We start from the raw sequence: 56,232 nt of genomic DNA, 5'->3' as shown, positions 1-56,232 counted from the left end.
TGGCGGTGCTCATCGTCAACTCCAACGTGCGTCGCGGCCTGGTGGACAGCGAATACAACACCCGCCGCCAACAGTGCGAGCACGCCGCACGCCACTACGGGGTCAAGGCGCTGCGAGACCTGGATCTGGCCGCGCTGGAAGCAGGCAAGGCGGGGCTCGATGAGACCAGCTATCGCCGTGCCCGCCACGTGGTGGGTGAAAATGGTCGCACCCTGGCCGCCGCCGATGCCCTGGCGAGCGGCGATCTGATGCGCCTCGGCGAACTAATGGCCGAGTCCCATGCCGCCATGCGGGACGACTTCGAGATAACCGTACCCCCTATCGACGGTCTGGTGGAGATCATCAAGGCCCAGATCGGCACTGAGGGCGGCGTGCGCATGACGGGAGGTGGCTTTGGCGGCTGCATCGTCGCCCTGCTGCGCCCGGAACAGGTGGACGCCGTGATCGCCAGGGTCGAGTCCGAATACCCGGCCCGCTTCGGCCTCAAGGCCGATTGCTATGTCTGCAGCGCCAAGGCCGGGGCGGGCAGGCTATGACCCAGGCCAGACAGGCGCACGACCCTCTGATCCCCTTCGAACTGGAGAACGAGACGGGGCTGCGCCTGCGCGGCCTCGACTTCGGCGCGACCCTGACCTCCCTCAGCCTGCTGGTTGGGGGAGAGCGACGAGAGGTGCTGCTCGGCTGCGCCGACGAGGATTACCCCGCCCAGCAGGTGTGGCTGGGGGCGGTGGCGGGGCGCTTTGCCAACCGCATCGGCGGCGCCGAACTGACCCGAAACGGTCAACATTGGCAGCTGGATGCCAACCAGCCCCCCCACTGCCTGCACGGCGGCCGCGATGGCTTTCATCGCCGCCGCTGGCAACGGGTTCATCAGACCAGCGACAGCATCAGCCTGAGCCTGGTCTCTCCGGCGGGGGATCAGGGCTTCCCGGGCCAGCTGCGGGTCACGCTGATCTATCGGCTGGAGGGGCAGGATCTGGTGATCGATTTCGAGGCCGAGAGCGATGCCCCCACCCCGGTCAGCCTCACCAGCCACGCCTATTTCAACCTGGATGGGGACAGCCCCGCTGGGGATGTGCGTCAGCATGCCATCACCCTGCGGGCAAACAGCTTCCTGCCCACCGATGCCAGCGGGTTGCCACTGGCCATCACCCCAGTGGAGGGCCCCTTCGATCTGCGCGCCGAGCGCCCCATCGGCCAGGCCTGGCTGAGCCATGCCCAGCAGATGCAGGCCAAGGGGTACGATCACGCCTATCTGCTGCATGGGGCGGGGCAGCAGGGCAAGTCCGGGCAGACCTGGGCGGCCCGCGTGCGTTCCGCCGATCGGCAGTTGGCGATGGAGGTCTATACCAATCAACCCTCCTTGCAGTTCTACAGCGGCAACTGGCTCGCCAACACGCCGGATCGCACCGGCCGGGGTTACGGGGATCACGCTGGCTTCTGCCTGGAGGCGCAGCAGTTGCCGGACAGCCCGAATCGCCCGGCGCTGGGGGATCCCTGGCTGCTGCCGGGCCAGCATTATCACCACCAAACCCGTTACCGTTTTATTCCCGCCGGCTGATGCCGCCCTGGCCCGTTTCTCCACAAACGGGCAGGGGCCATCAGCGCCGAATCGACACAGGAGTCTTGATGGACATGGATGCGCACTACCAGGCCGCCGCTGACCGCTATCAGCGCCAACCTTACCGACCCGCTGGCCGCCATGGCCTGCGTCTGCCCAGCATTGGCCTCGGGCTCTGGCACAACTTTGGCGAGGGGAGCGATCCCGCCAGGGTGAAGGCCATGGTGCATCAGGCGTTCGATCTGGGGATCACCCACTTCGATCTGGCCAACAACTACGGCCCCCCGCCGGGCAGTGCCGAGACCACGTTCGGCACCCTGCTCAAGGGCAGCCTGGCCCCTTATCGGGACGAGCTCATCATCGCCAGCAAGGCGGGCTATGTGATGTGGGACGGCCCCTACGGTGACGGAGGCAGCGCCAAATATCTGTTTGCCAGCCTGCACCAGAGCCTGCGCCGGCTCGGTCTCGACTATGTGGACATCTTCTATCACCACAGGCCGGATCCCCGCACGCCGCTGGAGGAGACCTGCCAGGCACTGGCGCTCATAGTCCGTCAGGGCAAGGCGCTCTACATCGGTCTCTCCAACTACCCCGCCGAGCTTGCCGCCAGGGCCGCGACCCGGCTGGCCGAGCTCGGCACCCCCTGTCTCGTCAATCAGCTCAAGTACTCCCTGTTTCAGCGGGACATCGAGGCGCAGACCCTGCCAGTCTGCCGTGAACAAGGGGTGGGCGTGGTCGCCTTCTCCCCCCTGGCGGGCGGCCTGCTGAGCGATCGCTATCTGGCCGGGATCCCGAGCGACTCTCGCGCCGCCAGCGCCAGTCCCTTCCTGCAACCCGACCAGATCACCCCGGACAAGCTGGAGAAAATCCGCGCCCTGCACGCCCTGGCCAGGCAGCGGGGACAAGCCCTGTCACAGCTCGCCCTGCAATGGGTACTGCGGGACACCGTGGTGAGCTGCGCCCTGATCGGAGCCAGCAGTGCGCAACAGATTGTCAGCGCGGTGGATGCCCTGAGTCTGCCCCCCCTGGAGGAAGAGCTACAGCAGAAGATCCTGACCATCATGGATTGAGCAGAATGTTGAGAGGGTTAATTCTTCCTTAATTATTGCCATGCCATCATGGGATGGAAAATGGCAGCAAAATATCCCGCCAGCACCAGCGAGTGACGCCAAAATATTCTCTGGTTGCCAGCGTGCTTTTCCGCCATCATTGGCTGCCCCGACTCCGCTCGGGGCTGATTTTATCCGGCACCATCAACCAAGAGACCTGATCCATGACCGATTCCTACGCCCTGTTTGTCGCCTTCGTGCTGGGCATAGTGGAAGGCCTGACCGAGTTTTTACCCGTATCCTCCACCGGCCACATGATCATCGTCGGCCACCTGCTCGGATTCGAGGGCCCCAAGGCCGCCACCTTCGAAGTCGTGATCCAGCTGGGCTCCATTCTGGCGGTGGTCGCCGTGTTCTGGCGCCGCCTGTTCGGCTTGATCGGTATCCATTTCGGTCAGAAACCGGCGCCTGGCCACGCCACCCTCTCCCTGGTACACATCATCCTCGGCATGATGCCCGCGGTGATCATCGGTCTGGCCATCCACAGCTGGATCAAGGCCAATCTGTTCGGACCCGAGACCGTCATGTACGCCCTGGTGGCCGGCGGTATCCTGCTCATCATCGCCGAGAAGTGCCGCCCCGCCGTGCGCTCCGAAACCCTGGATGACATCAGCTACAAGCAGGCGCTCGGCATCGGCCTGTTCCAGTGTCTGGCGCTCTGGCCGGGCTTCTCCCGCTCCGGCGCCACCATCAGCGGCGGCATGCTGATGGGGATCAGCCGTCAGGCGGCGGCCGAATTCTCCTTCATCCTGGCGGTGCCCATGATGGTGGCCGCGAGCGGCCTGGATCTCTACAAGAGCCGGGACTTCCTCTCCATGGCAGACTTCCCCATGTTTGCGGTGGGCTTCATTACCGCCTTCGCGGTCGCCATGATCGCCATCAAGACCTTCCTGGCGCTGATCCGTCGTCTCGACTTCATCCCGTTCGCCATCTACCGCTTCGTGGTGGCCTTCGCCGTCTACCTGGTATTCGTCGCCTGACAGGGCCGAGCCGCCATGAAAAAAGGGACCGCAAGGGTCCCTTTTTTATGGATCTGACGGCTCAATAGAGCCGATGGCTGATGCGGTTGAGCAGCCGTGGCAGCCCCTTGGTGAAGCGGATGGGGGCATCCTGCACTATGTAGCAGAAACAGCCGTCCGGGGTATGGGGGCTGTGATGGTGGCGGGCATCCCGCCAGATGAAGTCTCCCGCCTGATAGCGTACCTCCCCCTCCTGCAGGCTGCCCGCCAGCAACAGAGTGAGCTCATAGCCCTGGTGAGTGTGATCCGGGATCTGTCCACCCGTCGCCACGTGCAAGAGGCTGGCCCGTATCCCCTGTTCCGCCAGTGGCAGGCGACAGTGGCGGATGCCGCCGATACGCCGCCAGCTAGCCTGGTGATAGCGGGCCAGCGCTCGGGGCAAGGGATAGATCCGATCCCCGACTCTCAGCTCCGTGGCCGGTCGGGCCTGAACCTCCTGAAGAGCGGCCGGCTGTTGCAAGATGGCCGCCAGCACGGCATCCAGCGCGGGGGTCGGGGCCGCCTCTTCCAGATGGCTGGCCGCCAGCTTCGCCTCCCAGACGTTCACGTCGGCGCCACATTCGGCGCAAAGCTCGCAGTGAGCGGCGACCCCGACCGTCAGCGGCAGCGGCAGCTCGTCGGCCGCGAAGGCACGCAGCAGGGCCGGGGTGGGATGGGCTTTAATCATGGTCTTGCTCCACTTGTTCCTTGAGTTTCTGCAGTGCCAGCCGCAGCCGCGACTTGATGGTCCCGAGCGGCACGCCGAGCAGTTCCGCCAGCTCCTGCTGGGAGAGTTCCTGCAGGTAGATGCCGCGCACCACCTGCTGCTGGGCCTGCGGCAGGATGGCGAGGTGATGGGCCATCTGGCTCGTCAGCACGCTCCCCTCCCCGTCACTCAGCTGATCCTCCTGCGCCCTGAACTCCAGCAGGGGCCAGAGCTCCTCGGCGCAGAGATCCTCTTTACTGGCACGGCGACGGCGCAACATGTCGAAGCACTGGTTGCGCATGACGGTATAAATCCAGGTGGTGGGGGCCCCCTTGTCGGGGCGATAGAGCCGCGCCTTCTGCCACACCAGCAACATGGTCTCCTGCACCAGTTCGAGGGCATTGGCCTCGCTGCCGAGATGGCGCAGGCCATAGCCCCGGATGCGCGGCGCGAAGTGGTGGAACAGGGCGGCAAAGGCGGCCTTGTCGGCCTGCTCCGCCACCCGCAGCAGCTGGGCGGTCAGATCACCATCGGGATTATCCATGGGGGACGAGGTCCTGAATGGAACATGTGATGGTTGGCTAGTATATGTCATCTCGCCCTGCTTCGGTGGTCACCCATCCATAGATGCAAAGAGATACGATATCCGCCGGAAAAGGATCACGAGGCACCTGGATTCAGTGGCTTGCCACCAGCAGGCCGCTCAGCAGGGAGAGCGCCGGCTGGTTGTTCTCCGCCGCCACCAGCCACTGCTTGTGTTCCACCGGGATCGGCAGCACCTCGAGCCAGCGCTGCACCACCCAGCTGGCATCGTCCCAGTCCGGCTGGACATAGAGGGCGGCGTACTCCGGGTAGTCGTTGAACACATCCTGCAGCGCCTTGGCCAGGGAGTGCTGATCGGCGTTGAGCCGACTGGTCTGCCAGGGCGGCAGGGGTTCCACCTCTCCCACCCGCAGGCCATCGGACTCCTGCCAGAGGTCGGTGATCCGCACCCGGCTCACCCCGAGCACAGTGATGCCGAGCAGGCCGTCCGGCAGCAGATCGAAGTCGGCGATCCGCACCCGGGTGGCGATGGGGTACATGTTGCGCAGCGCCTCGGGCTGGCGGGGATCCAGCATGCAGAGCGCAAACTCCCTGTGCTCGGCTTCGGCGACCATGCGCTGATAGCGAGGCTCGAAGATGCGCAGTGGCATGATGCCGCCGGGCAGCAGGTGAGCGGAGAGGGGGAAGAGCGCCAGTTTCATCGAAATCATCCTCGGTCGATGTCACCTAATGATACGACCGCCCGGGGCGAGGAGATCATTCATGACAATGGCGGCTGAAAGACCCTTTAACAAACAGGGGAAAATAGCCTGGACAAGTCGCTTCGATATGCAGTAGAAATGGATAAGCACCAGTTATTCCACGTAATATTCTGGAATTACCGGTCAAAAGCAGTGAAATATCCGCCACCCCGACAGGGGCGGGCCATTCCTGTAGTTTTCTCGGCCCGATGCGGGTAAAATTCACGCCCTTATCCAGTCAGTCATTTTTCGACGCGCAACCTCGGTGGTCAGTTATGAAAGAGCATATTCATCATCTACTTGAACAAACGGTAGCCAATCTCAAGTCCGCAGGCGTCCTGCCCGCCGACCTGGAAGCCCGGGTGCAAGTGGATCGATGCAAGGAAAAAGCTCACGGTGACCTGGCCACCAACCTGGCCATGCTGCTGGCCAAACCGGCCCGCAAGAACCCCCGCGAGCTGGCTGCCGCCATCATCGAGCATCTGCCCGCCTCCGACCTCGTCGCCAAGGTGGAGATCGCCGGTCCCGGCTTCATCAACTTCTTCTTCGACACCAGCTGGCTGGCCGGTCAGGTCGAGACCATGGTGCACAGCGACAACGCCAACGTGAAGCTGCCCGCGCCGCAAACCGTGGTGGTGGACTACTCCGCCCCCAACGTGGCCAAGGAGATGGCGGTGCACCACATCCGTTCCACCGTCCTCGGTGACGTGGCAGCCCGTGCCCTGGAGTTCCTCGGCCACAAGGTGGTCCGTGCCAACCACATCGGCGACTGGGGCACCCAGTTCGGCATGCTGATCGCCTATCTGGAGAAGATGGAAAACGAGCACGCCAGCGACATGCAGCTCAAGGATCTGGAAGCCTTCTACACCCAGGCCAAGCGTCTGTATGACGAAGACGAGGCCTTCGCCGAGCGCGCTCGCAACTACGTGGTCAAGCTGCAGGGTGGTGATGAATACTGCCGCACCATGTGGAAGAAGCTGGTCGACATGACCATGGAGCAGAACCAGCGCAACTACGACCGCCTGAATGTCTCTCTGACCGAGAAGGACATCATGGGCGAGTCCATGTACAACGACATGCTGCCCGCCATCGTGACCGATCTGAAGGCCCGTGGCCTCGCGGTCGAGAGCGAAGGTGCCACCGTCGTCTATCTGGACGAGTACAAGAACAAGGATGGGGAGCCCATGGGGGTCATCATCCAGAAGAGCGATGGCGGTTTCCTCTACACCACCACCGACATCGCCTGTGCCAAGTACCGTTATGAAACCCTGGGCGCCGATCGGGTGATGTACTTCATCGACTCCCGTCAGCACCAGCACCTGATGCAGGCCTGGACCATCACCCGCAAGGCGGGCTATGTACCGGCCTCCGTGCCCCTCGAGCACCACGCCTTCGGCATGATGCTGGGCAAGGACGGTCGTCCCTACAAGACCCGTTCCGGCGGCACCGTCAAGCTGGTCGAGCTGCTGAACGAGGCCGAAGAGCGCGCCAAGGCCCTGCTGGAGAGTCGCAACAGCGATCTCTCCGACGAAGAGAAGGCCAAGGTGGTGCACGCCATCGCCATGGGCGCGGTCAAGTATGCGGATCTCTCCAAGAACCGCACCACCGACTACATCTTCGACTGGGATCTGATGCTGTCGTTTGAAGGCAACACCGCACCCTACCTGCAATACGCCTATACCCGGATCCAGTCCATCTTCCGCAAGGCCGGTGTCAACGAAGCCAGCCTGACCGGCAAGATAGTGCTGAACGAGGAAGCGGAAGAGACCCTGGCCCAGAAGCTGATCCAGTTCTCCGACGCGGTCAACAGCGTCGCGGACAAGGGCATGCCGCACCTGCTCTGCACCTATCTGTACGAGCTGTCCGGCAACTTCATGACCTTCTACGAAGCCTGCCCGATCAACAAGGATGGCGTCGACGAAGCCACCCGCAACAGCCGTCTGCTGCTGTGCGCCGCCACCGCCAAGGTACTGAAACTCGGCCTCGGCGTACTGGGCATCCACACCCTGGAGCGCATGTAATAGATGGCAACCCGGGATTACGTCGGCAACAGCCCGAGACGTCGGGCCGGTGGTCGTAACACCAAGAAAGCGGCACCTCGCCGCTTTCCTGTTATCCCGGCACTGCTGGCCGGGGGCCTGGTGGTCGGCTTTGGCGCCTTCCTCTACCTCATCAATGGCAAGGGGGCCGATGCCCCCACCATCGAAGAGCAGGTGAAGGCCAACAAGCCCAAAGCCCAAGGCAATGGCCTGCCTCAGGAGAAGTGGAGCTACATCGAACGGCTGGAGAACAAGCAGGTGGACGTCATCGAGCCGCCGCCCCAGCCGGGCGTGCTGCCACCGCCTCCTGCCGAGACCCTGACCCTGCAGCCGGACAAGCTGCCCAAACCGGTGGAGACCGCCATCCCGCAACCGGGCACCCCCATCGGGCAGGTGAAGCCTTATCAGCCGCAGCCGGTGCAGCCGACCAAACCCGCCACCCCCCCCCCCCTGGCCCCCGCCCAGGAGCAGGTGATCGATCGCAAGGCCGAACGTGACCGGATGGAGCGGGAGCTGCGCGCCGAGATGGAGCGGGAACAGGCCGCCAAGGCCAAGACCGCCTCCCAGACTGCGGCAGCGGCCGATGGCGGGCGTTACATGATGCAGTGCGCCGCCCTGCGCTCGCAGGATTCTGCCGAGTCGCTCAAGGCCCGTATCGCCTTCACCGCCGGGCTCTCCTCCAGCCTGCAGGTGGTCAATGGTGCCAATGGCGCCGTCTACAAGGTGATGGTCGGCCCCTTCAATGGCAAGGCCGCCGCCGATGGCGCCAACCGCAAGCTGCAAGGGGCCGGCATCAGCGGCTGCATCCCCAAGAAGGGCTGATCCCTTCACCGAAAACAGGAAGGCAGGGCCGGCGCCCTGCCTTCTTTTTATCTGCAATGTGACCTTCAACCCAAACGAGCCCCCTTTTGCCCCCCTTGCGACTCAGGGTTGAAAAGCCCGGATCCGACCCCCATCTTTCTTGCCATGCACAGTCAGGCCGTTTTTCGGCTCAAGCGAGGTAAGTAAAGTGACTACCATAGTTTCTGTCCGCCGCAACGGCCAAGTCGTGATCGGTGGCGATGGCCAGGTCTCCCTGGGCAACACCGTCATGAAGGGCAACGCCCGCAAGGTTCACCGCCTCTACAACGGCAAGGTACTGGCTGGTTTCGCCGGCGGCACCGCCGACGCCTTCACCCTGCTAGAGCGCTTCGAGGCCAAGCTGCAGGCCCATCAGGGCAACCTGGAACGTGCCGCTGTGGCCCTGGCCAAAGACTGGCGCACCGACCGCGCTCTGCGTCGCCTCGAGGCCCTGCTGGCCGTGGCCGATGAGCACAAGTCCTTCATCATCACCGGCAACGGTGACGTGGTGCAGCCGGAGCATGACCTCATCGCCATCGGCAGCGGCGGCAACTTCGCCCAGTCCGCCGCCATCGCCCTGCTGGAAAATACCGATCTGGATGCCAGGAGCATCGTCGAGAAGTCCCTCAAGATCGCGGGCGACATCTGCGTCTTCACCAATGGCAACCACACCATTGAAGTGCTGGACTACGAGCCGAAATAAGGCGACCCCATTTTGCAAGGGGTGGGCCCTGCCCGCCCCGGATACAGGAATTGCATCATGTCCGAGATGACCCCGAGAGAAATCGTCCACGAGCTGGACCGCCACATCATTGGTCAGGCCGACGCCAAGCGCGCGGTGGCCGTGGCCCTGCGCAACCGCTGGCGCCGCATGCAGCTCTCCGAGGAGATGCGCCACGAGGTGACCCCGAAGAACATCCTGATGATAGGCCCGACCGGCGTCGGCAAGACCGAGATCGCCCGTCGCCTGGCCAAGCTGGCCAACGCCCCCTTCATCAAGGTGGAGGCCACCAAGTTCACCGAGGTGGGCTATGTGGGCAAGGAAGTGGACAGCATCATCCGTGACCTGACCGATGTCGCCATCAAGCTGGTGCGCGAGACCGAGATGGAGAAGATGAAGTACCGCGCCGAAGAGGCCGCCGAGGAGCGCATCCTCGACGCCCTGCTGCCGAACCCGCGCAACAGCTGGGGTGAGGAAGAGAAGGCCGACAACTCCAACACCCGCCAGATCTTCCGCAAGAAACTGCGGGAGGGTCAGCTGGATGACAAGGAGATCGAACTGGAGCTCTCCGCCAGTCCCATGGGCGTCGACATCATGACCCCGCCGGGCATGGAAGAGATGGCCAACCAGTTGCAGGGCCTGTTCCAGAACCTGGGCCAGCAGCAGAAGAAGAAGCGCAAGATCAAGGTCAAAGAGGCCATGAAGGCGCTGATCGAAGAAGAGGCCGCCCGTCTGGTCAACCCGGAAGAGCTGAAGCAGAAGGCCATCCACGCGGTGGAGAACAACGGCATCGTCTTCCTCGACGAGATCGACAAGATCTGCAAGCGCGGCGAGAGCTCGGGCCCCGACGTCTCCCGCGAGGGGGTACAGCGGGATCTGCTGCCTCTGGTGGAAGGTTGCACCGTTAACACCAAGCACGGCATGGTGAAGACGGATCATATCCTGTTTGTCGCCTCCGGCGCCTTCCAGGTGGCCCGTCCGTCCGACCTCATCCCCGAGCTGCAGGGCCGTCTGCCGATCCGGGTCGAGCTGACCGCGCTCACCACCGAAGACTTCGAGCGCATCCTGACCGAGCCGAACGCCTCCCTGACCGATCAGTACCAGGCGCTGATGGCTACCGAAGGGGTCAAGATCGAGTTCACCCAGGATGGCATCCGCCGCCTGGCCGAGGCTGCCTGGCAGGTCAACGAACGCACCGAGAACATCGGCGCCCGTCGCCTGCACACCGTGATGGAGCGGCTGATGGAAGACATCTCCTACGACGCCTCCGAAAAGTCCGGTGAGACCTTCGTGATCAACGCCGACTACGTCAACGCCCACCTCGGCAAGTTGATCGAGGACGAGGATCTGAGCCGCTTCATCCTGTAAGTGCACTCAGACCCGGTAAAAACGCCTCCCTCGCGGAGGCGTTTTTGTATCCGCAATTCATGCCCGGGACACTTCTCACCCGGCACGACGATTCAACCAGAGCGCCAGCCCGAGCAGCAACCCGGCCGCCACGAAGCTAAGCTGCATGCCCGTTCTCAGAGTCATGGCGCTGGCTCCCCCCATTTCACTCCCGACCAGGGCGCTGAACAGGGTGCCGAGTCCGGCCGCCCCACTGAACTGCCCCAGGTTGCGGGCCAGGGTCAGCAAACCCGCCACAGCGCCACGATCCCGCTCGTGCGCCCCACCCACCACGGCGCCGTTGTTGGCGGTCTGGAACAGGGCATACCCCGCCGTCAGCAGCAAGATGGGCAACAGATAGCCGAGGGGCCCCCAGGATATCGGAAGCATCACCAGCCCCAGGGTGGCGAGCAGCATGGCCCCGAGACCGAGCCGCAGCACGGCTCCGCTACCCAGCCTGTCCACCAGCCAACCGGCTGGCAGACCCGTACATGCCGCCAGCAGGGGGCCGCCCGAGATCCAGAGGCCCACCTCGGTCAGGCTGAGACCAAACATTCCGTGCAAGTAGAAGGGGCCGATCAACAGGGTCAGCACCATCACGCTCGCCACCAGGGCGCTGCCGAGCAGGCCATCCCGCAGGGGTGCCTCCCGCAGCAGTGCCAGTGGCAGCAGGCTCCCCAGCCTCACGCCATCACCCCGAGGGCCAGCCTCGTCGGCAGGCAGACCGAGCAGCGCGAGCACCAGCGCCAGCAGACCCAGGGGTACCAGCAGCAGGAAGGGAGCCTGCCAGCCCAGACTGTCGACCAGCCAACCGCCCATCAGGGGGCCGAGGGCCGTACCGCAGGCCGACAGCGTGCCGAGCAGCCCCATGCCCCAGCCGCGCCGCTGCGGGGCCACTTGCCGGCCCACCATGGCGAGCGCCAGGGAGAGCATGCAGGCCGCCCCCGCCCCTTGCAGAGCCCGCGCAGCGACAAGCCAACCCATGCTCGGCGCCATGGCACAGAGCAGGGAAGCCAGCGTGAACAGCACCACGCCCCAGAGCAGCAACCGCTGACGGCCGAGACGATCGCCCAGACGGCCCGCCACCACGGACAGACTGGTGATCCCCAGCAGGTAGGCCACCAGCACCCACTGCAGGCTGGCGAGGGGGATGGCCAACTCGACCCCCAATGCCGGCAGCACAATGTTGCCCATGCTGCCCGCCAGCATGGGCAACAGCGTCGAAAAGCCCAAGGCCGTCAGGCCCATGGATCGATGAAAACTGGGGTGGCCATGGGGGATGACATAGGCGGCTCTCGGCAGAGGGAAGATGTCGACAGCCTAGCCAGGGGGCTGAGTGGGTGGAAGACGCATGACTTGCAGTTAATACGTGCATCTCACGCCATATATCCCGCCGTGGCATCTTGTATGATGAGCAAGAAGGGCTGGCAGCGTCACCGCGGGCTCAACGTCTCACTCGGCGAAGGCATCATCATGAGCACACCGGATCTCAATTTGCTGATCACCCTGACTGCCCTGCTCGACGAGGGCAGCGTGGCGGGCGCCGCCAGGCGGTTGGGCTTGAGCCCCTCCGCCATGAGTCGGGCCCTTGCCCGCCTGCGTGACACCACGGGGGATCCCCTGCTGGTACGGGCGGGCCGCGGGCTGGTGCCCACCCCCCGCGCCCTGGCGCTGCGGGAGCGGGTCGGCGCACTGGTGCAGGAGGCGGGTGCCATGCTGAGCCCTTTGCAGGAGATCGAGCCCGCCAGGCTGGTGCGAACCTTCCGCCTGCGTGCCAGCGATGGCTTCGTGGAAACCGTCGGCCCCACCCTGCTGGCCCGGCTCGCCGCCGAGGCACCCGGGGTACGGCTGCACTTCGTGGCCAAGCCCGACAAGGAGAGCGGCGCCCTGCGCCACGGTGAACTGGACTTCGAAACCGGGGTGATAGGCGCCAGCACGGCACCCGAGCTGCATACCCAGGCCCTGTTCCGGGACCACTTCGTCGCCGTGGTGCGCCCCGATCATCCCCTGTGCCAGGGTCCCCTGAGCGCCGCCCGCTATGCCGCCGCCCAGCACGTCATGGTGTCGCGGCGCGGGCGGGAGCACGGCCCCATCGACGACGCCCTCGCCGTGTTCAAGCTGGAGCGTCATGTCGCGACCCTGGTGCCGGGTTTTGCCACGGCCCTGGCGCTGGTGCAGGCCAGCGATCTGGTGGCGACCGTGCCCGAGTTGCACTGCGCCAGCCTCTACCCGGATCTGGTGAGGCTTCCCCTGCCCTTTTCCCTGCCCGCCATCACCCTGGCCCTGCTCTGGCACCCGCGACTGGACGCCGATCCGGCCCATCGCTGGCTGCGCCATCTCATCCGGGATCTCTGTGCCCGCCCACCCTATGGCAACTGACCGACGAAAGTTAACGACAGACCCGGTATAAAAATCAGCCACTTCCCTGCACTCACCCTGGTTTTCCAGCCCCACAACTGGGGCCAGATCCCCCCCCCTGAGGTCGCGGCGCCGACATGCCCAATCCCTTTCATCATGGGGAATGGCGCCATTCAGACACCTATTTATGGATAGCCTTTCAACCTGCTCGAATTACCCCATAGGAGATATATAAATAGACAGTTGATTTGCATCAATTGCCCGCCCCCTGCAACTGGGTAGCCTAACGTCAGATTGATGTTTTATTACTCCAAACCAGAGGCAATCATGAGCAAAGTCAGACTGGCCGTCATCGGTAACGGCATGGTGGGGCACCGCTTCATCGAAGAGTTGATCGAACGGGCCGACCCCGGCCAGTTCGAGATCACCGTCTTCGGTGCAGAACCCCGCCCCGCCTACGATCGTGTCCATCTCTCCTCTTATTTCTCCCACCACACCAGCGAAGATCTCTCCCTCGTCAAACCCGGCTTCTATGAGAAACACGGTATCCGTCTGCTGCTCGGCGAAGCGGTCAAACTCATCGATCGCGCCAAGGGCGAGGTGCACTCCAACAAGGGCACCGTGGTCGCCTATGACAAGCTGATCCTGGCGACTGGTTCCTACCCCTGGGTCCCCCCCATCCAGGGCAGCCAGCACCACGAATGCTTCGTCTATCGCACCATCGAGGATCTGAAAGAGATCCGCAGCGCCGCCAAGAGCGGCAAGAGCGGCGTGGTGATCGGCGGCGGCCTGCTCGGTCTGGAAGCCGCCGGTGCCCTCAAGGCGCTGGGCCTCGAGACCCACGTGGTGGAATTCGCTCCCGTGCTGATGGCGGAGCAGCTCGACGGCCAGGGCGGCCAGCTGCTGCGCCGCAAGATTGAATCCATGGGGGTGCAGGTTCACACCAGCAAGAGCACCAGCGAGATCCTGATGCACGGCGGCAAGGAGGCCAAACATCGCCTCGCCTTCGCCGATGGCAGCATGCTGGAAGTGGACGTGGTGGTCTTCTCCACCGGTATCCGTCCGCAAGACACCCTCGGCCGATACTGCGAGCTGGCCATCGCCGAGCGCGGCGGTATCGCCATCGATGACAGCTGCCTCACCTCGGATCCCGACATCTATGCCATCGGCGAGTGCGCCGCCTGGCAGGGACGCTTCTTCGGCCTGGTGGCGCCGGGCTACAAGATGGCCCAGGTCACCGTCGATCACCTGCTCGGCGGCAACAGCCGTTTCGAGGGGGCGGACATGAGCGCCAAGCTCAAGCTGCTCGGCGTCTCCGTCGGCTCCATCGGTGATGCCCATGGCCGTACCCCGGGCAGCCACAGCTATGTGTTCCAGGACGATCAGGCCGGCGTCTACAAGAAAATCGTGGTGAGCGAGGACAACAGCCGGTTGCTCGGCGCCGTGCTGGTGGGGGACGTGGAAGATTACGGCAACCTGCTGCAGATGATGCTCAATGCCCTGCCGCTGCCGGCCCACCCGGATGCGCTGATCCTGCCCGCCTACGCCGGTGCCAAGCCGACCCTGGGGGTCGACGCTCTGCCGGAATCCGCCCAGATCTGCTCCTGCTTCGACGTCTCCAAGGGGGACATCGCCCGGGCGGTCGCCGAGGGCCACACCACGCTCGCCGCCATCAAGCAGCACACCAAGGCCGGTACCGGCTGCGGCGGCTGCGTGCCCCTCATCAGCCAGGTGCTCAACGCCGAGCTGGTGAAACAGGGCATCGAGGTCAACAACCACCTCTGCGCCCACTTCCCCCACTCCCGTCAGGAACTGTTCCACCTGGTCAAGGTGGAAGGGATCAAGAGCTTCGACGAACTGCTGGCCAAACATGGTCAGGGCTACGGCTGCGAGGTGTGCAAGCCCACCGTCGGCTCCATCCTCGCCTCCTGCTGGAACGACTATGTGCTGACCCCGCAAAACACCCAGTTGCAGGACACCAACGACATCTTCCTCGGCAACATGCAAAAGGACGGCACCTACTCCGTCATCCCGCGCATGGCCGGTGGTGAGGTGACTCCGGAAGGGCTGCTGGCGGTGGCCGAGGTGGCCCGCGACTACCAGCTCTACACCAAGATCACCGGTGCCCAGCGCATCGGCCTGTTCGGCGCCCAGAAAGACGACTTGCCCGCCATCTGGCGCAAGCTGCTGGCCGCTGGTTTCGAGACCGGCCAGGCCTACGCCAAGGCGCTGCGCATGGCCAAGACCTGCGTCGGCAGCACCTGGTGCCGCTTCGGGGTGCAGGACAGCGTCGGCCTCGGGGTCTTCCTCGAGAACCGCTACAAGGGCATTCGCACCCCCCACAAGATGAAGTTCGGTGTCTCCGGCTGTACCCGCGAATGTGCGGAGGCTCAGGGCAAGGACGTGGGCATCATCGCCACCGACGCGGGCTGGAACCTTTATGTCGGCGGCAACGGCGGCATGAAACCACGTCACGCCGACCTGCTCGCCTCGGATCTCGACCGCGAGACCCTGATCAAGCTGATCGACCGCTTTATGATGTTCTACGTCACCAGCGCCGACAAACTGCAGCGTACCGCCAGCTGGCTCACCAGCCTGGAGGGCGGTATCGACTACCTGCGCGAGGTGATCGTCGATGACAAGCTCGGGCTGAACGAGACCCTGGAGCGCGACATCCAGGCCCTCATCGACAGCTACGAATGCGAGTGGTCCCGCACCCTGAATGAAGAAGAGCAGCTCAAACGCTTCAGCCACTTCATCAACAGCGACAAGCGCGATCCGGACGTGCAGTTCGTCACCGAGCGGGAGCAGCACAGACCGGCCACCCCGGCCGAGCGCATCCCCGTCTACCAGATAGAAATGGAGGCAAAGTGATGAAACTCGCATGCCAACTCAATGACATATTCCCGGGTACCGGCGTCTGCGCCCTGCTGGAAGGACGCCAGATCGCCCTGTTCCGCCCGAGCGAAGCGCCCGAGGTGTTCGCCATCGACAACCGGGATCCCTTCTTCGCCGCCAGCGTGCTGTCGCGGGGCATCATCTGCGAACACGAGGGGGAACTCTGGGTCGCCAGTCCGCTCAAGAAGCAGCACTTCCGTCTGAGTGACGGTCACTGCCTCGAAAACACCGCCATGTCGGTGCAGAGCTACCCCGTCGAAGTCCGCGACCAACAGGTCTGGGTCGCCGTCTAACACCGTGCATATCAGGGCTGCCCACGGGCGGCCCTCTTGAAGGAAACAAACATGTATACCGAAACCATCAACAAGTGCGCCGCCAACGCGGCCCGCATCAACCGCTTCGAGCGCAGCGACAAGCTCGGCTTCTGGCTCAGCGCCGCCATGGCGGGAGCCTATGTGGGCCTTGGCATCATCCTCATCTTCACCCTGGGCAACCTGGTGGATGCCAGCGTGCGTCCGCTGGTGATGGGGGCCACCTTCGGCATCGCCCTGACCCTGGTGATCATCGCCGGCTCCGAGCTGTTCACCGGCCACACCATGTTCCTCACCTTCGGGGTGAAGACCGGCAAGATTTCCATGGGGGATCTGCTGCGCATCCTGCCCCAGACCTGGGCCGGCAACCTGCTCGGCTCCATCGCGGTGGCACTGATCTACTCCTACGGCGGCAGCCTGCTGCCGGACGCGGGCAGCCTGGCCCACAAGGTGGCGCTGGCCAAGACCCAGGCCCCGGCCCTGACCCTGTTCATGAAAGGGATCCTCTGTAACTGGCTGGTCTGCCTCGCCATCTGGATGGCGCTGCGCACCGAGGGCGCCGCCAAGTTCATCGCCATCTGGTGGTGCCTGCTGGCCTTCATCGCCTCCGGCTACGAGCACTCGGTCGCCAACATGACCCTGTTCGCCCTTTCCTGGTTTGGCGCTCACTCCGATGCCTATACCCTGGGCGGCATCGGCCACAACCTGCTGTGGGTGACCCTGGGCAACACTGTCTCCGGTGCCCTCTTCATGGGTCTGGGCTACTGGTATGCCACCCCCAAGGCCGAGCGCCCGGTCGCCGTGACCGACACCGCTGACACCGTCAGCCAGACCCAGACCGCCTGATCAGGAGGCCCCATGGACTACTTGCCCATCTTCTGTCGACTCGACAACAAGCCCGTGCTGCTGGTCGGCGGCGGCGACGTGGCGGAGCGCAAGGCGCGCCTGCTGCTGGACGCCGGTGCCCGGCTGACGGTGGTGGCCCCCAGGCTCGATCCCGAGCTGGCTACCCTGGCTACCAACGGAACAATCCACTGGCTGGCCGGTGAATTCGAGCCGGATCAGCTGGCTGGCAAGTGGTTGGTGGTGGCCGCTACCGACAGGCGTGAGGTCAATGCCCTGGTCTACCAGAGCGCCAACCAGGCCGGCATCTTCGCCAACGTGGTGGATGACCCCAAGCGCTCCAGCTTCATCATGCCGTCCATCATCGACCGCTCGCCGCTGATGGTCGCCATCTCCTCCGGCGGCAAGGCCCCGGTACTGGCCCGATTGCTGCGGGAGAAGCTCGAAGCCCTGCTGCCCCAGCATCTGGGTGCCGTCGCAGCCTTCGCCGGTGGCCTGCGGGCGCGGGTCAAGGCCCGCTTCGCCAGCATGGGGGAACGGCGCCAGTTCTGGGAGCGACTGCTCGGGGCCGATCGCCTCGGCCAGGCCCTGGCCCGGGGGGATCAGGCCGCCGCCAACCAGCTCGCCGACCACCTGTTTGCCGATGATGCTGCCGCCAAGGGAGAAGTGATCCTGGTCGGTGCCGGTCCCGGCGATCCCGGTCTGCTCACCCTGCACGCCCTGCGTCAGATGCAGCAGGCGGACGTGGTGGTCCATGACCGGCTGGTATCGGACGAGGTGATGGCCCTGGTGCGCCGGGATGCCAAACGCATCTTCGTCGGCAAGCAGGCGGGCAGCCACTGCGTGCCCCAGGAGGGGATCAACCAGCTCCTGCTGGACGAGGCAAGGAAAGGGCAGCGAGTGGTGCGGCTGAAAGGGGGCGACCCCTTCATCTTCGGTCGTGGCGGCGAGGAGCTGGAGACCCTGGTCGGCAGCGGGGTGGGCTTCCAGGTGGTGCCGGGGATCACCGCGGCGAGCGGCTGCGCCGCCTACGCGGGGATTCCGCTGACCCACCGGGATCACGCCCAGAGCGTGCGCTTCGTCACCGCCCACGGCAAGGGAGGCACCCAGGATCTCGACTGGCCCCTGCTCGCCAGAGACAAACAGACGCTGGTGTTCTACATGGGGCTCTCGTCCTGCGCCACCATCCGCGAACAGCTGATGGCCCACGGCAAGGACGGCACTACTCCGGTGGCCCTGATCGAGCGCGGCACCCAGCCCTGCCAGCAGGTCATTCGCGGCACGCTAGATCAACTGCCGGAGCTGGCGGTCGGCGTCGAGAGCCCGGCCCTCATCATGGTGGGATCCGTCGTCACCCTGGCCGATCAGCTCGCCTGGTTCGGCCAGGCCAACGGCCCGGAGCAGGCCCAGGTTTCTGCCTGAAGAGCCCGCCAGCACAGACCAACGTGAGAGACCACCCCAGGGTGGTCTCTTTTTTACTGCGCCGACTGTCATAACCTCTTGTTTTGAGTCTGGTATCCTATGGGCATGGTCATCCGGCCCACCGAATTCGAATTCAGGAATCTTGTTGCATGTCTCTCCCCGCCAAGAACAACGCCAAACAGCGTGAACAAGACAGATCCCGCATCCTCACCCTGTTGCTGGCCGACGATGCGCTCACCGACAGTCTGCTCGACCCCCATGGGGGGCAGGATGCCGAGCTGCGGGACCAGACCCGCGAACTGACCCAGCTGGTCAACAGCCTGCCCGCCGCCGACGTTGCCGATGCCCTGGAGTCCCTCCCCCCGGACGAGCGCCACGTACTCTGGCAGCAGGTGGACCCCGAGCGCCACGGCCAGATCCTGGTGGAGGCGTCGGAGACGGTGTGGGACAGCCTCATCAGCGGCATGAGCGACAAAGAGTTGCTGCACGCTCTGCGCAGCCTCGACATCGACGACCAGATCTATCTCGGCCAATACCTGCCCCGCAACCTGATGGGACGGCTGCTCACCTCCATGGCCCCCGAGCAGCGGGATCGGGTGCGGGAGGTGATCCGTTACGGCAAGCACACGGTCGGCGCCATGATGGACTTCGATCTCGTCACGGTGCGCGCCGAGATAAGCCTGGGTGCGGTGCAGCGCTACCTGCGCCTGCGCGGCCAGATCCCCCCCAACACCGACAAGCTGTTCGTCACCGACAAACGCAACCGGCTGCAGGGGGAACTGCCCCTCACCACTGTGCTGCTGCACAAACCAGAGACCTTGGTCGGGGAGGTGATGGAGAAAGATCCCGTCACCTTCGACCCGGAAGACAACGATGAGGCGGCGGCCCGCACCTTCGAGCGGGACGATCTGGTCTCCGCCGCCGTGGTGGATGCCAAGGGCAAGCTGATGGGACGCCTCACCGTCGCCGAGGTGGTGGACCTGGTCTATGAGGAGAGCGATACCGATCTGCGCCGCATGGGGGGGATCAGCGAGGATGAAGACGTGTTCGCCCCCGTCACTAAGGCGGTGAAGACCCGCTGGGCCTGGCTCGCCATCAACCTCTGTACCGCCTTCATGGCTTCCCGGGTCATCGGCCTGTTCGAGCACAGCATTTCGCAACTGGTGGCGCTGGCGGCCCTGATGCCCATCGTCGCGGGCATCGGCGGCAACACCGGCAACCAGACCATCACCATGATAGTGCGGGCGCTGGCGCTGCAGCAGATCCAGACCGGCAACGTCTCCTTCCTGCTGTGGCGGGAGCTGGGAGTCGCCCTCATCAACGGCCTGGTGTGGGGGGGAACCATGGGGGTCGTCACCTATTTCCTCTATCAGGACGCAGCGCTGGGTGCCGTCATGACCCTTGCCATGGTGCTGAACCTGCTGGTGGCGGCCCTGATGGGGGTCATCATCCCCATGACCATGACCCGGCTGGGACGGGATCCCGCCCTCGGTGCCAGCGTGATGATCACCGCCATCACCGACACCGGCGGCTTCTTCATCTTCCTCGGGCTGGCGACCCTATTCCTGCTCTGACCCTCCCCGTCGCCCATGAAAAAGGGAGCCATTAAGGCTCCCTTTTCAATTCAGGCAGGTCGATGCATCACACCCGGTATTGTTCCACCGCCCGGTTGAGCAGTCTGGCCTGCTCGCTCAGGCCTTGGCTGGACTGGGCGTTGTCTTGCGCCATCTGGCTCGATGCCTCTGCGATATCGCGGATGCTGCTGACGTTGCGGTTCACCTCGTTGGCCACCAGGCTCTGTTGCTCGATGGCGGCGGCGATCTGGGTGCTCATGTCCATGATGCGGGTGACATCCTGGGTGATCTGGCCGAGCAGCTCACCGGCCTGGGTCGCCTGCTGTGCACTGTTGCCCCCCTGCTCCCGGCAGAGCGCCATCCTGCCCACTATGTTGTCGGTCTGCTGTTGCAGTGAGCCGATGATGGCGGCGATCTCCTGGGTCGACTGCTGGGTACGGATGGCGAGGTTGCGCACCTCGTCCGCCACCACTGCGAAACCACGGCCCTGCTCCCCCGCCCGCGCCGCCTCGATGGCCGCATTGAGGGCCAGCAGATTGGTCTGATCTGCTATGCCCCGGATCACCCCGAGCACAGAGCCAATGGTCTCGCTCTCCTTCTGCAGTTGGGCGACCTCGCCGGAGGCCTGCTCCAGCTGCTCCGCGAGACTGTGGATCTGGTTGACGGTCTGCTCGACCGCACCGCGCCCCTCATCGGCCTTGTGGTTGGTGGCGGCGGCATCGCTGGCCGCCTGCTCCGTGCTGCGGGCGATCTCCTCGATGGTGGAGCCCATCTCGGTGGAGGCGGTCGCCACCTGATCCGTCTCCAGCAACTGGCGCTGGGCCCCCTCACTGGTTCGGCGCACGTTGTCCGAGAGGTGATCCGCCGCACCGGTCAGGGTGTTGACGCTCTGCTTCACATCCCCGATCAGCTGACGGAAGCCATCCAGCATCACATCCAGATTGCCCGCCAGCTGCGCCATCTCGTCATCCCCTTTCAGGGCGATGCGCAGGCGCAGATCGTTGTCCTGACGGATGCGATTGACCGTGTCATTGACCCGGGCGATGGGTCTGCCGATGCTGCGCCCCAGCAGCACGCTCATGAAGCCGATGACCATGATGATCAGGACGCCGCAGACCAGCATCAGCCGGTTGAAACTCGCCGTCTGGCTGGCCAGTTCATCCTCGATCTGCTGGCCGACGCTTTCGAGTGCCTGTTCGGCCTGTTGCACCAGGGTGTGCATCTGGCCACGCAGTCCAGAGGCCTCGTCCAGCCCCAGCACCTGCATCCCCTGAACCAGGGCAACGAAGTCATTTCGGTACTGTTCGCTGGCCTGCTCGAGCACGCCGCGCTGCTCCTGTGGCAGGTTGCCGAGCCCCTGCTGGAAGTCGGCATGCAGGGTCTGGAAACGCGCGAGGTACTGGATATCGGAGCGCAGCATGAAGTCCTTCTCCGCCCGCCGCAATTGCAACATGGTGATGAGCAACCCTTGCTGTTCCTGCGCCTTGAGCGCCTCCTCCACCTTGTGTACCGCCGCCCTCAGCTGACCATAGAGGCCATCCTCGGGCCCCAGCCCTATCTTCTGCTGCTGGGCGACCAGCTCGTTGAAGGCCTTGCCATAGGCGCTGACCTGGGTATCCAGCCCCATCAAGCCCGCCCGGGCAGCATCCAGGCTGTCATCGGCACTCAGGGCCTGATCGAGCGCATGGGTTTGCGCCAGCACGGTGTTGAATCTGTCGATGACCGCCAGATCCTTGTGCAGCAAGAAGTCTTGCTCGGCGCGCCTCAGTTGCACCATGGAGAGCTCGAGTCCATCGACCCGGCGCTGCGCCTCCATCATGTGCCGGCTCTCCTTGCTGGCGTAAAAGAAAAGCCCGCTCAGGGTCAGCATGGCCGTGGCGACCAGGGCGGTATTCAGTATCAACTTGTGGCGGATCAGCATGGTAAACCTCTGGGGCGCTGGGGTGGACTGCATCGATCGCGGGCAGAATACGACATCCATATGTCCGTTCAAGGAATATTCATTGAAATGCCACCCTCACTCCTTATACTGGTTCCACCTGTTTCCAGCGGTGGATCTGACACAATGGAATACAACACTTCAGAACTGTGCGACATCTATCAGGACATGGTGGATGTGCTCGAGCCCATGCTCTGCTCCTTCGGCGGTCGCGCCTCGTTCGGCGGCGTCATCACCACGGTCAAATGCTTCGAATCCAACGGCCTTATCCGTGAACTCGTGAAAGAGAACGGCGCCGGTCGCGTGCTGCTGATCGACGGCGGCGGCTCCATGCGCCGCGCCCTGATCGACAGCGAGATCGCTACCACGGCGGCGGAAAACGAGTGGGAAGGGATCGTCTGCTACGGCTGCGTGCGCGAGGTCGATATCCTGGAAGATCTCGACATCGGCATCCAGGCCCTTGCCGCCATCCCGGTCGGCGCCGACAGCAAGGACGTGGGTGAGACGGATCTGCCGGTAAATTTCGGCGGCGTCACCTTCCTGCCGGACGATCACCTCTATGCCGACACCACCGGGGTGATCCTCTCCCCCGATGCCCTCGACATCGAGTAAGCAGACACAGACTGAAGATGGGAGCCCTGGCTCCCATTTTTTATGCCCGTAATCTGACGGCAAGTGGCTGAAAAAAGACAAAAAAAGAGGGCCAGTAAACTACTGGCCCCTTAACTGGAAGCAATGTGAGCAATGTCGTGCCTTCACAAGAAGTCCATCACGTTGGAACGAATGAAGTCTTTCCCGGAAAACAAGTTAACAATAATCATTCTCATTTAACTGTGCAAGTTTTATTTGCAAAAAAAGCGAAAAAAATGACCACCCGAAGGTGGTCATCATCGTCATGCCTGACGGGGCGCGGTTCGCAGGCCGTCCAACCCGGCCTCTCCCACCAGCTTGCGGCTGAGATAGCGCAGCAAGACGCCGTAGAGCGGCACGAACAATCCCAGGCTAATCAGCAGCTTGAATACATAATCCACGGTCGCAATCTCGACCCAGTGCTCGGCCATGAAGGGATCCGTGCTGCGCCAGAAGGCTATGCTGAAGAAGGCGATGGTGTCCACCAGGTTGCCGAACAGGGTCGAGGCCGCCGGCGCCACCCACCAGGCCCTGAGCAGGCGCAGGCGATTGAACACCACCACGTCCATGAACTGGCCCACCAGATAGGCCATGAAACTGGCCAGGGCGATACGTGCCACGAACAGGTTGAACTCGGCCAGATGGCCCAGCCCCTGATAACTGCCCTCGAAGAACAGGACGGAGAGCACGTAGGAGACCGCCAGCGCCGGCAGCATCACCGTCTGGATGATCTTGCGGGCGAGACCGGCACCGAAGATCCGCACCGTCAAGTCGGTGGCCAGGAAGATGAACGGGAAGCTGAAGGCGCCCCAGGTGGTGTGGAAGCCAAAGATGGTGATCGGCAGTTGCACCAGATAGTTGCTGCTGGCGATGATCAGGATGTGGAACAAAGCGAGACGCACCAGCGCCGTCTGGTGCTGAGCAGGGGTCAGATTCATGTTGTGACCTTTTTGGTTAATGGGGTTAGGGAACCCATACCGCCACCATTGGCGATAATTGAGGGGCGAGATTATACGCCCCGCGACCGATAGTTCAATCTTTATGCGGCGGATGAGCGTGGTCACGGCGCCCGGGAAAGGGCTACAGCCGCCACAGGCAGAGGGCGCGACCCGCAGATCCGCGAGGGATCACTCCCGATGCTGGCGACCCAGCCAGAGCACCACCTCCCGATCAACCGGATGCACCGCCTCCAGCCAGCAGCCGCCGTGGTGCTCGAACTCCAGCCGCAGCGGGCTGCCTTCAAACTCCAGCAGCCAGCTGTGACGATCGGCGCCCCAATCCTGCTCGAGGGCTGCCAGCTCCCACGCCTGCACCAGTGCCTCGGCCAGGGTGGGGAAGTTGTCCCAGCAGAGCCCGGGGCAATCCAGAGTCAGCACACCGGCCTCCTCGTCCATCGCCGTCACTTGCCACAATATCTCTTTCATCCGGGTCCTCAACTGCTGCAGGAGAGCTCGCCGCCGCAATACCAGGCGGGGACCGGGGTGGCGAGCTCGTCATATTCAGGTTGTTCGTCATAGGGGCGTTGCAGGGCCGCAAACAGCCGCTCGAACGGCGCCATGTCGCCCCGCTCGGCGGCCTCTATCACCTGCTGGGCCAGGGCATTGCGCAGCACGTACTTGGGATTGATCGCATCCATCCGCCCCTTGCGGGCCGCATCGTCGCTCCCTTCACGGATGAGACGCTGCCGATACGACTCGAGCCATGCCTGCCAGCGGGCGGGATCCGGCAGCAGGGCCAGCAAGGGTGCAGGCCAGTCGCCTTGGGCGGTCAGCTCGCCCAGCCGGCGCAGGAAGAGGTGGTAGTCCACCCGCTGGCTCGCCAACAGCTGGAACATCTCGCGAAACAGCGCCGGATCCTGCTCCTCCCAGCTCCCCAGCCCGAGCTTTTCACGCATCAGCTCGGAGTAGTGCAGCATCAGCTGGTGCTCATACTGGGCCAGCGCCGCCGCCAGCGCCTCGCCATCCACGTGATCCGCCAGCGCCTGGGCGAGTTTCTGCAGGTTCCAGTAACCGACCGCCGGCTGCTGATCCAGCGCGTAGCGCCCTCCCGGATCGGAGTGGTTGCACACAAAATCAGGCACATAGGCGTCGATAAAGCCGTAGGGGCCATAATCCAGGGTCAGTCCGAGCAGGGACATGTTGTCGGTGTTCATCACCCCGTGGCAGAAACCGGCAGCCTGCCACTTGGCGATGAGCCGCGCGGTACGGCGCACCACCTCCGTAAACAGCTCGGCCCCGTTGCTGAGATCGGGGAAGTGGTGACGCAGGGCATGGTCGATGAGGGCGGGGATCTTCCCCCCCTGCCCGCTCCAGGCGAAATACTCGAAGTGACCGAAGCGCAGGTGGCTCGGGGCGGTGCGCAGCACGGTCGCGCCGCTCTCGGCCTGCTCCCGATAGATAGGCTCATCGCTGCCCACCAGCACCAGGGCGCGGGTGGTGGGGATGTCGAGAGCGTGCAGCGCCTCGGAGGCGAGGTATTCGCGGATGCTGGAGCGCAGCACGGCGCGACCGTCGCCGAAGCGGGAGAAGGGGGTCTTGCCCGCCCCCTTCAGGTGCAGATCCCAGTGGCTGCCATCCGGGGCTTGCTGTTCCCCCAGCAGCATGGCACGGCCATCGCCGAGACGCGGGCTGTAGCCGCCGAACTGATGGCCCGCATAGACCTGGGCCACCGGCTGCATGCCCGCCAGGGGCTGACCCTGGCCGCAGCAGGCAAGCCAGTCTGCCTCGGTGACATCCGTCAGCCCCAGCTCGCCGAGCAGGCCGTGGTTGAGGTGCAAGAGCCTGGCCCCTTGCAGGGGCTGGGGGGCCACGGGTTCGCAGGCCCAGGGCAGCTCGGTGGCGAAAGTGTTGATCAGCTTCATGGTGATGGGGATCGTCCCTGCGTATGCTCGTGTCACTCTTTATACCGCCACCGGCCCCTCTCGGGCCAACGGTCGATACTGCTATTTCAATTCGAGGAAGTGGAAGATGGAAAAATGGGTTTATGTCCTGCCCCTGCTGGCACTGCTCTCCGGCCACCCCGCTCATGCCGCCGATGTGGCCGCGGGCAAGGCGAAGGCCGTGCTGTGCGCCGCCTGTCATGGCCCCGAGGGCAAGGCCAGCGTGCCCCTGTATCCCCATCTGGCGGGACAGCACGCCCCCTACCTCGTCAAGCAGTTAAAGGCGTTCAAGGAGGGTCAGCGCAAGGATCCCATGATGGCCCCCTTCATGGCGGCGCTAACCGAGGCGGATATGGAGAACCTGGCGGCCTATTACGCCAGCTTGTCGCAGTGAAAAATATCGTCTTTATGGTGAATTGATTCGCCAGATCCAGTAAAGGCAGTTCGTTAAACTGCCTTCGATGAGGTGGTCGGCTACTTAATGATGGCATCGGCGGCGAGTTATCGGCGTTGCCGCTGACTCCATCTCCACCTGCGGCCACTCTTAGCGACGGCAGTACTCGATGATCAGATCCATAAAGGCCTCGCCGAAACGCTCCAGCTTGCGGTGACCCACGCCGTTGACCGCCAGCAGCTCGTCTTCGGTCATGGGCATCGTCGCAACCCCATCTCCACCTGCGGCCACTCTTAGCGACGGCAGTACTCGATGATCAGGTCCATAAAGGCCTCGCCGAAGCGCTCCAGCTTGCGGTGACCGACGCCGTTGACCGTCAGTGGCTCGTCTTCGGTCATGGGCATCGCCGCGACTCCATCTCCACCTGCGGCCACTCTTAGCGACGGCAGTACTCGATGATCAGGTCCATAAAGGCCTCACCGAAGCGCTCCAGCTTGCGGTGACCCACGCCGTTGACCGCCAGCAGCTCGTCCTCGGTCATGGGCATCAGCTGCGCCATCTCCACCAGGGTGCTGTCGTTGAACACCACGTAAGGCGGCACCTCCTCCTCCTCGGCGATCTGCTTGCGCAGGGCCCGCAGCTCCTTGAACAGCCGCTTGTCATAGTTGGCGCTGTCGAGCAGGCCGCTGCGCTTCTCCTTGCGGCTGGAGATGGGTTGCAGCCGCGGCACGGCCAGCTCCAGCGCCAGCTCGCCGCGCAGCACCGGGCGGGCCGCCTCGGTCAGTTGCAGCACCAGGTTGCGGGTGATGTTCTGGGTCAGGAGCCCCTTGTGGATCAGCTGGCGGATGACGCTCATCCAGTACTCGTGGCTCTGCTCCTTGCCAATGCCGTAGGTGGACAGCTTGTCGTGGCCGTGATCCTTGATGCGCTGGTTCAGCGACCCGCGCAGCACCTCCACCACATAGCCCACCCCGAAGTTCTGCCCCACCCGCCAGACGCAGGAAAGCGCCTTCTGGGCGTCCTCGGTGCCGTCATAGCTCTTGGGGGGATCCAGGCAGATGTCGCAGTTGCCACAGGGCTTGTCGTTGTACTCGCCGAAGTAGTTCAGCAACACCTGGCGGCGGCAGGTCTGCGCCTCGGCGAAGGCCGCCATCACGTTCAGCTTGTACTGCTCCACCTGCAACTGCTGCGGGTTCTCGATGTTGTCGAGCAACCGGCGCACCCGGCCGATGTCGGCGGGATCGTAGAGCAGCAGCGCCTCCGCCGGGGTGCCGTCACGGCCGGCGCGGCCCGTCTCCTGATAGTAGGATTCGATATTCTTGGGGATGTCGTAGTGCACCACGAAACGCACGTTCGGCTTGTCGATGCCCATGCCGAACGCCACCGTCGCCACCACGATCTCGATGTCATCCTTGAGGAAAGCTTCCTGGGTCTGCTGGCGCTGGGCCAGCGGCAGGCCGGCGTGATAGGGGGCCGCCTTGCAGCCGTGGCGGGAGAGCCGCTCCGCCACCTCCTCCACCCGGTTGCGGCTGGAGCAGTAGACGATGCCGCAGTTGCCCTTCTGGCTCTGCACGTAGCGCAGCAGCTGCTCCGCTGCCTTGAACTTCTCCACCAGGCTGTAGCGGATGTTCGGCCGATCGAAACTGGCGGTGTGGATAAAGGGGTCGTGGAGTTCCAGTCGATGCAGCATATCGCTGCGGGTCGCCTCGTCGGCGGTGGCGGTAAGCGCCACCACGGGCACCTGGGGGAACCACTGCTTGAGGCGCCCGAGCGCCGCGTATTCCGGCCGAAAATCGTGGCCCCACTGGGAGACGCAGTGGGCCTCGTCGATGGCGAACAGACCGAGCGGCAGCTCCGCCAGCCGATCCATGAACTCGTGTTGCAGCAACCGCTCCGGCGAGACATAGACCAGCTTGATCTCGCCGCGACGCATGGCGGCGAAGTTCTGGATCATCTCCTCCCGGCTCAGCGCCGAGTTGATGTAGACCGCCGCCACCCCGTTGGCGCGCAGACTGTCCACCTGATCCTTCATCAGCGAGATGAGGGGTGAGACCACCACCCCCAGTCCGGGACGCAGCAGGGCCGGGATCTGGTAGCAGAGGGATTTGCCGCCGCCGGTGGGCTTGAGCACCAGGGCATCGCGCCCCGCCACTATCTGCTCGATGATCTCGAGCTGACCCGGCCGAAACTGCTGGTAGCCGAACACCGCCTGCAACAGGGCAAGGGGCGTCTCTGGCACAGCATCGGGCTGAGAGTCTGGCTGGATGTCGGCAATGGCGGTCATGGGCTCTCCTTTGGGGTCGTCATTCTAAAGCAGCCGCCGTTCACAATAAACCTGCCATTGCGAGTGTTAAGGAAGTGTTGCAGACTGGCTGGAGTTTTTACTCGGTTGAACCGCCAGGGATTGGGATCGGGACATGAAAGACATGCTGAAGAAGATGGCGCTCAGTGGCATTGCCAACCTGTTTGCCGAAAGGATGCCGTTCAACAAGCTGATCGGCATGCAGGTGACCCACTACGACTTCGACAAGGTGGAGCTGCGCATCAAGATGGAGGAGAAGCTCATCGGCAACCCCTTCCATCACATCTTGCACGGCGGCGTCACCGCCAGCCTGCTGGATGTGGCGGGGGGCATGATAGTGGCAGCCTCCTGCATCGACGAGCTGGAAGACTTCTCCCCCAGCTACCTCAAGGAGCGCTTCTCCCGCCTCGGTACCATCGATCTGCGGGTGGACTACCTGCGCCCGGGCCGGGGCAACGAGTTCATCGCCACCGCCCACATCATCCGTGCCGGCAGCAAGGTGGCCGTTGCCCGCATGGAACTGCACAACGAAGAAGGAACTCACATCGCCTTCGGAACCGGTACTTATCTCGTCGGCTAAGGGCTTTATTGCATAAAAACTGCACTTCTAAGCCGATTTTAATCATTAGAATCCTTACCCCCTCCGCCCGCTGAGGTCCATACTGGTAGTCGGGATCATGTGCAGAGGGAGGATTGCAGACCATGAGCGCGATACTGGCGACCAAACCATCCAGAGCCTTGCTGACACAGATCGAGTGCATGCTCGACGAGGTGCACACTCCCGAGTGTCGTCACTGGTTGGAACAGGAGCTGGAGGGGTATTCTCTGTGTTCACCCCTGCCCTGGTATCGCATCATCGCCTGCCGGCAACGCGGTCACTTCCTGGATCTGAAGACGGGAAAATATTTGACCTGCCATATCGGCAGTCAAACGCTTAGCCAACGCGACCTGGCCCAAGTTCAGTTCATCTATGCCCGCCAACCCGCCGCCCACTATCTACTGCGACATGATTCCGGTATCGAACCCTGGCCAGAACATCTGCTGGAAGCGTATCGAGAGCAGTTGATCCCCGGCCATCTCTGCCTGCAAGCCTGGCATGAGCCCGTGTCTTCGTTGCGCTCACAACTGGTGGAGGGTCTCGGCCACTTCATCAGCGAGTACCCCAAGCATGCGACTCTGCAGACTCAACGTGGCTTCAAGGCATTGTGCCATCAACACTGGCACATCTGAGCAAGCGCCCAAGGCGCAAGGAGGGCACCATAAAGCAGAGCCACAACGAGATTGCCACAACTTAAGCCGTGCCGGAGTCAGGATCAGACTCCACCCATGGGCCACCGAGCGGTGGCCCTTTTCATGGCGGTCATCCATGGGATCCAAACCACCACAGCGATTCCCCACCGCGTTGACTGACAAACGACAAATGCGAAAAGGCCGCTCATTGAGCGGCCTTTTCTAATGTGGTCGGTGTGAGAGGATTCGAACCTCCGACCCCTTCGTCCCGAACGAAGTGCGCTACCAAGCTGCGCTACACACCGATGTCTGCGGGGCGAGAATTTACCGAAAGCCCAGACATGACACAAGCCTTTTTTGATGTTCAGCAGAAAAAAATGGCTTTGCGCTCAACAATTCAGCGAATTGCGCAAGGTTTGGCAAGACGATGGCACCCTCTTCCGGAACGAGGTCATTTTGTCGGCAGCTGGAATTCGGTTGGCCCCAGCAACCGGTGTCGCCAATCCGCCACCACGCCGTGCTCCAGCCAGTGTGCCGCATGCTGGCGCCAATTTGGCGAGAGAGCCGGGTTGTCCAGCATCAGTTGCAGATCATCCTCGTTGCGAGCCTGGTTGAACAGGATGTCGGCGGCCCGCTTCACCGTCAGTTCGGGATAGGGTCTATCTGCCAGTTGCAACTCCGCATCCGGTGCCACCTCCCCTTCCTCCAGCACCCGCAGCAGCCAGCCACAGCGACCACTGAGCTGCATCACCTGGGATAAATGGGCATAGCCAAAGCGCTGGTTGAGTTTGAAGCAGGGGGATCTCGGCTGGCTGATCTGCACCAGGGCATCGCCTAAGCGAAACACATCGCCGATACAGGCCTCGGCTTCCGTCAGCCCGAGGCCGGAGAGATTCTCGCCAAAAGCCGCCGGCTGCCAGGGAGTTCGCGGAGCAGGCAGACCCAAGGCAGTTTGCCAGGTCAGCCACCAGGGATAGTGATCAGCGGGATAGTAATGCAGCGCCCGTTCCGGGCCACCGTGGTGGCGCTGATCGCTCTGCTCATCCCCAACCAGACCGGGGAAACCACACCAAACTGAGTGTGTGACGGTTTGCTTGTGGATGGCGCTGACGAGACCGGGGGCTTGTTCGGCATTCAACTCGGCACCCTGGCCGATGAAGAGGGAGATCCGCATTCTATCCTCCTGATGGATGAGAGAATGCGGATATTATCACGACGTCAGGCGACTGCCTGCATCTGGGTGGTCATGGCAATTTCGGCGCGGCGGCGTTTCTCCGCCTTGGCCATCAGATACCAGCTACCGAAGGTAAACAGCGATACCGACAGCAGGATCAGACTGGCCACGGCGTTGATCTCGGGCTTCACGCCGAGGCGTACCGCCGAGAACACTTCCATCGGCAGCGTCGTCGCCCCCGGGCCGGAGACGAAGCTCGCCAGCACCAGATCATCGAGCGACAGGGCGAACGACATCATGCCCCCCGCCGCGAGCGATGGCGCAATCATGGGGATGGTGATCAGGAAGAACACCTTCCAGGGCTTGGCCCCCAGATCCATGGCCGCCTCCTCGATGGAGAGATCCAGCTCCCGCAGCCGTGCCGACACCACGATCGCCACATAGGCGGTACAGAAGGTCGTGTGGGCTATCCAGATGGTCACCATGCCCCGCTCCGCCGGCCAGCCTACCAGCTGGGCCATGGCCACGAACAGCAGCAGCAGGGAGAGACCGGTGATCACCTCCGGCATGACCAGGGGCGCCGTCACCATGCCGCCGAACAGGGTCCGGCCGCGGAAATGCGGGATCCGGGTCAGCACGAAGGCTGCGACCGTCCCCAACGCGACCGCCGCGATGGCGGTGTAGAAGGCGATCTCGAGAGAGCGCAGCACAGAGCCTATCAACTGCTTGTTGTCGAGCAGGCCGAAGTACCATCTCAACGACCAGCCACCCCAGACCGTCACCAGCTTGGAGGCGTTGAAGGAGTAGATCACCATGATGACCATGGGCAGGTAGATGAACAGCAACCCCAGCCACAACATCAGGGTGGCAAAACTGAAACGTTTCATACCTTGCCCTCCAGCTCTTTGGCCTGGTTACGGTTGAACAGAATGATCGGCACGATCAGCACCGCCAGCATCACCACCGCCAGGGCGGACGCCACCGGCCAGTCGCGGTTGTTGAAGAACTCCTGCCACAGCACCTTGCCGATCATCAGGGTCTCGGGACCGCCGAGCAGCTCGGGGATGACGAACTCCCCCACCACCGGGATGAACACCAGCATGCAGCCGGCGATGATGCCATTTTTGGAGAGGGGCACCGTGATCTGCCAGAACCGGGTCAAATTGCGGGCGCCGAGATCGGAGGCTGCCTCCAGCAGGCTCTGGTCATGTTTCACCAGGTTGGCATAGAGCGGCAGCACCATGAACGGCAGGTAGGAGTATACGATGCCGATGTAGACCGCCAGGTTGGTGTTGAGGATGGTCAGCGGCTCGTTGATGAGGCCAATCCCCATCAGCAGGCTGTTGAGCAAGCCGTTGTTGCTGAGGATCCCCATCCAGGCGTAAACCCGGATAAGGATCGCCGTCCAGGTCGGCATCATGATGAGCAGCAGCAGAACGGTCTGGGTCTCCTTCTTCGCCCGGGCGATGGAGTAGGCCATTGGGTAGCCGATCAGCAGGCACAGGACGGTACTGACGAAGGCCATCTTGAGGGAGCCCAGATAGGCGGCAAGATAGAGCTCGTCGTCCAGCAGCAACAGATAGTTGCCCATGTGCAGCAATATGGTGAGCTGATCGTCCGCCCAGCTCACCACGTCCGTGTAGGGCGGGATGGCTACGTCCGCTTCCGCGAAGCTGATCTTCACGACGATGATGAAGGGCAGCAGGAAGAACAGGAACAGCCAGAAGAAGGGGATGCCGATCACCAGCTGGCGCCCGCCCAGTTTCTTCAGTCTTCGCAATGACTTCATGATTGCAGCACCACGCCGCTGTCATCTTCCCAATAAAGGAACACCTGGTCATCCCAGGTCGGCCGCTTGCCGTGGCGTTCGGCGTTGGCGATGAAGGCCTGCACGATTTTGCCCGAGGGCAACTGGATGTGGTAAACGGAGTGCCCGCCAAGATAGGCGATGTCGTAGACCTGCCCCTTGGTCCAGTTGAAGTCCGGATGCTCTATCTCCACCGGCTTTTGCAGGCTCATCAGCAGCTTTTCTGGCCGCAGGGCATAGGTCACCTTCTTGTTCTCGGCGCGAGAACTGATGCCGTGGCCCACGTAGATGGGCTGCTCCAGATCCGCACAGGCGATGGTGGCATGGTCCTGTTCATCTTCCACCAGCAGGCCATCAAACAGGTTGACGTTGCCGATGAACTCGCACACCAGCCGACTGGCCGGAGTCTCGTAGATATCCATGGGGCTGCCGATCTGCTCGATGCAACCGAGGTGCATGATGGCGATCCGCTCGGCCATGGTCATGGCCTCTTCCTGATCGTGGGTCACCATGACACAGGTCACGCCGACCCGCTCGATGATCTCCACCAGCTCGAGTTGCATCTGGGAGCGCAGCTTCTTGTCCAGCGCCCCCATGGGCTCGTCCAGCAGCAGCAGCTTGGGACGCTTGGCCAGCGAACGGGCCAGCGCTACCCGCTGACGCTGGCCACCGGAGAGCTGGTGTGGCTTGCGACGGGCGTACTGGGTCATCTGTACCAGCTTGAGCATCTCCTCGACCCTGGCATCGATCTCGGCCTTGGGCAGACTGTCCTGCTTGAGGCCAAAGGCGATGTTCTGCGCCACCGTCATGTGGGGGAACAGGGCGTAGGACTGGAACATCATGTTGATCGGACGCTCGTAGGGCGGCATGTCGGTAATGTCGACGCCATCCAGGAACAGCCGTCCCTCGGTGGGGCGCTCAAACCCGGCCAGCATCCGCAGCAAGGTGGATTTGCCGGAGCCAGAGCCCCCCAACAGGGCGAAGATCTCGCCCTTGTGAATGTTGAGGGACACGTTGTCGACCGCCAGCGTTTCGTCGAACTGCTTGCTTACCCTGTCTATTTTGACCAGCACTTCTTTACGCTGCTGGCTGCCCTCGAGGGCTTTCTTGTAGGCACTGGAGGCTATCGCCATCACCAAACTCCCAAACGTGTTACCGGCCGGGGCCGATCCATCAATACAATCTGGCGCCCCGGGATGGGCGCCAAGGTTAGGTTCCGGACTTGATCTTGGTCCAACTCCGGGTGATCAGGCGCTGCACTGAACGGGGATGGGCTTCCTGCACATACAACCGCTCCAGCACCGCCTGAGGGGGATAGACTGACTCATCATCACGCACCTGCTTGTCCATGTACTCGCCCGCCTTGGTGTTGGGGTTGGCATACCCCACGTAGTCGCTCACCTTGGCGATCACCTGCGGATCGAGAATGTAGTTGATCAGGGCATGGGCTTCTTTGACATTGGTGGCATCCGCCGGGATAGCCATCATGTCGAACCAGAGATTGCCGCCTTCTTTCGGAATGCTGTAGGCGATATTGATCCCCTTGCCCGCTTCCTTGGCACGGGCCGCCGCCTGCAAGATGTCACCGGAGAAGCCGGCGGCTACGCAGATGTCGCCGTTGGCGAGATCCGCGATGTACTTGGAGGAGTGGAAGTAGGCGATATAAGGGCGCACTTTCAGCAGCTGCGCCTCGGCCCGCTTGATGTCTGCCGAATCATGGCTGTTGGGGTTGAGCCCCAGATAGTTGAGGGCCGCCGGGATCATCTCGTCCGCCGAGTCGAGGAAGGCGACGCCGCAACTGGACAGCTTCTTCATGTTTTCCGGCTCGAAGATGGTCGCCCAGGAGTCGATCTTGTCAACCCCCAGCACGGCCTTGACCTTCTCGACGTTGTAGCCGATGCCGTTGGTCCCCCACAGGTAGGGCACGGCGTACTGATGACCCGGATCCACCTTGTCGAGCTGCTTGAGCAGCAGGGGATCCAGATTGACCATATTGGGCAGCAGGGCGGGATCCAGTTTCTGGAATGCCCCCGCCTTGATCTGCTTGGCCAGGAAATTGTTGGAGGGCACGACCAGATCGTAACCGGTACGGCCGGTCAGCAGCTTGCCTTCCAGCGTCTCGTTGGAGTCAAACACGTCATAGACGGTCTTGATCCCGGTCTTCTGCTGGAAGTCACTGAGGGTGGTCTCGCCGATATAGTCGGACCAGTTGTAAAAATGAACCACAGGGGCTGCCTGGGCCAGATTTGCAAACCCCAGGGTCAGGGCCAGCGTCGCTATCTTGGTCATGTGCACTTGTTCAGTCCTCTCATTGTGTGATTTATCCGTCGCGCATCCTTACGCGCCGTCCAACCTGTCGGGTGGGTCACCACCCTCCCGGCCGAACTGCGGACCGGGAGGGGTACTCGTCACTTACTTACCTGATTTGATCTTGGTCCAGCTGCGGGTCATCAGACGCTGCACCTTGGCCGGCAGATCCGGGAAGGTGTAGATCTTCGCCAGGGTCGCCTCACTCGGGTAGATGCCCGGATCGTTGCGGATCGCTTCGGACACCAGCGGCACGGACGCCTTGTTCCCGCTCGGATAGCTGACCGCGTCGGAGATCTTGGCGATCACCTCGGGCTGCATCAGATAGTTCAGGAACACATGGGCCGATTCCACGTTCTTCGCATCTGCCGGAATGGCCAGCATGTCGAAGAAGCTGCCTGCCCCCTCTTTCGGGATCACATAGGTCAGATTGACGCCGTTCTTGGCCTCAATCGCCCGGGACTTGGACTGCTGCAAGTCACCGGAGTAACCGACTGCCACGCACAGGTTGCCGTTGGCCAGATCCGAAATGTACTTGGAGGAGTGGAAATAGGCGGTATAGGGGCGGATGGAGAGGAACAGCTCCTCAGCCTTCTTCAACTCGTCCGGTTTCTGGCTATCCGGCTTGAAGCCCAGGTATTGCAGGGCGGCCGGCAGCATTTCGGTCGGTGAGTCGAGGAAGGAGACACCGCACTCCTTCAACTTGGCCATGTTTTCCGGCTTGAACACCAGATCCCAGGAGTCCACCGGCGCATCCGCACCCAGCACGGCTTTCACCTTCTCCGGGTTGTAGGCGTAACCGATGGTGCCCCACAGGTAAGGGATGGAGTACTGGTTACCCGGGTCGCTCGGCTCGAGCGCCTTCAGCAACGCGGTATCCAGGTTTTTCCAGTTGGAGAGTTTGGACTTGTCCAGCTTCTGGAAGACGCCTGCCTTGATCTGCTTGGCCAGGAAGGGGTTCGACGGCACCACGATGTCATAACCTGAACTGCCCGCCAGCAACTTGGCTTCCAGCACCTCGTTGCTGTCGAACACGTCATAGATCACCTTGATGCCCGTCTCTTTCTGGAAATCTTCCAGCGTCGTCGGCGCGATGTAATCGCTCCAGTTGTAGACGTGCAGCACCTTCTCGTCGGCCATCGCCCCGGTACTCATCATGACCAGCGCCACGGAAGCAGCCATCATTCCCTTTTTAAAAGACATAGTCCTTGTCTCCTAAGCAAATTGTATGCGTAAGCCAATCTGCCCGGTCACAGCCTATTCCCGCAGCTTTGCCGCTGTCAGATCCAGACTGATCCTGGCCAGTTTGACCAATTCATCCACCTGTTCCTCGGTGATCACCAAGGGGGGCGATATGATCATGGTATCGCCGACCGCCCTCATCACCAAGCCATTGTTAAAGCAGAACTCCCGACAGGTCATCCCGGCTTGAAGCTCAGCCGGGAAACGGCGTTTCGTCTGTTTGTCCTGCACTATTTCCAACGCGGCGACCAGACCCTTGCCACGGGTTTCCCCCACCAGCGGGTGATCGGCCAACTCGCTCCAGCGGCGCTGCAAATAGGGGCCGATGTTATCATGAACGCGCTTAACTATGCTCTCACTTTGCATAAGCTGGATATTGGCAATGGCCACGGCACAGGCCACCGGATGACCGGAGTAAGTGAAGCCGTGATTGAACTCTCCCCCTTCTTCCACCAGTACCTTGGCGACCCTGTCCCCCACCATCACGGCCCCCATCGGCAGATAGCCCGAAGTGATGCCCTTGGCCAGACACATCAGGTCCGGTTTGATGCCAAAGCCTTCGCTCGCAAACCAGTGACCGGTGCGCCCGAAGCCGCAGATCACCTCGTCCGCGATGAGCAGGATGCCGTACTTGTCGCAAATGCGCTGGATCTCGGGCCAGTAGCTGGCGGGGGGGATGATGACACCACCGGCGCCCTGGATGGGCTCACCGATGAAGGCGGCCACCTTGTCCACGCCCAGTTCGAGGATCTTCTTCTCCAGCTGGCCGGCACGCTCCAATCCGAATGCCTCGGCACTCATCCCCTCCCCCTCACCGAAGTGATAGGGCTGATCGATGTGGACTATGCCGGGGATGGGCAGGCCGCCCTGGGCGTGCATGCCCTTCATGCCGCCGAGGCTGGCACCGGCCACGGTGGAGCCGTGGTAGGCATTGTGGCGGCTGATGATCACCTGCTTGTCCGGTTGGCCCTTGCTGGCCCAGTAATGGCGCACCATGCGCAGCACGGTATCGTTGCATTCGGAACCCGAACCGGTGAAGAAGACGTGGTTGAGATGGGCCGGGGCCACCTCGGCCAGCAGGGTCGCGAGCTCGGCTGCGGGCGGATGGCTGGTCTGGAAGAAGAGGTTGTAATAGGGCAGTTGCTGCATCTGCCGGGTGGCGGCATCCACCAGCTCCTGGCGGCCATAGCCCATGTTGACGCACCACAGACCCGCCATCCCGTCCAGGATGCGGCGCCCGTCGGAGTCTTCCAGATAGACCCCCTCAGCCTTGGTGATGATGCGACTGCCCTTCTTGTTCAGGGCCTGAAAATCGGTAAAGGGGTGCAGATGGTGGCTGGCGTCCAGTTGTTGCCACTCACGGGTACTGTGCTGCATTGCTTGCTCCTCGGTTCCTTCGATTTAGCGATTTAACGATTTAACGATGTCCGTTATGAATCAATGAGGTGGGCAGCAATGCACAGGCGCTCGGCTGCGCTGACTGCACCCCGGTTCCATCATTCTGAAGCGATATATTATTGTGCTGCTGTGACGGGGCGATGGCGCTTTCGCACCCGGGTCACGGCGTCAGCCTTGGCGGCTGGTGATTGACAGGGAAAGCCGGCGCCGGCTTCCCCTGAGGCGGGGTCACACGTTCAGCAACAGGAATTCCCGTTCCCAGCGGCTGATCACCCCGAAGTAGGTCTCGTACTCCTTGCGCTTGACCGCGACGAAGGCGCGGATGAAACGCTCCCCCAGCATGTCCTTGATGGGCTCGCACTGCTCCAGATGGCTCAGGGATTCTTCCAGGGAGCGGGGCAGGCTGTAGGGCAGGTCATAGGCACTCGCCTTCATCTCCTGCATGGGCTCGAGCTTCTCCAGCATGCCGAGGTAGCCGCAAGCCAGGGTGGCCGCCAGCGCCAGATAGGGGTTGGCGTCCGCCCCGGCGAAGCGGTTCTCCACCCGTCGCGCGCTCGGCTCGGAGAAAGGCACCCGCAGGCCGCAGGTCCGGTTCTCCACCCCCCATTGCACGTTGCGCGGGGCGCTTTCACCGAAGGTGAGACGGCGGTAGGAGTTGACGTTCGGCGCCAGCAGCGCGGTCACCGCCGGGGTGTATTTCTGCAGACCGGCGATGAAGTGCATGAACAGGGCGGAGTTGCCCCCCTCGCTGGTACCGAACAGGTTGTGACCATCCATGTCCTCCAGGCTCTGGTGGATGTGCATGGCGGAGCCCGGTTCGTCACTCATGGGCTTGGCCATGAAGGTGGCATAGATGCCGTGGCGATGGGCGGCTTCCCGCATGGTGCGCTTGAACAGGAACACCTGGTCGGCAAGGTCGATGGCATCGCCGTGCAGGAAGTTGATCTCCATCTGGGCGGCACCGGACTCGTGGATCAGGGTGTCCACCTCCAGCTCCTGAGCCTCGCAGTAGTCGTACATGTCCTCGAAGATGGGATCGAATTCGTTGACCGCATCGATGCTGAAGGACTGGCGGGCCGTTTCCGGACGACCATTGCGGCCCACCGGCGGTACCAGGGGATAGTCGGGGTCTTCGTTGCGCTTGACCAGATAGAACTCGAGCTCGGGAGCGACCACCGGCTTCCAGCCCTGCTTCTCATAGAATGACAGGACCCGGCGCAGCACGGAGCGCGGCGCGATGTCGATGAGCTTGCCATTGATGTCGAAACAGTCGTGGATCACCTGAGCGGTCGGCTCGAGGGCCCAGGGCACGAATCGAATGGTATTGGGATCAGGGTAGAGCTGCATGTCCCGCTCCAGCGGGTCAATCATGCTGTCGTCATCCGGATACTCCCCTGTCACCGTCTGGGTGAAGATGACCTCGGGTAGCCGCATGCCCCCTTCGCGCAGAAATTTGTTGGCTGGGATGATCTTGCCTCGGGCATTGCCGGTGAAATCCGGAAACAAACACTCCACCTCGGTGATGCGATTGCTCTCCATCCAGCCCTTGATACTGTCCATGTTAAACCCCGACTCTACGGTTGCCATTGGCAAGGGTGTCTAATATAAGGAACACCCTTGTTAAGAAAATGTAATCAACAACACCATAAAAGCCCGTGACAACGCCCTTTGTCAAGCGGTGGTGTTTAAAAAACTATAAACAATGGCCTATATAATGACCATGTCGACACCAAATACTAAACACCTTGTGTCGCGATCAGCTTACTGCAAAGGCGATGCCAACGACCGCCGCTACAGCCCGGCTTCTCAGTCATACCTTGTCAGATGAGGACCATTTCTTTGTAGGGACGCACACTCTTTATCCGATTTACTTTGCATGCCTGCATTTTTTTGGTACAAGGCCCGCCCTGATTTGCACTCTCCTGCATGGAATTGGTGCAAAACGGGATACAAGGGCTTGGTCTGCAGACAGACAGCCCCCATAAATGGGAAAAATTGGGAAACTGACTGGTAGAAAACCATATGTGTGATTTCATGACTGAAGACCAGCTGACCTTCTACAAGGGTCAGATCGAGCGCCAAATCATCGAGCTCGAGGAGCGTCTCAACTCTCAAGCCAGCCAGGCCATCGCCACCGATACCAACGAGATGGCCGATGAAATTGACCGTGCCAGCGTCGAGGAGGCCCGCCGTCTGGAGCTGAACCGCATCGAGCACGACAAGTTGCACCTGCGTAAACTGAAAGGGGCGTTGAAACGCATCAACGAAGGGGACTTTGGCTACTGCGAATCCTGCGGTGACGAGATCTCCCTGAAGCGGTTGCAGGCTCGTCCTGAATCCCGCTTCTGCGTCGAGTGTCAGAGCACCAAGGAATTCAACGATACCCACGTGTTCCGCCGGGTCGCCTGACTCGGCCTGATGCCGCCCGGAGCATCCCTGCATCACCACGACGCCGAGCGACCGGTGTGCATGCAGGCGTATCAGGATGCGGGCGGCGCCAGCGGTTCACTCACGGCATCGCAGCCAGAGCGTGGCAAGTTCTGTTAGACTCCGGGCAAGTCTTGGAATCTCACAGGAGCGCAGAGAGTGAAATGGCTCATCAGGCTGTGTTTGTGCCTGCCACTGCTGGCACAAGCACAGACCCTCACCGTCAAGGTCCCCAGCCGACCCGTCAATCAACTCGATAACGACTATCAGCTCAAGCTGCTGGAGCTGGCGCTCACTCGTGCCGACCAGCCGTTCAAACTTGAGCAGGTCGAGCTCAATCTCAACCAGTTCAGCCTGCAGCAGGAACTCAGCAAGGGCAAAAACATCAATGTGTACTGGATGGGAACCTCCAGTGCCCTCGAATCCTCCCTCATTCCGGTCCCCATCCCGCTGTTTCGCGGGCTGGAGGGGCTGCGGCTCTCCTTCATCCACGCCGATGCCCAGGAGAAGTTCAACCAGGTCAACAGCCTCGCCGACCTCAAGAAGCTGAAGGCGGCGCAGGGGGTCGGCTGGGCCGACAACAAGATCCTGGAACTGGCGGGGATCCCCACCTATGCAGGCCGCTACAACAATCTGTTCCGCCTCATCAATGACGGTGACAAGCTCGATTTCTTCCCCCGCAACGTGGTGGAGATCTTCGCCGAGCGGGCCGAACTGAGCGCCCAGTACCCCAACCTCGCCGTCGAGCAACACCTGCTGCTGCGCTACCCCTTTGCCGAATTTTTCTTCGTCAGTCCAGAGAGCCCCAAGCTGGCCAAGGCGATCCAGACCGGCCTCGAGCGCGCCTATGCCGATGGCAGCTTCATGAAGTTCTTCCGCGAGAATCCCAAGATCCGTGAGGCCCTGGCCAGCGCGAACCTGGAGGGTCGCCTCACCATCCCTCTGACCAACCCGGACATGACGCCGCTGCTCCGAAGCATTCCGGCCCAGTACTGGGATTATCCACCGGTGCAGTCACCTTCGCCCGCCCCCTGACAGCCATGACCGCCCCCTGCCGCACACCCGGGCTCGGGGCGGCTCAGGAAACCAGAGCCATCCAGGATGGATGGCAGACCCGCGTCACTACAGCACCAGGGAGGTGCCATGAAACGACTCGAACAATGGTTCAGCGACTACGGTCAGAGCCACCGCCATCCGGTCAACATCGCCATCCACAAGGTGGCGGTGCCCGGCATCTACCTGTGCGGGCTCGCCCTGCTCTGGTGCCTGCCCCAGGGGCCGCTGCCATCAGGTATCAACTGGGCCATGGTGGCGGCCATCCCGGTGCTGCTGTTCTACCTGCGTCTCTCGCTTCCGTTGTTCTTCGGCATGGCGGCCCTCACCGGCCTCGGCCTGCTGGCCTGCCAGTGGTGGCAAGGGCCTCTTTTGCTGCCGGCGCTCATCGGCTTCGTGGTACTCTGGGTCGCCCAGTTTGTCGGCCACCAGATCGAGGGCAAGCGACCCTCCTTCCTCGCCGACCTGCAATTTCTGCTGATCGGCCCCGCCTGGGTGCTGGCCAGCCTCTATCGCCGCTTGGGCCTCCCCTATTGAGGCCAGGAGAAATCACATGTCCTACCGCATCCTGACCCTGCTGACCCTGCTGATCACCGGTCCCGCCCTCGCGGACAAGGCCGACCCCATCGGCGAGGTGAGCACCGCCTTCAAGCTGGTGGGCCCCAATCACAAGATAGTGATCGAGGCGTTCGACGACCCCAAGATTGCCGGCATCGCCTGCTACCTGGCGCGGCCCAAGACCGGGGGCGTCAAGGGCGGGCTCGGGCTGGCGGAAGATCCCTCTCACGCGTCTCTCTCCTGCCACCAGACAGGCCCCATCACCCTGCCCGCCAAGCTGAAAGCCGGGGAGGAGGTGTTCGACGTCAACACCTCCCTGGTGTTCAAGGAGCAGAAAGTGGTGCGCTTTTACGACGAAAAACGCAACGCCCTGGTTTATCTGACTTACAGCACCAAGCTAGTGGATGGTTCTTACAAGAGTGCGGTGAGCGCGGTTCCCATCATGCCCTGGGGCTAATTCCCCACGATTTATCCCGTGATGAAGGCCGACGGTTGTTGTAATTTAACCACATCGATATCTGCGGAGAGCGCACCATGAAAATCGCCGTTTTCAGTACCAAGAGCTATGACAAGGAACACTTCCATCAGGCCAACAGCCAGTACGGCTTCGAGCTGGAGTTCTTCGACGTGCGGCTGGAGGCCAAGACCGCCCGTCTTGCCCACCACTTCCCCGTGGTCTGCCTGTTCGTCAACGACGATGCCGACCGGGAGGTGCTGACCGATCTGGCCGCCAACGGCACCAAGGTGATTGCCTTGCGCTGCGCCGGTTACAACAACGTGGATCTGGTCGCCGCCAAGGAGCTGGGGCTGAAAGTGGTGCGCGTGCCCGCCTACTCCCCGGAGGCGGTAGCCGAGCACGCGGTGGGGCTGATGATGACCCTCAACCGTCGCATCCATAAGGCCTATCAGCGTACCCGCGACGCCAACTTCTCCCTGGAAGGGTTGGTGGGCTTCAACATGCACGGCCGCACCGCCGGCATCATCGGCACCGGCAAGATCGGCATCGCCACCCTGCGCATCCTCAAGGGCTTCGGCATGCGCCTGCTGGTGAGCGATCCCTATCCGAACCAGGCGGCCATCAATCTCGGTGCCGAGTACGTGGATCTCGACACCCTGTTCCGCCAGTCCGACGTCATCAGCCTGCACTGCCCCCTGTTCAAGGAGAACTACCACCTGCTGAACAAGGAGGCCTTCGCCAAGATGAAGGACGGGGTGATGATCATCAACACCAGCCGCGGCGGCCTGCTCGACTCCAACGCCGCCATCGAGGCCCTCAAGACCGCCCGTATCGGCGCCCTGGGGCTGGACGTCTACGAGGAGGAGGAAGATCTCTTCTTCTCCGACAAGTCCAACGAGGTGATCACCGACGACGTCTTCCGCCGTCTGTCCGCCTGCCACAACGTGCTGTTCACCGGCCACCAGGCCTTCCTGACCCGGGAGGCGCTGCACGCCATCGCCGACACCACCCTCAGCAACATCCAGGCCATCGAGCGCCAGGACCACTGCGACAACGAAGTGGAATAAACCACCCGCCATTCAGCCACGCCGGGTTGTGAGACCCGGCGCCTTCGGGTAGGCTACCAGCCCTTTTTTGAACAGGAGCCTGGCCGCCCATGTTTATCGGATTTGATTACGGTACCTCCAACTGCGCCGTTGCCGTGATGGAGCAAGGCAGCCCCCGGCTGCTGACCCTGTCAGGCTCCCGCTACCTCCCCTCCACCCTGCATGCCCCCCACAGAGATGCCATCGCAGGCCTCTTGGCGGAGCGACTGACCCCTGCCCGGCAGAGCGAATATCTCAAGCTGCGCGGCCCCGTGGTCACCCGGGCCCAGGCGGTGCGTCGCCAGATGCGCGAAGAGGGCCTGATCGACGAGCTCAGCTTCGGCAACGCGGCCCTCGAGCGCTACCTGGAGGAGCCAGACGACGGCTACTACATCAAGTCGCCGAAATCCTTCCTCGGCGCCTACGGCCTCAAGGCCCCCCAGATCGCCCTGTTCGAGGACATCGTCTGCGCCATGATGCTGCAGGTGCGCGAAGAGGCGGAGCAGCAGCTGGGCCAGCCGGTGCGCAGCGCCGTCATCGGCCGTCCGGTCAACTTCCAGGGGCTGGCGGGGGAGGAGAGCAACCGCCAGGCCATCGCCATCCTGACCGAGGCGGCCCGCCTCGCCGGGTTCGAGCAGGTGGAGTTCCTCTATGAACCTGTGGCGGCCGGTTTCGAATTCGAGGCCCGCCTCGACGAGAATGCCGTGGTGCTGGTGGTGGACATCGGCGGCGGTACCACCGACTGCTCCATGCTGCGCATGGGCCCGAGCCATCGCGATCGGCTGGATCGCAGCGGCGATCTGCTCAGCCACAGTGGCCAGCGCATCGGCGGCAACGACTTCGACATCCGGCTGACGGTGGAGGGCATGATGCCGCTGCTCGGCATGCACGAGACCCTCAAGACTGGCAAGCCCCTGCCCCACCCGCTGTTCTGGGACGCGGCCGCCATCAACGACGTCAGCGCCCAGAGTCGATTCTACAGCCTGGATACCGCTCGCCAGCTCCAAGACCTGCAGCTCGACAGCCAGCCCGGCACCAAGCTCGCCCGTCTCGCCAGCCTGCGGGCTCACAAGCTGAGCCACCAGCTGGTGTGGCGTGCCGAGCAGGGCAAGATCGCCCTCTCCGACCACGAGCTCAATCAGCAATCCCTGAGCGAGCTGGAGAAAGGGTTGGCGGCGGAACTCAGCCGTGATCAGCTGGCCTCTGCCTCAGCCCCGCTGCTGGAGAAGATTGGCGAGTTGATGGATGAGGCCATCACCGCCGCCGGCGTGCAACCGGACCGGATCTTCATCACCGGCGGCAGCGCCAAGTCGCCCCTCATCAAGGCGTTCATCCGCCACAAGCTTCCCGAGACCCCGCTGGAAGGGGGCGATGACTTCGGCTCGGTGGCATCTGGCCTGGCCCGTTATGCCGAGCGGCTGTTCGCCAGCGCCTAAGCGCGATATGAGAGAAAAAGGGGCCACATTGTGGCCCCTTTTTCGTCCGACGAGGCTCGGCCGGGGCGGGTGTTGCCATTTACCGACACCCCTCCCGCACAGGGGGCGACAGAAGCGGTCGGTGCTCCCCCTGCCCGCCCTGCCCCGGGGCCCGGGGTGCAGGTATGCTTGTCACTCCCATCACCGGAGCCCCAGCAATGCCCAGAATGTTGTTACTCCTGCTCGCCCTGCTCCTGCTCAGCGCCTGCAGCAGTACGCCTCGCTTCGCCCAGCAAGACTTGCAGCACCATCACTGGGTGCTCGACAGGCTGGATGGTCAACCCGTTGCCAGCGGCCCGGACAACCGTCCCGACATCGAGATTGGCGAGCACTTCACCGTCAACGGCATCGCCGGTTGCAACCGCTACTTTGGCCAGGGCAACCTCGAAGGCAACAGGTTCTGGGTCAGCAGCCTCGGCAGCACCGCCATGGCCTGCCAGCCCCAGCTCGATCTGATCGAGCAGGCCGTCCTCGCCACCCTGATGGAAGGGGCCACCCTGGACGGTTCTCAGGAGGCTCTGATCCTGCAGGGAAAACGGCACCGTTTGGAATACAAGCTGCGGGACTGGGTGTTCTAACCGCCTTTCGCACTCACGAAATCTGAGCCCCTCACAGGAACAACTGACCAGGCTGTGGCACAATATGAGGCACTGTTCGCAATGGAGGCTGCCTCAGCCATGTCGATGGATCGCCTGTTTGACAAGATCAAACAACTGCCCACTATTCCCAAGCTGCTGCACGAGCTGATGCAGAGCTTCAGCGACGAGAATGCGCGCATCGACGAGATCGCGGCCAAGATCGCCATGGACCAGGTGATCAGCGTCAAGGTGCTGCGCATGGCCAATTCGGCCGCCCTGCGCCGGGGCAACGAGGTCACCTCCATCGAGCAGGCGGTGATCCGGCTTGGCTTCAACCGGCTGCGTTCCGTGGTGGTGGCCTCCGGCATCATCAGCAGCTTCAAGGCTCCCCCCAGTTTCGACAAGCACCACTTCTGGACCCAGACCTTCCAGGTCGCCACCATAGCCCGCACCCTGGCCCAGCAGACCCGGGTGGTGGATGCGGAGACTGCCTTCACCTGCGCCCTCATCCACAACATCGGCGAACTGCTGATCCAGAGCACCCTGCCGGAAGAGGCCGAGCTCATCAATCTGGCCATGGAGAAGGGCAGCAGCCGGGTCGATGCCCAGCGGGAGATGCTGGGATACGACTATGCCCAGCTCGGCGCCGAGCTGGCGCGGCGCTGGAACCTGGCGGAATCCTTCGTCGATGCCATTGCCCAGCAGCTGGATCCCCTCTCCTATCGGCCGGTCAGCAAGGAGGCGGTGCTGATCCGCCTCGCCGTCTTCGTCTCCTTCGCCTGGCATGCCGGGGTACCGGCTCAGGCCATCATCAGCCGCTTCCCCAAGCCACTGGCGGACGAACTGGGACTGGATCCCGCCACCCTGGGTTCCCAGCTCGAACAGCTCCATGAGCAGGGCAATGCCCTTGCCGATCTGCTCACCCAGTAGACTCACACCGGCGTGGCCAGCACGGGCAGGATCCGCGTCCCATTCTGGTCAACCCGCACATACACAAGAAAACGAACGGGGTAATATTGCCCTGGCCGACCTTTGACGCAGTAGAGACCATGACCCATCCCTTCCTGTTTCACCCCCAGGTGGCACCCTGGTTCAAAGAGAGTGCCGACGCCCTGCAACTCACCCTGTTCAGCGAGCTGGACGCGCCTATCCGGGAGGTGTGGCTGCGCCACGAACCGGACAACGAAGAGTACCTGCTGGCCATGCGCCCCGTTTCCACCCGGGACAGGCTGCAGGTGTGGCAGGTCGAGCTGCCTCTCGTCCGGGGTCAGGAGATCCACCTCTACTGCTTCAAGTGCATCACGGACGAAGAGCAGTGGTGGCTGCACGGGGCCGGCGTCAGTGCCGCCATGCCGCCGCGGGAGCAGCATTTTCGCTTCAACAGCCGCCATCAGCCGCCGACCTGGGTACAGGATCAGGTGTTCTACCAGATCTTCCCCGACCGCTTCTGCAACGGCGATCCGTCCTTGAGCGTTCGTCATCACGAATACGAGTACAAGGGCAAGGCGGTCATCAGCAAGGCCTGGGGCGAGCCGGTCAGCCGCCACGAGGAAGGGCACGGTGCCTGCGAGTTCTACGGCGGGGATCTGGCGGGGATCGACGCCAAGCTGCACTACCTGCAATCCCTCGGCATCACGGCGCTCTACCTCAACCCCATCTTCGACTCGCCGAGCAACCACAAGTACGACACCCAGGACTACTTCAAGGTGGACGCCCACCTCGGCACCAACGAACAGTTCGCCGAGCTGACCCGCAACCTGCACCAGCGTGGCATGAAGATCATCCTGGATGCCGTGGTCAACCACACCTCCACCGAACACCCCTGGTTCTGCCCGCCGCTGGGTGCCCAGAGCAATCCGGACTCCCCCTGGCGCAGCTTCTACACCTTCGACAAGGAAGGGGATTATGTCAGCTGGAAGGGCATTCGCAGCTTGCCCAAGCTGGATTTCTCCAGCGAGCAGGTGCAAGACGCTGTCTACCGTGCCGACAACGCCATTCTGCGCTACTGGATGAGGGCGCCGTATCAGATCGACGGCTGGCGCTTCGACGTCATCCACATGCTGGGGGAGCGGGGCTCGGCTATCGGCAACAGCGGCCATGTGCGCGCCATTCGCGGCGCCGTGAAGCAGGAGAACCCGGACGCCTACGTGCTCGGCGAACACTTCTTCGAGGCGAGCCAGTGGCTGCAGGGGGATCAGGAGGACGGCGCCATGAACTACTACGGCTTCGCCCACCCCATCCGCGCCTTCCTGGCGGGGCAAGACATCGCCTATCACCCCATCAAGATCAGCGCCGAAGAGCTGGATCGCTGGCTCAAGCTGGCGCGGGCCCATATCCCGTTCAAGAACCAGCTGGCCCAGTTCAACCTGCTGGACAGCCACGACACCGCCCGCTTCCTGCACCTGCTGGGGGAGGACAAGCAGCGCATGCGCCTCGCCGCCACCCTGCTCATCACCTACATCGGCGTGCCCTCCATCTACTACGGTGACGAGGTGGGGCTCTCCGGCGGCAACGATCCGGACTGCCGCCGCTGCTTCCCCTGGGAGACCACGAACTGGGATCACGTGCTGCACGATCACTACCGCCGCCTGATCCAGCTGCGCCGCCAGCGTCCGGCCCTGCGCCGGGGGGACATCCAGACCCTCTACGCCGGCCCCCACAGCTATGTGTTCGCCCGCACCCTGCAAAGCGACCAGGTCGTCGTCGCCTGCAACCGCCACCCCACGGAGCCGCGCACCATCAGCCTGCCTCTGTGGCAGACTGCAAGCCCGGCGAGCCGCTTCACCGACGCCTTCAACGGCGACAAGTTCGAGGTGGTGCATGGGGAGGTGCAGCTCACCATCCCGGCCAACTCGGCCAGGGTGCTGCTGTCGAGCTGAGTGCCGCGACCATAAAAAAACCGGAGCCTGGGCTCCGGTTTTTTTATCTGGCATCGCCATCAGTGGATAACGCTGCCATTTCATCACTTTACTGCGTCATCACACTGCCCTGCACAAACCAGCATAATGAAAAGCCTTTAATGGCCAGATTAGTCAGTAGTTGATGCTAACATAGGGCACTTCCGGCACATCCCAGTGCAGCTTGAGGAAGACGGTCAGCACAAAGAAGAAGTTCGCCAGCAGGTTGGCGAAGCGGTAGAGGATGGGATCGAAACGCACCCCGCTCTCCTCGAGGCGCACCAGCAACCGCACCACCTTCTTGCTGCCGCAGCGGCACAGGTGCAGGGTGGGGATGGGCTGGGGCCCCTGGGGCAGCACGAAGCCGGTCACCCGGCCGCGGCTCGCCTCGTTGTAGTGATCGTAACGTCCCTTCAGCCACACCAGATCCTCCTCGAAGATGCCGAGCCTGCCGCGCACCGAGCCGTTGAGGTTGTAGATGAGTCGCTGCAGAGTCGCCAGATCTGCCGCCATCTCGCGGGTCTCGGCCTCGGCAGGCAGCGCGGCGAGCACGGCTCCCACCTGGCAGCAGAGCTCGTCGGTGGCGATCTCGTAGTCGCACTGGAACTGGGTCTCGAAGATGAAGGGGTAGCAGAGCTCGCGCTTGTCTCTTGGCTTCTTGGGGTTCATGGCCGCATCTGTCTTGGGGAAAAGGGCAGTGTGCCAGCCCTGCCACTGCCGAGCAAACAGGACTGGCAAACCATCCACGCGGCCCCGGCTCGCGGGGCTGCGACCACGCCGTCTAGCCGGCCGCCATCTGCTGGCCGAGCAGGTGCGATGCCTCCAGCATCCGCTGGTTGAAGCCCATGAAACCGGCACCCAGGGCGGCATCGTTCTGGCCCCGCGCCGCCAGCACGACCGGGGTGAGCGCCTGCTGCTGGGAGGCGGGCAGCAGGGCATCGGCCTGCTGCTGCCACTGACTGAGCCTCGGCAGGTAGTCCGCCAGGGGCTTGAGGCTCTCCTGCAGCGAGTGGGCTCCCTGATAGGTCTGGCTCAGCCGGCTCGACTGCCTGAGCTTGAGGGAGTAGGCAGCGAGCTGGCTGTCATCCAGCGGCAAGCCGCTCAGCTTGTCTGCCAGGGTGGAGCCATCGCCGTTGAAGAAGTGGCTGGCCAGATCATCCAGCCCCTTCACCAGCTTGATGATGGCGTCGATCTCGCTGCCACCGAACTCCCCTTCCACCGACAGATCAACCCCCTGGCTCGACGCCAGGCTGAACTGGTTGCCCTCCTCCCCGTGGCGGGACTTGAACTGCCAGCTGTCGCTGAAGCGCAGGATCACCTTGTCCCCGTCGCGGGTCTCGATCTCGAGGGCCCCCTGTCGGCGGCTCGCCATCTCGGCATCCCCGAGCTCGGTGGGAGAGAGCTGGCCGAAGAACTCCTTCTCGAAGGACTCGAGCCCTTCCTGGATCAGCTTGTAACTCTGATCCATGCCGGTCTTGATGTCTTCGTTGTCCGCCCAGCTGCCGAGCTGCTCCCTGGCGCCGCCGAAGCCCATGTCGACCCCCTTGCGGGCCTGGGCCATCATCTCGGCCAGATCCTCGTCGCTCTTGCCGTCCGCCCGCGCCGCCCCCAACCGCCCGGTGACGAACTGCAACACGTTGTCCGCCACCGACTGGTAGTCGAACAGGGTCTCCGGGGTAATCTCCTCTACCGGTTCCAGCTTGAACTCCTGGCTCCTGGGCGCCTGATAATGCTGGCCGTTGATCGCCAGGGAGAACTGCAGCGCCTGCTGGATCAGCCGCTGCGCCCATTTCGGTGGCTGATTGAGGGAGACCTGATCCCCCTCCTGCGCCGGTTTCTGCGCGCTGGTCTGGACTGCCTTGGGGGAGGCACCCGCTCCCTTGGGTTGGGCCGCGCCCACGCCGTCAATTTGCATCTCTCTTCCTCCCGCCAATGGTGGTAGATCGGTTATCGGCCCGAGTGAACACTTCTTGACCATAAAAGTTTGGAGAATCTGCGCCGCCCTTTTACAATCTTGCCCCTTTGGTTGGCTGTTCGGCCTCCCCCGGTTTTTACCCGGCTCAGCCCGGCGCATGCGAGGTATCCATGACTCAATCCCAGCGAACTCCTGCTGACTACCAGGCCCAGCTCGACGAGAAGAACTCTCGGCTCACCGAGCTGTTCGCCGGCTTCAACCCGCCGGCCCTGGAAGTGCATGCCTCCCCCGCCGAGCACTACCGGATGCGCGCCGAGTTTCGCATCTGGCACGAGGGGGATGATCTCTTCCACTGCATGTATGCCCCGGCCACCAAGGAGATCATCCGGGTCGATCAGTTCCCCACCGCCAGCCTGCTCATCAATCGCCTGATGCCGGTGCTGGTCGAGGGGCTGCGCCCGCACCCGGTGCTGCGCCGCAAACTGTTCCAGATTGACTACCTCTCCACCCAGTCCGGCCAGCTCTGCGTGAGCCTGCTCTATCACCGCAAGCTGGAAGCCGAGTGGCAGCAGGCCGCCGAGGCCCTGCAGGCTGATCTGCGTGCCCAGGGCTTCGATCTGCAACTGATTGGCCGCGCCCACAAGCAGAAGATCTGTCTGGGGGAGGAGTTCGTCATCGAGCGACTCAACGTGCAAGGGCGCGAGCTCATCTACAAGCAGGTGGAGAACAGCTTCACCCAGCCCAACGCTGCCATCAACGAACAGATGCTGGGCTGGGCGCTGGACGTGACCAAGGGGAGCGAGGGAGATCTTCTCGAGCTCTACTGCGGCAACGGCAACTTCTCCATCGCCCTGGCCCAGAATTTCCGCAAGGTGCTGGCTACCGAGATCGCCAAGCCGAGCGTGGACTCCGCCCAGTACAACATCGCCGCCAACGGGGTGGACAACCTCATCATACTGCGCATGTCCGCCGAGGAGTTCACCATGGCGATGCGCGGCGAGCGAGAGTTCAATCGCCTCAAGGGCGTCGACTTGCAGAGCTACCAATGCAACACCATCTTCGTGGATCCGCCCCGCGCGGGCCTCGACGATGCCACCGTCAAGCTGGTGCAGGAGTACGACAACATCCTCTACATCTCCTGCGACCCACAGACCCTGCAGGCCAACATGGCACTGCTCGGCGAGACCCACGAGATAGCCCGCTTCGCCCTGTTCGACCAGTTCCCCTGGACCCACCACATGGAAGCCGGGGTCTATCTGAAACGCAAGGCGAGCTAAACCGAACAATATTCAAAGCAGCATGACGACGGGGCCCAGGGCCCCGTCTGATTATTTATCGCTGTGCAGGTCGTGGCGGGAGCCGTTATGCTGGCGGGACGCGCATTCGCGCCATTGCCGGGGTGCCATGTCACCATGCCACGCGTTCTCTTTGTTGAAGATGATCCCGAGATTGGCCAGCTCATCAGCAGCTGGCTCGGCCGCCACGATATCGAGGTCCTGCTGGAGACCCGGGGGGACAAAGCCCTGGCCCGGGTCGAGGCCGAGCAGCCGGATCTGGTGCTGCTGGACATCATGCTGCCGGGTCAGGATGGCCTCTCCCTGTGCCGGGATCTGCGCCCGCGCTTTGCCGGCCCCATCGTCATGCTCACCTCCCTCGACAGCGACATGAACCAGATCCTGAGTCTGGAGCTCGGTGCCAACGACTACATCCTCAAGACCACGCCGCCCTCCGTGCTGCTGGCCCGGCTGCGGGTCCAGTTCCGCCAGCAGGGTCAGGCGTCGCAGGCGGCCCCGGCCAGCCCGCCGCCCCAGCGTCTGCAGTTCGGCCGTCTGCAGATAGACGGCCCGGCGCGAGACGTGCGCCTCGATGGCAGCAGCATTCCCCTCTCCACCGCAGACTTCGATCTCTTGTGGGAGCTCGCCTGCCACGCCGGTCACATCCAGGGGCGGGAGGCGCTGTTTCGCAGCCTGCGGGGACGGGACTACGACGGCCAGGATCGCAGCATGGACGTGGCCATCTCCCGCCTGCGCCGCAAGCTGGGCGATGATCCCAACAACCCGAGCCGGATCAAGACGGTACGCCAGAAAGGCTACCTGCTGGTACCCCAGGCCTGGGAATGAATCCCCATTCGCCCGCCTGCGCACCCGCATCCCGGGCGATGTTCCCCGACCACCCCGGCAGACTCATGGCGGTGCGCCAGGAAGGCTGCCTGCCGGTCTCCCTGGCCTGGGAATAGGGGCCTCATCATCTCGCAAGGAGGGCCACCGTGCGCCGCCTGTTTATCCAGTTCTACCTGCTGCTCATCGGCTGCTTCGGTCTCGCCATCCTGCTGATCGGCCTGGTCTATCAGGTCAGCGCCGAACGGGCGGGGGATCGCTATCTCGAACACATGATGCAAGGCTCCCTCGGCCTGCTCACCGGCGAGCTGGCGCGCCTGCCACCGGAGCACTGGCCCGCCCGCATGGGGGAGCAGAGCCGTCAACTCAACCTGCCGCTGCAGATCGGCGCCCTCAGCAGCCAGCCCCTCGCCCGGGAGGACAGGGCCTTCCTCGCGGCGGGCAACATCGTCATCGTCGAGGAGGATGACACCTTCCTGCAGCGCATCCCGGATACGGATCAGGTGCTGATCGTCGGCCCCGTCCCCTACCTCTCCTACCTGCACGAGTTGCACTGGGTGGATGTGGGGCTGCTGCTGCTCATCGGTCTTTCCCTCGGCCTGCCCATACTGCTCTGGCTCCGGCCCCACTGGCGCGGCCTGCAACAACTCGAACAGACCGCCCGCCGCGTCGGGGACGGGGATCTCTCCAGCCGCACCGGCCTGCCCCCCGGCAGCAGCCTGGCCCGGGTCGGCCGCACCTTCGATTTGATGGCCGAGCAGTTGCAGGCCATGCTGGCCAGCCGAAAACAGCTGACCGACGCCATAGCCCACGAGCTGCGCACCCCCCTCGTCAGGTTGCGCTACCGGCTCGCCATGCTGGAGCCGCAACCCGCAGAGGCGGACAGACAGGGGATTGAGCGCGATCTCGGCGCGCTGGATTCCCTCATCGAAGAGATGCTGACCTATGCCCGGCTCGATCGACCCGAGCTGCCGTTGCAGTGCAGCGACCTGGAGCTGGGGCGCTGGGCCGACGCGCACCTGAGCGATTGGCAGGCCCTGCAGCCACAGAAATCCCTCAGCTTCACGCCCCCCGGCGAGCCCCTGCCCTGGCGCGGGGATGCCCGGCTGCTGGCGCGGGCACTGGAGAATCTCATCGGCAACGCCCTGCGCCACGCGCAGCACAGGGTGACCCTGACCATGGCACGAGCGGGGGAGCACTATCTGCTGACGGTGAGCGACGACGGCCCCGGCATCGATCCGGCGCTGGCCCCCCAGATCTTCGAGCCCTTCGTGCGCCTCGACCAGAGCCGGGACCGGCGTACCGGCGGTGCCGGTCTCGGGCTCGCCATCGTGCGCAGCATCGCCCGCCACCACGGCGGCGAGGTGCAGTTGCTGCCTGGCGAAACGGGGGCCCGTTTCTGCCTGACCCTGCCCGTACATTTGGATACAAGCCGTCACCAGCCACTCACTGAAGCCGGGGCCGGATCCCCCTAGGATGAAGGTCATGGAGCTGAACTCCATAACATCAACCCGAATGAGGAACTGGAATATGAACAAGCTGATCCCCCTGAGCCTGGCCGCTGTCTTCGCCCTGACCTCCGGCTTCACCATGGCTGCCACCCCCACCAAGGGTGCCGCTCCCAAGGCTACCCAGACCAAGGTCGTGAAGAAACATCACAAGACCGCCAAGGCGCCGGCCGTCAAGGTCGCCCCCAAAACCAAGTAAGCGCGCTGAGATTTCACTGCCAAGGGGCCCGACAGGGCCCCTTTGTTTTTGCCCCTCGCCAGACAGACCAGTTGATCGTACATACGGATACAAGCCGTCACCCACTGCTCACTGAAGCCCATCGGCTTTCCCCCCAGAATGAAGTCATGGAGAAACGCTCCATGACTTCCACGAGGTAGTGAATATGAACAAGCTGATCCCCCTGAGCCTTGCCGCCGTCTTCGCCCTGACCTCCGGCCTCACCCTGGCCGCCACTCCGACCCAAGCCGCCGCCCCTCACGCCACCCAGACCAAGGTGGTGAAGAAACACCACCAGGCGGCCCACGCCAAGGTGGCGCCCAGCGCCAAGAAGGTCACCCCCAAGAGCGCCTGATCCGCGCCAGCCATGAAAAAGGGGCCCCATCACGGGGCCCCTTCTGTTTTCATCGGTTCATCGTCAAATACGGACTCAGCCTTGCATGTAGTCCGCCGGCAGGGCGATGCGGGCCACCCCGGATGTCACGGCAGCCAGCGCCACGGCGCGGGCCACCCGCGGCAGCAGACGGGCGTCCATCGGCTTGGGAATGACGTAATCCTTGCCAAAGCGCAGTTCACTCACCCCGGCGGCAGTCAACACCTCGGCGGGCACGGGTTCCTTGGCCAGGGCGCGGATGGCCTCCACCGCCGCCACCTTCATGGCATCGTTGATGCGGCTGGCGCGGGCGTCCAGGGCGCCGCGGAAGATGAAGGGGAAGCAGATGACGTTGTTGATCTGGTTCGGGTAGTCGGAGCGACCGGTGCCCATGATGAGATCGCCGCGCACGGCGTGGGCCAGGGCGGGCTTGATCTCGGGATCCGGGTTGGAACAGGCGAAGATCACCGGGTTGGGCGCCATCAGGGCCACCGCCTCGGCGGGCAGCACGTCGGGGCCGGATACGCCGACGAACACGTCCGCCCCTTCGATCACCTCCATCAGGGTACGCAACGGGGTGTCGTTGGCGAAGCGCTGCTTGTACTGGTTCAGATCGGTGCGCCCCGTGTGGATCACCCCCTGGCGGTCCAGCATGAAGATGTTCTGCGGCGCGGCGCCACAGGTGATCAGCAAGTCCATGCAGGCGGTGGCGGCGGCGCCGGCCCCCATGCAGACGATGCGGCTGGTGGCCAGCGTCTTGCCCTGTACTTCCAGGGCGTTGAGCAGGCCGGCGGCGGTGACGATGGCGGTGCCGTGCTGATCATCGTGGAACACGGGGATGTCGCAGCGTTCGATCAGCGCCTGCTCTATCTCGAAGCACTCCGGCGCCTTGATGTCTTCCAGGTTGATGCCGCCGAAGGTGTCGGCGATGGCGGCCACCGTGTCGATGAACTGGGCACTGGTCTCATGCTTCACCTCGATGTCGATGGCGTCGATGCCGGCGAAGCGCTTGAACAGCAGGGCCTTGCCCTCCATCACCGGCTTGGAGGCCAGCGGCCCCAGGTTGCCCAGCCCCAGAATCGCGGTGCCGTTGGAGATGACGGCCACCAGGTTGCCCTTGCCGGTATAGCGGTAGGCGTTGTCCGGATCCGCGGCTATCTCGCGCACCGGCTCGGCCACCCCAGGACTGTAGGCCAGCGCCAGATCGCGGGCGGTCTCGGCGGGCTTGGTGAGGGCGATGGCAATCTTGCCGGGAATGGGTTGGGCGTGATAATCGAGCGCTTGTTGACGCAGATCGGACATGGGGGACCCCGATACGGAAGTGAATTGAGTGGTGCGTGACTCGCCAGGGACGAGGGCTCGGGATCATAAAGAAAACCATCTGGCTTTCACAGCATAAACTATCGCCTTTCACTACTGACAAAGAGATTGGCAGCATGTCACACCACTCAACCATACCTATTTAGTTATAGATATGGTTTCAATCCATCACGGGTATGCCCGCCCGCACCTCCGCCTGGCGAGCGATCGCCTCCGTCATCCCCTGGAATATGAACAGATGGAACGGCAGCATGGCGAGCCAGTAGGCCAGCCCCCAGGCGCCCTGCGGATGCCAGTGGGCCGTGACCCTCAGCCGGGTCAGGCCGGACTCCAGCGGTTGTATGTTGAATTCGAGCCGCCCCACTCCGGGAGCCTTCATGTTGAACAAGAGATCCAGCCTGCGCCCCTCGTCCACCCCCAGGATCTGCCAGGAGTCCAGCATGTCCCCCTTCACGAACCGGGCCGGATTGGTGCGCCCCCGGGTCAGGGCCGGGCCGCCTATCAGGTGATCCATCCATTCGCGCACCGCCCAGAGCTCGTTCATGTAGAAGTAGCGCTGCTCCCCCCCGAGCTGCTGCAACACCTGCCACACCACCTCGGGGGTGGCGAGACACACCGCCTCCCCGCTCGCGGTGCGATCGTAGAAGCCGTATTCCGGGTGGCGCCAGCGCAGGCCGAGCGGCGTCTCCTCTCCCTGCTGCTCAGCCCCGAGCCGCTGCTCCAGCGCCAGGCTCTCGCTCAGCGCCTCGTCGAAACTGAGCAGATGCTGGGGCAGCAGGGCACGCAGCGGGCCGTCATCCGCCGGAATGTCGTGCTTGAGCCCCCCCACCAGCGCCTTGGCGATGGGTTGGGGCACCGAGGTCGCGAACTGCAACCACCAGGCCGACAGGCGCGGACTCAGG

At 63.2% G+C, this 56,232-nt stretch carries 53 protein-coding genes, 1 tRNA gene and 1 pseudogene (2 of these 55 running past the window's edge); 32 read left to right on the top strand and 23 right to left on the bottom strand.

Going from position 1 to position 56,232, the window contains the following annotated elements; translation table 11 throughout:
• The 4 genes from galK to bacA form a co-directional block, all read left to right on the top strand.
• Positions 1-536: the end of a galactokinase gene (gene galK, locus ACW5W7_RS14235; RefSeq protein ID WP_456502141.1), read on the top strand. 613 nt of this gene lie to the left of the window's left edge; 536 of the gene's 1,149 nt are visible here — the last part of the coding sequence; its start codon lies off the left edge, out of view; the stop codon is at positions 534-536.
• Positions 533-1,561, top strand: a complete 1,029-nt coding sequence (locus tag ACW5W7_RS14230) for a galactose-1-epimerase (RefSeq protein ID WP_456502140.1) — start codon at positions 533-535, stop codon at positions 1,559-1,561. The genes galK and ACW5W7_RS14230 overlap by 4 nt, the downstream gene beginning before the upstream one ends.
• A 74-nt stretch (positions 1,562-1,635) precedes the next feature.
• Complete coding sequence (locus tag ACW5W7_RS14225; RefSeq protein ID WP_456502178.1) at positions 1,636-2,631, top strand: aldo/keto reductase; 996 nt, start codon at positions 1,636-1,638, stop codon at positions 2,629-2,631.
• A 203-nt stretch (positions 2,632-2,834) separates the two neighbouring features.
• The gene (gene bacA, locus ACW5W7_RS14220; RefSeq protein ID WP_349920201.1) at positions 2,835-3,650 is read left to right on the top strand and encodes an undecaprenyl-diphosphate phosphatase; all 816 of its coding nucleotides are present in this window, start codon (positions 2,835-2,837) and stop codon (positions 3,648-3,650) included.
• 61 nt (positions 3,651-3,711) lie between these two features.
• Here bacA and ACW5W7_RS14215 read toward each other — a convergent pair whose 3' ends face one another.
• The 3 genes from ACW5W7_RS14215 to ACW5W7_RS14205 all read right to left on the bottom strand — a co-directional run bounded on the left by ACW5W7_RS14215 (position 3,712) and on the right by ACW5W7_RS14205 (position 5,618).
• Entirely contained in the window at positions 3,712-4,356 is a 645-nt protein-coding gene (locus ACW5W7_RS14215; protein WP_456502139.1) for a ChrR family anti-sigma-E factor, read from the bottom strand.
• Positions 4,349-4,918: a sigma-70 family RNA polymerase sigma factor gene (locus ACW5W7_RS14210; protein ID WP_349920203.1), complete on the bottom strand. Its 570-nt coding sequence runs from the start codon at positions 4,916-4,918 to the stop codon at positions 4,349-4,351. Before ACW5W7_RS14210 ends, ACW5W7_RS14215 begins: the two co-directional genes overlap by 8 nt.
• Before the next feature lie 133 nt (positions 4,919-5,051).
• Positions 5,052-5,618, bottom strand: a complete 567-nt coding sequence (locus ACW5W7_RS14205) for an LON peptidase substrate-binding domain-containing protein (protein WP_456502138.1) — start codon at positions 5,616-5,618, stop codon at positions 5,052-5,054.
• Positions 5,619-5,932: 314 nt separating this feature from the next.
• On the opposite strand from ACW5W7_RS14205, the gene argS reads away from it, so the two are divergent.
• The 4 genes from argS (at position 5,933) to hslU (ending at position 10,625) form a co-directional block, all read left to right on the top strand.
• A complete protein-coding gene (gene argS, locus ACW5W7_RS14200) occupies positions 5,933-7,678 on the top strand; it encodes an arginine--tRNA ligase (protein ID WP_456502137.1) in 1,746 nt (581 codons plus the stop codon).
• Between the two features lie 3 nt (positions 7,679-7,681).
• Positions 7,682-8,518: an SPOR domain-containing protein gene (locus ACW5W7_RS14195; protein WP_456502136.1), complete on the top strand. Its 837-nt coding sequence runs from the start codon at positions 7,682-7,684 to the stop codon at positions 8,516-8,518.
• 187 nt (positions 8,519-8,705) lie between these two features.
• Positions 8,706-9,239, top strand: a complete 534-nt coding sequence (hslV, locus tag ACW5W7_RS14190; RefSeq protein ID WP_434664671.1) for an ATP-dependent protease subunit HslV — start codon at positions 8,706-8,708, stop codon at positions 9,237-9,239.
• Between the two features lie 57 nt (positions 9,240-9,296).
• Entirely contained in the window at positions 9,297-10,625 is a 1,329-nt protein-coding gene (gene hslU / locus ACW5W7_RS14185) for an HslU--HslV peptidase ATPase subunit (RefSeq protein WP_349920210.1), read from the top strand.
• A gap of 75 nt (positions 10,626-10,700) precedes the next feature.
• Here the strand turns inward: hslU and ACW5W7_RS14180 are convergent, their stop codons facing one another.
• The gene (locus tag ACW5W7_RS14180; protein ID WP_456502135.1) at positions 10,701-11,891 is read right to left on the bottom strand and encodes an MFS transporter; all 1,191 of its coding nucleotides are present in this window, start codon (positions 11,889-11,891) and stop codon (positions 10,701-10,703) included.
• A 225-nt stretch (positions 11,892-12,116) separates the two neighbouring features.
• Between ACW5W7_RS14180 and ACW5W7_RS14175 the strand changes: the two genes are divergently transcribed.
• From ACW5W7_RS14175 to mgtE, 6 genes are all read left to right on the top strand, one after another.
• Entirely contained in the window at positions 12,117-13,022 is a 906-nt protein-coding gene (locus ACW5W7_RS14175) for a LysR family transcriptional regulator (RefSeq protein WP_456502177.1), read from the top strand.
• Positions 13,023-13,328: 306 nt separating this feature from the next.
• The gene (gene nirB, locus ACW5W7_RS14170; RefSeq protein ID WP_434664675.1) at positions 13,329-15,875 is read left to right on the top strand and encodes a nitrite reductase large subunit NirB; all 2,547 of its coding nucleotides are present in this window, start codon (positions 13,329-13,331) and stop codon (positions 15,873-15,875) included.
• On the top strand, positions 15,875-16,192 hold the full coding sequence (gene nirD, locus ACW5W7_RS14165) for a nitrite reductase small subunit NirD (protein ID WP_456502134.1): 318 nt from the start codon (positions 15,875-15,877) through the stop codon (positions 16,190-16,192). Before nirB ends, nirD begins: the two co-directional genes overlap by 1 nt.
• Before the next feature lie 51 nt (positions 16,193-16,243).
• Entirely contained in the window at positions 16,244-17,056 is an 813-nt protein-coding gene (nirC, locus tag ACW5W7_RS14160) for a nitrite transporter NirC (RefSeq protein WP_456502133.1), read from the top strand.
• Positions 17,057-17,068: 12 nt separating this feature from the next.
• On the top strand, positions 17,069-18,475 hold the full coding sequence (gene cysG / locus ACW5W7_RS14155; protein ID WP_456502132.1) for a siroheme synthase CysG: 1,407 nt from the start codon (positions 17,069-17,071) through the stop codon (positions 18,473-18,475).
• Between the two features lie 149 nt (positions 18,476-18,624).
• Positions 18,625-20,049 carry a magnesium transporter gene (gene mgtE / locus ACW5W7_RS14150; protein ID WP_456502131.1) on the top strand — a complete coding sequence of 475 codons (1,425 nt, stop codon included), beginning with the start codon at positions 18,625-18,627 and terminating at the stop codon, positions 20,047-20,049.
• A 67-nt stretch (positions 20,050-20,116) separates the two neighbouring features.
• On the opposite strand, the gene ACW5W7_RS14145 is transcribed toward mgtE, so the two are convergent.
• Positions 20,117-21,970, bottom strand: a complete 1,854-nt coding sequence (locus tag ACW5W7_RS14145; protein ID WP_456502130.1) for a methyl-accepting chemotaxis protein — start codon at positions 21,968-21,970, stop codon at positions 20,117-20,119.
• 144 nt (positions 21,971-22,114) lie between these two features.
• Here ACW5W7_RS14145 and rraA point away from each other — a divergent pair, with 144 nt between their 5' ends.
• Complete coding sequence (gene rraA, locus ACW5W7_RS14140) at positions 22,115-22,600, top strand: ribonuclease E activity regulator RraA (protein WP_349920219.1); 486 nt, start codon at positions 22,115-22,117, stop codon at positions 22,598-22,600.
• Positions 22,601-22,881: 281 nt separating this feature from the next.
• On the opposite strand, the gene ACW5W7_RS14135 is transcribed toward rraA, so the two are convergent.
• The 3 genes from ACW5W7_RS14135 to ACW5W7_RS14125 form a co-directional block, all read right to left on the bottom strand.
• On the bottom strand, positions 22,882-23,556 hold the full coding sequence (locus ACW5W7_RS14135; protein ID WP_456502129.1) for a 7-cyano-7-deazaguanine/7-aminomethyl-7-deazaguanine transporter: 675 nt from the start codon (positions 23,554-23,556) through the stop codon (positions 22,882-22,884).
• A gap of 189 nt (positions 23,557-23,745) precedes the next feature.
• Positions 23,746-24,042: a DUF3630 family protein gene (locus ACW5W7_RS14130; protein WP_456502128.1), complete on the bottom strand. Its 297-nt coding sequence runs from the start codon at positions 24,040-24,042 to the stop codon at positions 23,746-23,748.
• Positions 24,043-24,050: 8 nt separating this feature from the next.
• Positions 24,051-25,478 (bottom strand): protein adenylyltransferase SelO, encoded by a 1,428-nt coding sequence (locus ACW5W7_RS14125; RefSeq protein ID WP_456502127.1) that lies wholly within the window; start codon positions 25,476-25,478, stop codon positions 24,051-24,053.
• Between the two features lie 106 nt (positions 25,479-25,584).
• Between ACW5W7_RS14125 and ACW5W7_RS14120 the strand changes: the two genes are divergently transcribed.
• A complete protein-coding gene (locus tag ACW5W7_RS14120) occupies positions 25,585-25,890 on the top strand; it encodes a c-type cytochrome (protein ID WP_456502126.1) in 306 nt (101 codons plus the stop codon).
• Between the two features lie 150 nt (positions 25,891-26,040).
• Here the strand turns inward: ACW5W7_RS14120 and ACW5W7_RS14115 are convergent.
• Together ACW5W7_RS14115 and recQ are read right to left on the bottom strand one after the other, a co-directional pair.
• Positions 26,041-26,151: pseudogene (locus tag ACW5W7_RS14115) on the bottom strand (HRDC domain-containing protein); the annotation flags it as partial.
• A gap of 175 nt (positions 26,152-26,326) precedes the next feature.
• Complete coding sequence (gene recQ, locus ACW5W7_RS14110) at positions 26,327-28,174, bottom strand: ATP-dependent DNA helicase RecQ (RefSeq protein WP_434664684.1); 1,848 nt, start codon at positions 28,172-28,174, stop codon at positions 26,327-26,329.
• Between the two features lie 133 nt (positions 28,175-28,307).
• On the opposite strand from recQ, the gene ACW5W7_RS14105 reads away from it, so the two are divergent.
• Both ACW5W7_RS14105 and ACW5W7_RS14100 read left to right on the top strand, forming a co-directional pair.
• Positions 28,308-28,772: a thioesterase family protein gene (locus tag ACW5W7_RS14105; protein WP_349920225.1), complete on the top strand. Its 465-nt coding sequence runs from the start codon at positions 28,308-28,310 to the stop codon at positions 28,770-28,772.
• 122 nt (positions 28,773-28,894) lie between these two features.
• The gene (locus tag ACW5W7_RS14100) at positions 28,895-29,422 is read left to right on the top strand and encodes an AbiTii domain-containing protein (RefSeq protein ID WP_349920226.1); all 528 of its coding nucleotides are present in this window, start codon (positions 28,895-28,897) and stop codon (positions 29,420-29,422) included.
• Positions 29,423-29,650: 228 nt separating this feature from the next.
• On the opposite strand, the gene ACW5W7_RS14095 is transcribed toward ACW5W7_RS14100, so the two are convergent.
• From ACW5W7_RS14095 to ACW5W7_RS14055, 9 genes are all read right to left on the bottom strand, one after another.
• Positions 29,651-29,727: transfer RNA gene (locus ACW5W7_RS14095), tRNA-Pro, on the bottom strand.
• 146 nt (positions 29,728-29,873) lie between these two features.
• On the bottom strand, positions 29,874-30,596 hold the full coding sequence (locus ACW5W7_RS14090) for an MOSC domain-containing protein (RefSeq protein ID WP_456502125.1): 723 nt from the start codon (positions 30,594-30,596) through the stop codon (positions 29,874-29,876).
• 44 nt (positions 30,597-30,640) lie between these two features.
• Positions 30,641-31,483, bottom strand: coding sequence for an ABC transporter permease subunit (locus ACW5W7_RS14085; RefSeq protein ID WP_456502124.1), 843 nt, complete (start codon positions 31,481-31,483; stop codon positions 30,641-30,643).
• A complete protein-coding gene (locus ACW5W7_RS14080) occupies positions 31,480-32,385 on the bottom strand; it encodes an ABC transporter permease subunit (protein ID WP_456502123.1) in 906 nt (301 codons plus the stop codon). The genes ACW5W7_RS14085 and ACW5W7_RS14080 overlap by 4 nt, the downstream gene beginning before the upstream one ends.
• A complete protein-coding gene (potA, locus tag ACW5W7_RS14075) occupies positions 32,382-33,536 on the bottom strand; it encodes a polyamine ABC transporter ATP-binding protein (RefSeq protein ID WP_349920231.1) in 1,155 nt (384 codons plus the stop codon). The genes ACW5W7_RS14080 and potA overlap by 4 nt, the downstream gene beginning before the upstream one ends.
• Before the next feature lie 76 nt (positions 33,537-33,612).
• Positions 33,613-34,692, bottom strand: coding sequence for a polyamine ABC transporter substrate-binding protein (locus ACW5W7_RS14070; RefSeq protein ID WP_456502122.1), 1,080 nt, complete (start codon positions 34,690-34,692; stop codon positions 33,613-33,615).
• A gap of 123 nt (positions 34,693-34,815) precedes the next feature.
• Positions 34,816-35,913 (bottom strand): extracellular solute-binding protein, encoded by a 1,098-nt coding sequence (locus ACW5W7_RS14065; RefSeq protein ID WP_349920235.1) that lies wholly within the window; start codon positions 35,911-35,913, stop codon positions 34,816-34,818.
• 54 nt (positions 35,914-35,967) lie between these two features.
• The gene (locus ACW5W7_RS14060) at positions 35,968-37,329 is read right to left on the bottom strand and encodes an aspartate aminotransferase family protein (protein WP_349920237.1); all 1,362 of its coding nucleotides are present in this window, start codon (positions 37,327-37,329) and stop codon (positions 35,968-35,970) included.
• Between the two features lie 249 nt (positions 37,330-37,578).
• Positions 37,579-38,910 carry a glutamine synthetase family protein gene (locus ACW5W7_RS14055; protein WP_349920239.1) on the bottom strand — a complete coding sequence of 444 codons (1,332 nt, stop codon included), beginning with the start codon at positions 38,908-38,910 and terminating at the stop codon, positions 37,579-37,581.
• Positions 38,911-39,372: 462 nt separating this feature from the next.
• On the opposite strand from ACW5W7_RS14055, the gene ACW5W7_RS14050 reads away from it, so the two are divergent.
• From ACW5W7_RS14050 to malZ, 9 genes are all read left to right on the top strand, one after another.
• Positions 39,373-39,759: a TraR/DksA family transcriptional regulator gene (locus ACW5W7_RS14050; RefSeq protein WP_349920241.1), complete on the top strand. Its 387-nt coding sequence runs from the start codon at positions 39,373-39,375 to the stop codon at positions 39,757-39,759.
• 177 nt (positions 39,760-39,936) lie between these two features.
• A complete protein-coding gene (locus ACW5W7_RS14045) occupies positions 39,937-40,812 on the top strand; it encodes a hypothetical protein (RefSeq protein ID WP_349920243.1) in 876 nt (291 codons plus the stop codon).
• A gap of 108 nt (positions 40,813-40,920) precedes the next feature.
• Complete coding sequence (locus ACW5W7_RS14040; RefSeq protein ID WP_456502121.1) at positions 40,921-41,367, top strand: Mpo1 family 2-hydroxy fatty acid dioxygenase; 447 nt, start codon at positions 40,921-40,923, stop codon at positions 41,365-41,367.
• 16 nt (positions 41,368-41,383) lie between these two features.
• A complete protein-coding gene (locus ACW5W7_RS14035) occupies positions 41,384-41,845 on the top strand; it encodes a CreA family protein (RefSeq protein ID WP_456502120.1) in 462 nt (153 codons plus the stop codon).
• A 77-nt stretch (positions 41,846-41,922) separates the two neighbouring features.
• Complete coding sequence (locus ACW5W7_RS14030) at positions 41,923-42,912, top strand: 2-hydroxyacid dehydrogenase (protein ID WP_456502119.1); 990 nt, start codon at positions 41,923-41,925, stop codon at positions 42,910-42,912.
• 89 nt (positions 42,913-43,001) lie between these two features.
• On the top strand, positions 43,002-44,366 hold the full coding sequence (yegD, locus tag ACW5W7_RS14025) for a molecular chaperone (RefSeq protein WP_456502118.1): 1,365 nt from the start codon (positions 43,002-43,004) through the stop codon (positions 44,364-44,366).
• 197 nt (positions 44,367-44,563) lie between these two features.
• Positions 44,564-44,983 carry an META domain-containing protein gene (locus ACW5W7_RS14020; RefSeq protein WP_434664695.1) on the top strand — a complete coding sequence of 140 codons (420 nt, stop codon included), beginning with the start codon at positions 44,564-44,566 and terminating at the stop codon, positions 44,981-44,983.
• An 81-nt stretch (positions 44,984-45,064) separates the two neighbouring features.
• The gene (locus ACW5W7_RS14015) at positions 45,065-45,913 is read left to right on the top strand and encodes an HDOD domain-containing protein (protein WP_434664697.1); all 849 of its coding nucleotides are present in this window, start codon (positions 45,065-45,067) and stop codon (positions 45,911-45,913) included.
• A gap of 119 nt (positions 45,914-46,032) precedes the next feature.
• Entirely contained in the window at positions 46,033-47,862 is a 1,830-nt protein-coding gene (gene malZ / locus ACW5W7_RS14010; RefSeq protein WP_456502117.1) for a maltodextrin glucosidase, read from the top strand.
• Positions 47,863-48,015: 153 nt separating this feature from the next.
• Here malZ and ACW5W7_RS14005 read toward each other — a convergent pair whose 3' ends face one another.
• Both ACW5W7_RS14005 and ACW5W7_RS14000 read right to left on the bottom strand, forming a co-directional pair.
• On the bottom strand, positions 48,016-48,549 hold the full coding sequence (locus tag ACW5W7_RS14005) for an ATP--cob(I)alamin adenosyltransferase (RefSeq protein WP_434664701.1): 534 nt from the start codon (positions 48,547-48,549) through the stop codon (positions 48,016-48,018).
• A 112-nt stretch (positions 48,550-48,661) separates the two neighbouring features.
• The gene (locus ACW5W7_RS14000) at positions 48,662-49,795 is read right to left on the bottom strand and encodes a DUF5610 domain-containing protein (protein WP_349920262.1); all 1,134 of its coding nucleotides are present in this window, start codon (positions 49,793-49,795) and stop codon (positions 48,662-48,664) included.
• Positions 49,796-49,965: 170 nt separating this feature from the next.
• Here ACW5W7_RS14000 and trmA point away from each other — a divergent pair, with 170 nt between their 5' ends.
• The 5 genes from trmA (at position 49,966) to ACW5W7_RS13975 (ending at position 53,992) form a co-directional block, all read left to right on the top strand.
• Positions 49,966-51,072, top strand: coding sequence for a tRNA (uridine(54)-C5)-methyltransferase TrmA (gene trmA / locus ACW5W7_RS13995; protein WP_456502116.1), 1,107 nt, complete (start codon positions 49,966-49,968; stop codon positions 51,070-51,072).
• Positions 51,073-51,207: 135 nt separating this feature from the next.
• Positions 51,208-51,915, top strand: coding sequence for a two-component system response regulator RstA (rstA, locus tag ACW5W7_RS13990; protein WP_349920264.1), 708 nt, complete (start codon positions 51,208-51,210; stop codon positions 51,913-51,915).
• A gap of 146 nt (positions 51,916-52,061) precedes the next feature.
• Positions 52,062-53,387, top strand: a complete 1,326-nt coding sequence (rstB, locus tag ACW5W7_RS13985; RefSeq protein WP_456502115.1) for a two-component system sensor histidine kinase RstB — start codon at positions 52,062-52,064, stop codon at positions 53,385-53,387.
• 55 nt (positions 53,388-53,442) lie between these two features.
• On the top strand, positions 53,443-53,619 hold the full coding sequence (locus ACW5W7_RS13980) for a hypothetical protein (RefSeq protein ID WP_349920267.1): 177 nt from the start codon (positions 53,443-53,445) through the stop codon (positions 53,617-53,619).
• A gap of 184 nt (positions 53,620-53,803) precedes the next feature.
• Positions 53,804-53,992, top strand: a complete 189-nt coding sequence (locus ACW5W7_RS13975) for a hypothetical protein (RefSeq protein WP_456502114.1) — start codon at positions 53,804-53,806, stop codon at positions 53,990-53,992.
• Between the two features lie 75 nt (positions 53,993-54,067).
• On the opposite strand, the gene ACW5W7_RS13970 is transcribed toward ACW5W7_RS13975, so the two are convergent.
• Positions 54,068-55,312 carry a malic enzyme-like NAD(P)-binding protein gene (locus ACW5W7_RS13970; RefSeq protein WP_456502113.1) on the bottom strand — a complete coding sequence of 415 codons (1,245 nt, stop codon included), beginning with the start codon at positions 55,310-55,312 and terminating at the stop codon, positions 54,068-54,070.
• Positions 55,313-55,490: 178 nt separating this feature from the next.
• A protein-coding gene (locus tag ACW5W7_RS13965; protein WP_456502112.1) for a DUF2867 domain-containing protein crosses the window boundary here: on the bottom strand, positions 55,491-56,232 show its 3' portion. 692 nt of this gene lie beyond the right edge of the window; only the last 742 of its 1,434 coding nucleotides appear in the window; the start codon falls outside the window, past its right edge — the gene reads right to left on this strand; it ends in the stop codon at positions 55,491-55,493.

This window comes from Aeromonas intestinalis (assembly GCF_054052485.1).
The sequence above is the reverse complement of the archived record's forward strand: the minus strand, read 5'-3'. Positions and strand labels throughout refer to the sequence as shown.

Excerpts from the sequence above, each read along its gene's own strand:
- ACW5W7_RS14230 (WP_456502140.1), top strand. The coding sequence starts at position 533 with ATGACCCAGGCCAGACAGGCGCACGACCCTCTGATCCCCTTCGAACTG.
- ACW5W7_RS14225 (WP_456502178.1), top strand. The coding sequence starts at position 1,636 with ATGGATGCGCACTACCAGGCCGCCGCTGACCGCTATCAGCGCCAACCT.
- bacA (WP_349920201.1), top strand. The coding sequence starts at position 2,835 with ATGACCGATTCCTACGCCCTGTTTGTCGCCTTCGTGCTGGGCATAGTG.
- ACW5W7_RS14215 (WP_456502139.1), bottom strand. The coding sequence starts at position 4,356 with ATGATTAAAGCCCATCCCACCCCGGCCCTGCTGCGTGCCTTCGCGGCC.
- ACW5W7_RS14210 (WP_349920203.1), bottom strand. The coding sequence starts at position 4,918 with ATGGATAATCCCGATGGTGATCTGACCGCCCAGCTGCTGCGGGTGGCG.
- ACW5W7_RS14205 (WP_456502138.1), bottom strand. The coding sequence starts at position 5,618 with ATGAAACTGGCGCTCTTCCCCCTCTCCGCTCACCTGCTGCCCGGCGGC.
- argS (WP_456502137.1), top strand. The coding sequence starts at position 5,933 with ATGAAAGAGCATATTCATCATCTACTTGAACAAACGGTAGCCAATCTC.
- ACW5W7_RS14195 (WP_456502136.1), top strand. The coding sequence starts at position 7,682 with ATGGCAACCCGGGATTACGTCGGCAACAGCCCGAGACGTCGGGCCGGT.
- hslU (WP_349920210.1), top strand. The coding sequence starts at position 9,297 with ATGTCCGAGATGACCCCGAGAGAAATCGTCCACGAGCTGGACCGCCAC.
- ACW5W7_RS14180 (WP_456502135.1), bottom strand. The coding sequence starts at position 11,891 with ATGGGCCTGACGGCCTTGGGCTTTTCGACGCTGTTGCCCATGCTGGCG.
- ACW5W7_RS14175 (WP_456502177.1), top strand. The coding sequence starts at position 12,117 with ATGAGCACACCGGATCTCAATTTGCTGATCACCCTGACTGCCCTGCTC.
- nirB (WP_434664675.1), top strand. The coding sequence starts at position 13,329 with ATGAGCAAAGTCAGACTGGCCGTCATCGGTAACGGCATGGTGGGGCAC.
- nirD (WP_456502134.1), top strand. The coding sequence starts at position 15,875 with ATGAAACTCGCATGCCAACTCAATGACATATTCCCGGGTACCGGCGTC.
- nirC (WP_456502133.1), top strand. The coding sequence starts at position 16,244 with ATGTATACCGAAACCATCAACAAGTGCGCCGCCAACGCGGCCCGCATC.
- cysG (WP_456502132.1), top strand. The coding sequence starts at position 17,069 with ATGGACTACTTGCCCATCTTCTGTCGACTCGACAACAAGCCCGTGCTG.
- mgtE (WP_456502131.1), top strand. The coding sequence starts at position 18,625 with ATGTCTCTCCCCGCCAAGAACAACGCCAAACAGCGTGAACAAGACAGA.
- ACW5W7_RS14145 (WP_456502130.1), bottom strand. The coding sequence starts at position 21,970 with ATGCTGATCCGCCACAAGTTGATACTGAATACCGCCCTGGTCGCCACG.
- rraA (WP_349920219.1), top strand. The coding sequence starts at position 22,115 with ATGGAATACAACACTTCAGAACTGTGCGACATCTATCAGGACATGGTG.
- ACW5W7_RS14135 (WP_456502129.1), bottom strand. The coding sequence starts at position 23,556 with ATGAATCTGACCCCTGCTCAGCACCAGACGGCGCTGGTGCGTCTCGCT.
- ACW5W7_RS14130 (WP_456502128.1), bottom strand. The coding sequence starts at position 24,042 with ATGAAAGAGATATTGTGGCAAGTGACGGCGATGGACGAGGAGGCCGGT.
- ACW5W7_RS14125 (WP_456502127.1), bottom strand. The coding sequence starts at position 25,478 with ATGAAGCTGATCAACACTTTCGCCACCGAGCTGCCCTGGGCCTGCGAA.
- ACW5W7_RS14120 (WP_456502126.1), top strand. The coding sequence starts at position 25,585 with ATGGAAAAATGGGTTTATGTCCTGCCCCTGCTGGCACTGCTCTCCGGC.
- recQ (WP_434664684.1), bottom strand. The coding sequence starts at position 28,174 with ATGACCGCCATTGCCGACATCCAGCCAGACTCTCAGCCCGATGCTGTG.
- ACW5W7_RS14105 (WP_349920225.1), top strand. The coding sequence starts at position 28,308 with ATGAAAGACATGCTGAAGAAGATGGCGCTCAGTGGCATTGCCAACCTG.
- ACW5W7_RS14100 (WP_349920226.1), top strand. The coding sequence starts at position 28,895 with ATGAGCGCGATACTGGCGACCAAACCATCCAGAGCCTTGCTGACACAG.
- ACW5W7_RS14090 (WP_456502125.1), bottom strand. The coding sequence starts at position 30,596 with ATGCGGATCTCCCTCTTCATCGGCCAGGGTGCCGAGTTGAATGCCGAA.
- ACW5W7_RS14085 (WP_456502124.1), bottom strand. The coding sequence starts at position 31,483 with ATGAAACGTTTCAGTTTTGCCACCCTGATGTTGTGGCTGGGGTTGCTG.
- ACW5W7_RS14080 (WP_456502123.1), bottom strand. The coding sequence starts at position 32,385 with ATGAAGTCATTGCGAAGACTGAAGAAACTGGGCGGGCGCCAGCTGGTG.
- potA (WP_349920231.1), bottom strand. The coding sequence starts at position 33,536 with ATGGCGATAGCCTCCAGTGCCTACAAGAAAGCCCTCGAGGGCAGCCAG.
- ACW5W7_RS14070 (WP_456502122.1), bottom strand. The coding sequence starts at position 34,692 with ATGACCAAGATAGCGACGCTGGCCCTGACCCTGGGGTTTGCAAATCTG.
- ACW5W7_RS14065 (WP_349920235.1), bottom strand. The coding sequence starts at position 35,913 with ATGTCTTTTAAAAAGGGAATGATGGCTGCTTCCGTGGCGCTGGTCATG.
- ACW5W7_RS14060 (WP_349920237.1), bottom strand. The coding sequence starts at position 37,329 with ATGCAGCACAGTACCCGTGAGTGGCAACAACTGGACGCCAGCCACCAT.
- ACW5W7_RS14055 (WP_349920239.1), bottom strand. The coding sequence starts at position 38,910 with ATGGACAGTATCAAGGGCTGGATGGAGAGCAATCGCATCACCGAGGTG.
- ACW5W7_RS14050 (WP_349920241.1), top strand. The coding sequence starts at position 39,373 with ATGTGTGATTTCATGACTGAAGACCAGCTGACCTTCTACAAGGGTCAG.
- ACW5W7_RS14040 (WP_456502121.1), top strand. The coding sequence starts at position 40,921 with ATGAAACGACTCGAACAATGGTTCAGCGACTACGGTCAGAGCCACCGC.
- ACW5W7_RS14035 (WP_456502120.1), top strand. The coding sequence starts at position 41,384 with ATGTCCTACCGCATCCTGACCCTGCTGACCCTGCTGATCACCGGTCCC.
- ACW5W7_RS14030 (WP_456502119.1), top strand. The coding sequence starts at position 41,923 with ATGAAAATCGCCGTTTTCAGTACCAAGAGCTATGACAAGGAACACTTC.
- yegD (WP_456502118.1), top strand. The coding sequence starts at position 43,002 with ATGTTTATCGGATTTGATTACGGTACCTCCAACTGCGCCGTTGCCGTG.
- ACW5W7_RS14020 (WP_434664695.1), top strand. The coding sequence starts at position 44,564 with ATGCCCAGAATGTTGTTACTCCTGCTCGCCCTGCTCCTGCTCAGCGCC.
- ACW5W7_RS14015 (WP_434664697.1), top strand. The coding sequence starts at position 45,065 with ATGGAGGCTGCCTCAGCCATGTCGATGGATCGCCTGTTTGACAAGATC.
- malZ (WP_456502117.1), top strand. The coding sequence starts at position 46,033 with ATGACCCATCCCTTCCTGTTTCACCCCCAGGTGGCACCCTGGTTCAAA.
- ACW5W7_RS14005 (WP_434664701.1), bottom strand. The coding sequence starts at position 48,549 with ATGAACCCCAAGAAGCCAAGAGACAAGCGCGAGCTCTGCTACCCCTTC.
- ACW5W7_RS14000 (WP_349920262.1), bottom strand. The coding sequence starts at position 49,795 with ATGCAAATTGACGGCGTGGGCGCGGCCCAACCCAAGGGAGCGGGTGCC.
- trmA (WP_456502116.1), top strand. The coding sequence starts at position 49,966 with ATGACTCAATCCCAGCGAACTCCTGCTGACTACCAGGCCCAGCTCGAC.
- rstA (WP_349920264.1), top strand. The coding sequence starts at position 51,208 with ATGCCACGCGTTCTCTTTGTTGAAGATGATCCCGAGATTGGCCAGCTC.
- ACW5W7_RS13980 (WP_349920267.1), top strand. The coding sequence starts at position 53,443 with ATGAACAAGCTGATCCCCCTGAGCCTGGCCGCTGTCTTCGCCCTGACC.
- ACW5W7_RS13975 (WP_456502114.1), top strand. The coding sequence starts at position 53,804 with ATGAACAAGCTGATCCCCCTGAGCCTTGCCGCCGTCTTCGCCCTGACC.
- ACW5W7_RS13970 (WP_456502113.1), bottom strand. The coding sequence starts at position 55,312 with ATGTCCGATCTGCGTCAACAAGCGCTCGATTATCACGCCCAACCCATT.